Here is a 56,947-nt window from a genome sequence, read left to right as displayed (position 1 = left end):
TCAAGCAGACCGGAGCCTTGATTCAAGCGCGGGAGGTTGCCGCATGACTCTGGACGACAAAGACCGCGCGATCCTGAACCGGATGCAGGACGATCTACCGCTCACCTCAAACCCATATGCGGCTGTAGCCGAGGGCCTAGGCCTGTCCGAAACCGAGCTGTTAGAGCGTCTGACACGGCTGAAGGAAGACCGTGTCATCACACGCTTTGGCCCGTTTTTCGACGCTGCTGCTATGGGCGGGGCCTTCTGCCTTTGCGCCATGGCTGTTCCGACTGAAAATTTCGAAACCGTCCTGACCAAAGTCAATGCGCACCCGGAGGTCGCCCATAACTATGAACGTACGCACCGGCTGAACATGTGGTTCGTGCTGGCCACCGAAACACCTGAGGGGATCGAGGCCGCCGCCGATGCCATCGAACGGGAAACGGGGATCGATGTTCTCCGTTTCCCCAAACTCCAGGAATTTTTCATTGGCTTCCGGGTGGCAGCATGATCGATGCAACCGACAGACAGATTATCGAGGCGTTGCAAGGGGGCTTACCCTTGTCGCCGACCCCGTATGCGCAGGTTGCCAAGGATCTTGGGCTACAGGAAACCGATCTGCTTGAACGGCTGACAGCCCTGAAAGCACGCGGTGTGATCCGTCGCATTGCTGCGGCACCCAATCACTACAAACTGGGCATGACCTCGAACGGCATGACGGTTTGGGATGTGGACGATGCCTGCATCACCAAGCTGGGTGCACAGATCGGTGCGCTGCCCTTTGTGACCCATTGTTATGAACGGCCCCGCGCCCTGCCCGACTGGCCTTACAACCTGTTTGCCATGGTGCATGGCACCAACTGCGATGAGGTTGAACAAAAGCGCGCCGAGATCGCCGCAATTCTGGGCGACGCCTGCCGGGCCAAGGATATCCTTTATTCCACGCGCATCTTGAAAAAGACCGGGCTGCGCCTTAAAAAGAAAGGCTGAGACATGTTCCGCCTGACAGAGTACATGCACCAACTGGTCAACCCGACCCCGGTGCGCAAACGCCGCCCGGGCCCAGTGAAGCCGGTGGTGATCTGGAACCTGACGCGACGCTGCAACCTGAAGTGCCGCCATTGCTATACCGTCTCAGCAGATGTGGCGTTCCCCGGTGAGCTCAGCCATGAGCAAGTCATGGTGACCCTTGAGGATCTTGGCCAGTTTCGCGTCCCGGCCTTGATCCTCTCGGGTGGGGAGCCGCTTGACCGGTTCGATTTCTTCGACATCGCCAAACGTGCCCGCAATCTGGTGCCTATGCTGGCTTTGTCGACCAACGGCACGCGGATTTACGAGGAAACCGCCGATATGATTGCCGATGTGGGGTTCAACTATGTGGGCATCTCTCTGGACGGAATTGGAGCAACGAATGACTGGTTTCGTGGCGTCGAAGGCGCTTTTGCTGACGCCTTGCGCGGTGTGCGTGAATGCAAGAAACGTGGCATCAAGGTCGGCCTTCGGTTCTGCCTGACCGAAGGCACGCAGCATCACTTGCCTGACTTGCTGAAGCTCTGTGATGAAGAAGGGGTCGACAAGTTCTACTTGTCTCACCTCGTCTATGCCGGGCGGGGCGACAAGAACCGAGGCGAAGACGCCGCACATCAACTTACTCGCAAGGGATTGGACCTGCTGTTGGAGCGCGCGTGGGAAGCCGCGTCAGGCGGGCGACCGTTGGATATCGTGACCGGCAACAATGACGCCGATGCAGGGTATTTCCTGAACTGGATCCGTGCTCACTTTGATGCCGAAAAGGCCGCGCATGTGCGTACGCATCTGGCCGCATGGGGTGGAAACTCCAGCGGGTTGGGAGTCGCCAATATCGACAATCTGGGTCGGGTTCATCCGGACACCTATTGGTCCGATTACACAGTCGGCAACGTGAAAACCAAACCGTTTTCCGAGCTTTGGGCCAGCGATGACCCGATGCTGGCCATGCTTCGCACCCGCCCTCGCCCACTGAAAGGTCGCTGCGGTGCGTGTGAGCTGAAGGACGTCTGCGGTGGCAACACGCGTATTCGCGCCTTGCAACTGACAGGCGATCCCTGGGCCGAAGATCCGGCCTGTTACCTGTCTAACGAAGAAATCGGCGTGGATGACGCAGGAGAGCGCCTGCAGGTCACGCCGTTCCGGGGGAAAAGCCATGATCCGGCGCATCAGTTTTTTTGACAAGCTTTGTCTGCTCTCTCGTACCGTTCAATTTGTGGCCTGTGTAGGAGCCTCCGGCGACCGTATTTGTAACAAGAAGAAGCAAGGCATCGGTCTGTTCCTTGCCAGCACAGCATTTATGGCGGCGGGTGCGATGGCGCAGGCGGATGCGCAGACGGACTATGCTGAGCACTGCGCCTCTTGCCATGGCGAAAATCGTCTAGGAGGGGTAGGGCCAGCTTTGATCCCCGAGACGTTAAAGCGAATGCGAGGACCGCGGGTCGCAGCGGTGATCGCCGAAGGTCGCGCGGCGACACAGATGCCCGCGTTTTCACATGAGCTGGACGCGTTGCAGATCGAAGAACTGGCGGGGTGGCTGAAATCACCGCTGGAGAGCGACCCGGAATGGGGCGAAGCCGACATCATGGCCAGCCGTATTCTGGACGAAGACTACACCCCAGTCGATGCACCGGTCTGGGACAGTGATCCGATGAACATCACGCTGGCGGTTGAGACCGGCGATCATCACGTCAGCGTTCTGGATGGTGACACGTTTGAAGTGCTGGACCGGTTCGAGACACCCTTTGCCGTTCATGGTGGGCCGAAATTCAGCCCCGATGGCCGATACGTTTTCATCATGTCCCGCGATGGCTGGGTCCAGAAATACGACATCTGGGCGCTGAAGCAGGTTGGACGCGTGCGTGCGGGCCTCAACAGCCGCAACATCGCCATGTCAGGCGACGGAAAATGGGTGGCCGTTGCAAATTACCTGCCCAACAGCCTGACCCTGCTGTCGACCGAGGACCTTTCGGTTGCCACCGTCATTGAAGTCAAAAGCAAGAAGGGGGTGCCCAGCCGGGTGTCTGCAGTCTATCAGGCTCCACCGCGGGAGAGCTTTGTTTTGGCCCTGAAGGATGTGCCCGAAATTTGGGAGGTGTTCTATGGGGCCAATCCGCCGCAATTCGGTATCGGGCATGATTTCCGCATTGAGGGGCAGTTCAAGAATCCCAACCCTTTCCCTGTGCGCAAGATTACCACGCCAGACTATCTGGACGATTTCTTTTTCGACCAGAGCTATGAGTTTGTCATGGGGGCATCCCGTGATGGCAAAGGCGGCCAGGTGATTGATCTGGTGATCGGGCACAAGGTCGCCGATCTGGATCTACCGGGGATGCCGCATCTTGGTTCTGGGATTACATGGAAACATGGTGATACGACCGTGATGGCAACGCCGCACCTGACCGACGGCACAGTTTCCGTGATCGACATGGAAAGCTGGGAAACCGTCAAACGGATCAAGACAGAGGGACCGGGGTTCTTCATGCGCAGTCATGAAAATTCACCTTATGTCTGGGCCGATGTTTTCTTTGGCCCAAACAAGGATGCGATGCATGTGATCGACAAGCAGAGCCTTGAAATCGTGAAAACTCTGCACCCCGCGCCAGGCAAAACCGTGGCTCATGTGGAGTTCACCAAAGATGGTAGCCACGCGCTGGTTTCGATCTGGGAGGATGATGGCGCAGTGATCGTCTATGACGCGCAAACGCTGGAAGAAGTCCTTCGCCTGCCGATGCGCAAACCGTCTGGAAAGTACAATGTCTGGAACAAAATCACCTTCTCGGAAGGCACCAGCCACTGACGGCAAATGGCCGGTTTGGAAACTGGCCATTCTGCTCTATCCCGCCACGGCTCTGACCGTGGCTATCAACCTGTTTTTGCTTGGTTTAATCTCGCACAGCATCGGGTTCGGAGCGATTGAACCAGTTCCCGCACTTCTGTGGTCCGTCCCTTTGGGCATTCCAGCGACATGGCTGGCAGGGCGCTGGGTACGCGGATTGATGGACGAGGCAGACGGCTGAGCAAAGAATCTGTCTGCCTAACCAAAGTCAAGTATCGGCAAGCAGGAATCCCATACGGTTCAGGAAAGACTTCCGAGTTGGATTCTCCATGTCCGCCTATCACTTTCTCCACATCCTCCCTGACCGCGTCTTGCGTGCGGTCTGTGGAGTGGCGGGCGCCCTTCTTCTGTTGTTGCAAATGCTTGGTCCTGTGCTGGCGAGTTCCGGACAAAGCATGTGGGTAGAGATCTGCTCGGAGGCAGGCGCGGTTTGGGTTGAGGTGGACCTTGAAGAGGAAAACACCGATCCAACCGCGCCCTGCCCGAAATGCGCCGACTGTGCGCTATGCGCGGTAACAACAGCCGGACCTGTGCCAGACACTCCGCTGCTGGTCGCGGACCGCGCCCAGCAAATTGTACTCCCTGGGATTGGTGATCCGTGTAATTACCATAACTCGAAACGACTGTGGCCCGAAACCCGAGGGCCCCCGTTTACGACCCAAGAAGAATCTGAACGCGCCCTGCGCGCGTCCATGGCGTCCACCCAAATATTCGGAGGTGCGCCGTGGTCGTAAGTCGCGCAATCCATGTCCTGCTGGCTTTCTCCCTGTCCTGCCTGATGGCGATCAGCGCCCATGCCGACAGTCTGGCCAGTTTCCTGCCCGAGATTGAACCCGCCGATCTGGCCCCCGGTGCCGATTCCTTTGGCCCGGTACGTGACGACGTTCCGGTAGCGCCTGTCCTGAAGGATGGCGAAACTGTCGCCTGGGCATTCTTGACGTCTGACTTTGTGGGCACGACGGGGTATTCCGGCAAACCCATCCATGTGGTCGCCGGTATCGATGAGGATGCGGTGCTGACTGGCGTGCAACTGGTCAAGCATTCGGAGCCCATCGTTCTGATCGGGATCCCCAATTCCCGCATGGTCGAGCTGACCGAAGGCTATGCCGGTCTGGACCTTAGGGTCGAGGCCGAAACCGGTGGCGAGGGGCATGACCTCGACATCATCTCGGGCGCGACGGTCACGATCATGGTCATCGACGACAGCCTTGTGCGCGGCGGCATCAAGGTGGCGCGGGCGCTGGGGCTGGGTGGGTTGTCTCCGCTGCAGGCCGATGGACCGAAGCTCGAGGTCGATCTGGCGCAGGATGCGGTTTACGACTGGACCACCCTGTCGGGCGACGGCTCGGTCCGGCGGCTGACGCTGGATATCGGGCAGGTCAACGCGGCGTTCGAGGCCACTGGCGATCAACGGGCCATCAAACGCCCGGAACCAGGCGAACCGGATGACACCTTCATCGACATGCATATGGCGCTTGTCTCGGTTCCGTCGATCGGCAAGTCGCTGCTGGGCGAGGCCGAATATCATAACCTGTTGAACTGGCTGGATGAGGGCGAGCAAGCCATTCTGGTGCTGGGACGCGGGGCTTACAGTTTCAAGGGATCGGGCTATGTGCGGGGTGGCATCTTTGACCGGATTCAGCTGATCCAAGGCGACAGCTCGGTGCGCTTTTTTGACAAACAACAGCGCCGTTTGGGCAAGGTTGCCGCGCCGGATGCACCCAGCTTTACCGAACTCGACATCTTCAGAATCCCCGCCGATGCCGAGTTTGATCCGGCTGAACCGTTCCGTTTGCAACTGCTGGTGCAACGCGCGATTGGTGCTGTCGAAAAGACATTCTTAACCTTCGATCTGGGTTACAAGCTGCCGGAACAGTACCTGCTGCCGGTCGCCGCGCCCGTGGTGGTCGATGACGCCACCGGTGAAGCCGCCGCCAAAGCGGCACTATGGCAGCGCATCTGGAAGGACCGTACTGTCGAGATCGTGGTTCTGGGTGTGATGCTGTTGGTGCTAACAGCGACGTTCTTCTTCCAGTTCCATGCCACCATGGACGCGCGTGTCTTCTACTGGTTCCGCATCGGATACCTGACCATGACTCTGTTCTTCATCGGCTGGTACGCCAATGCGCAGCTGAGCGTGGTGAACCTGATGGCGCTGGCAGGCAGCCTGCGCACCGGTTTCAGCTGGGATGCCTTCCTGCTGGATCCACTGGTGTTCATCCAATGGTTCGCCGTGGCCGCAGCGCTGCTGTTTTGGGGGCGCGGGGCCTATTGCGGCTGGCTGTGCCCGTTCGGCGCGCTGCAGGAACTGACCAACAAGATCGCGCGGGCGTTCAAGGTGCCGCAATGGACTTTGCCCTGGGGTCTGAACGAACGGCTCTGGCCTGCGAAATACATGATCTTCCTTGGCCTCTTTGGCCTAAGCTTTGTGTCGATCCCGCTGGCAGAAACCTATGCCGAGATCGAACCGTTCAAGACCGCGATCATTCTGAAATTCATGCGCGACTGGCCATTTGTGGTCTTTGCGCTGGCTCTGCTGGGGATCGGACTGTTCATCGAACGGTTCTACTGCCGCTACCTCTGCCCGCTGGGCGGGGCGCTCGCGATCCCAGCCCGTATCCGCATGTTCGACTGGCTGCGCCGTTACAAGGATTGCGGCAGCCCCTGTCAGACCTGCGCCAACGAATGCCCCGTTCAGGCGATCCACCCCACAGGCGAGATCAATCCGAACGAGTGCGTCACCTGCCTGCATTGTCAGGTGCTCTACCAGTCCGAGGACAAATGTCCCGTCGTTATCCGCCAGTTGAAACGGCGGGCCAAGACAGGGTCGGTCACACCTAAGACCCCCCTCGGGCAACCACCGGCGAACCATCCGAACGCCAAACCGCAATCCGTTTCCTAAAAAGGAGGAACGATCATGTCGGAACATGACAAGAAACTAAACGTCACACGCCGCGGGCTGCTGGGTGCATCTGCAACTGGCGCCGTGCTGGCCGGGACCGGTCTGGGCAGCACCCTGATGACCGCCAAAGAGGCCAGCGCCGCCGCTAATGCTCATCTGGAGCCCGGCGAGTTGGACGAGTACTATGGCTTCTGGTCCTCGGGCCAGACCGGTGAGCTGCGCATTCTGGGCGTGCCCTCGATGCGTGAGCTGATGCGGGTGCCAGTATTCAATCGCTGTTCGGCCACCGGCTGGGGTCAGACCAATGAGTCGCTGAAAATTCTGACCGAAGGCCTGCTGCCCGAAACCAAAGAGTTCCTAGCCGCGAACGGCAAGGTCACCTATGACAACGGGGACCTGCACCACCCACACATGTCTTTCACCGATGGCACCTATGATGGTCGCTACCTGTTCATGAACGACAAGGCCAACACCCGTGTGGCTCGCGTACGCTGCGACGTGATGAAATGCGACAAGATCATCGAGATCCCGAACGCACACGATATTCACGGCCTGCGTCCGCAGAAATATCCACGCACCGGCTATGTCTTTGCCAATGGCGAACACGAGGCACCGCTGGTCAACGACGGCCAGATTCTCGACGATCCGTCGCAATACGTGAACATCTTCACCGCCATCGATGGTGATACGATGGAGATCGAGTGGCAGGTGATGGTCTCTGGTAACCTCGACAACACCGACTGCGACTATCAGGGCAAATACGCCTTCTCGACCTCATATAACTCGGAAATGGGCATGAATCTGGCCGAGATGACCGAGAATGAACTGGACCACGTGGTCGTATTCAACCTGAAAGGCATCGAGGAGGCCGTTGCTGCCGGCAACTATCAAGAGTTGAACGGCGTCAAGGTCGTGGACGGGCGCAAAGAGGCAGGCGGCAACCTGACCCGTTACATCCCGATCCCGAACTCGCCGCATGGTGTGAACGCCGCGCCCGACAAGAAGCATATCATGATCAACGGTAAGCTTTCGCCGACCGTGTCCGTGATTGATGTCGAAAAAGTGGACGCGCTGTTTGCAGACAACGCTGACCCGCGTTCCGCGATCGTGGCTGAACCGCAGCTGGGTCTTGGCCCGCTTCACACTGCGTTCGACGGTAAGGGCAACGCCTACACCACCCTGTTCCTGGACAGCCAGGTGGTGAAATGGGACATCGCCAAGGCCATCGAAGCCTATGGTGGTTCGGACGTTGATCCGATCCTCGACAAGGTGGATGTGCAGTATCAGCCCGGCCACAACTCGACCTCGATGGGTGAGACCGCCGAAGCCGATGGCAAGTGGCTGATTTCGATGAACAAGTTCTCGAAGGACCGCTTCCTGAACGTAGGTCCACTGAAGCCGGAAAACGAGCAGTTAATCGACATCTCGGGCGACAAGATGAAAGTAGTCCATGACGGCCCGACCTTCGCGGAACCGCACGACTCGATCCTTGTGCACCGGTCCAAAGTGAACCCGGTCAATGTCTGGGATCGAAATGATCCGATGTGGGAAGATGCCCGCAAACAGGCCGAGGCCGATGGTGTTGATCTGGACGAAGGTGCCGAAGAGCCCATCCGGGACGGCAATAAGGTCCGCGTCTACATGACCTCGACCGCGCCAGTTTTCAGCATGGAGAAGTTCACAGTCAAACAGGGTGATGAAGTAACCATCTATGTCACCAACCTGGATGACGTGGATGACGTGACCCACGGGCTGTGCCTGTCGAACTTCGGTATCGCAATGGAAGTGGCACCACAAGCCACCGCGTCTGTCACCTTCATCGCCGACCGTCCTGGTGTACACTGGTATTATTGCCAGTGGTTCTGCCATGCGCTGCACATGGAGATGCGCGGCCGGATGTTTGTTGAGCCGCGGAGCGCATAAGCAATGCGCTGGTCCCTGCTCATACCGCTCCTGCTCGGCTCGCCCCTTTGGGCGGCGGACTGGGATGTGCCCAACCGGGCGGGGGCCATCAACGAGATACTGGCGCAGGCGGCGGATGGAGACACCCTCCGCCTGAGCCCCGGTGTTTATACTGAAACGTTGGTTCTGGACCGGCCCGTCACCCTTGACGGGCTGGGACAGGCCACCATCGACGGACAAGGCCAAGGCAGCGTTATCACCGTGACCGGGCCGGGCGTGACGGTGCGCGGGCTGACGGTGATCGGCTCAGGCTCGGACCATGACGGGATCGACAGCGGAATCCAGCTGACCAAGACGGCATTCGCACCGGTGGTCGAGGATAATGTCCTGCTAGGCAATCTCTATGGCATCGACATCCACGGTGCGAAAGACAGCATCGTGCGGCGCAACCGGATCGAAGGACGACAAGACCAGCGCATGAACGACCGCGGCAATGGCGTCTATGTCTGGAATGCGCCGGGTGCGCGGGTTGAAGACAACGACATTCGCTATGGCCGCGACGGGATCTTTGTGAATTCGTCGAAGAAGAACACCTTTACCAGCAACCTGTTCCGCGATCTGCGTTTCGCGGTGCATTACATGTACGCGGACAATTCAGTGGTCAGCGACAATGTCTCGATCGGTAACGATCTGGGCTACGCGGTGATGTTCACGACCAATGTGACCGTGGCCAACAATGTCTCGATTGGCGACCGCGAACATGGCGTGATGCTGAACTATGCCAACAAGAGCGTTATCACCGGCAACGTTGTGAAAGGTGCGAAAGAGAAATGCACCTTTCTGTATAACTCGAACAAGAACGAATTCACCGACAACTGGTTCCAGGGTTGCGGCATCGGCATCCACTTTACCGCTGGTAGCGAGCGCAATCGCATCGTTGGAAACGCCTTTGTCGGCAACCGGACACAGGTGAAATACGTCTCGACCAAGTGGGTCGAGTGGTCTGAGGACGGGCGCGGAAATTACTGGTCCGATTTCGCCGCCTTTGATGTGGATGGCAACGGCATTGCCGACGCCCCCTATCGCCCCAACGACTCGATGGACCATGTGCTTTGGACCCAACCCGCAGCCAAACTGCTGCTCGGCTCCCCTGCCGTGCAGCTGGTGCGCTGGTCGCAATCGGCCTTCCCGGCGCTGCTGCCGGGGGGTGTGATGGACAGCAATCCACTGATGCAAGCCCCTGAACCCCTAGCAATGAAAAAGGTGCCTCATGACGGATAAGGCCCTGTCAATCGACCGTGTTCTCAAGGACCGAGGCAAAACCCGCGTCCTTGACGATATCACCCTGTCTCTTGCCCCCGGTCAGCGCGTTGCGCTGCTGGGCCATAACGGTGCGGGCAAGTCGACGCTGATCAAATCCATCCTCGGCCTGACGCCGATCAACGGTGGAACAATCCGGATCGGAGAGGCAACCCCGGGCAGCGCGCAAGCGCGGCGCGAGACGGCCTACCTTCCCGAGGCAGTGTCGTTCCACCCTGCCCTGACCGGACGCGAGCAACTGACTCTGTTTGCGAAACTGTCCGGCGCAAAAGCTGATGTGCCCGGCCTTCTGGAACGCGTTGGCCTGAGCGACGCGCTGGACCGACGGATCGGAGCTTATTCCAAAGGAATGCGGCAACGTCTGGGTCTGGCGCAGGTGCTGCTGGGCCAGCCAAAAGTGGCGCTGTTAGATGAGCCGACAAGCGGCTTGGACCCGATTTCCCGGCAGGATCTTTATGCCATCATCGACGAGCTGGCTGCGCAAGGCACCGCCGTACTGATCGCATCCCACGCGCTCACCGAGGTCGAGGCTCGCACCGATCGGATCGCTATCATGCGCAAGGGTCAGATGGTCGCCGACGACACGCTGAACAATCTGTCGGCTTTGGCCGGTCTACCGATCCGCTTGAAAGTACGCGCCAGCGTCAATGCTGATGCCTTGGCCGCCGAATTGGGCGGCAGCCGCATCAACGGCGCGTCGGTGGAACTACTCTGTAGCCCAGCCGACAAGATGGAAGCCCTGCGCCGCATCGCTGGCATGGGCGACGCGGTGGCGGATGTCGAGATGACACCGCCGAAACTGGAAGACCTCTATCGCCACTACGCACAGGAGGAATTGAAATGACCCGCTTCCTCGCCGTCACCCGCACCGAAATGCTGATCCTGAGCCACAACCGCTGGCTGCTGGTTGCGACATTGATCATGGTGCTGTTCGCTTTAGCCCTTACATTTGCGGGCAGCGCACCAACCGGCACACTGGGCGTGGACATGCTGACCGTCTCGGTCGCGTCGATGACCACCTTGTCGGTCTATCTTGCGCCCTTGCTGGCCCTAATGATCTCGTTCGACGCGATTGCAGGCGACTTGGATCGGGGCAGCCTGTCGCTGCTGTTGTCCTACCCGGCGGGTCGCGGGGAAATCCTGTTGGGTAAGTTCACCGCCCATCTGGCGGCGCTGGCCTTTGCCATGGCCGTCGGCTTCGGCACCGCAGGCGCGGTGGCCGCGTTCTTTGGCGGCGCAGGGCCCGAAAGCCTAATGGCACTGGCGCGCCTCATCCTCACTTCGATCCTGTTGGGCGCCGTGTTTTTGGCGCTGGGATACCTTCTGTCTGCCCTGGCAAAGGGGGCCACGGCGGCGGCGGGTTTGTCGGCCGGGCTCTGGCTGGTTTTTGTCGTCCTCTATGATCTGGGCCTGTTGGGGGCCGTCGTCATGGACAAGGGCGGCACCTTCACCCAATCCGTCTTTCCATGGGTGATGGTGGCCAACCCGGCCGACGCATTCCGACTGTGGAACATCGCCGCGACCGAAGGCGTGGCCATGGCATCCGGCATGACCGGGGCTGCGCAAGCCCTTCCCGTCTGGGCCGCGCCTGCGTCTCTGCTGATCTGGCCCGTGGTGGCCTTCGCCCTTGCCCGGCTTGCATTCCGGAGGGTTGAACCATGAAACGTCTCGCGCTGATCGCGCTGGTCGCGCTGGCGGCTTGCAAGGAAGAGGTCGCCGAAGCCCCCGATCCGGTCGATCTGACCCCAGATGCGCTGAGTTTCTTCTGCCAGATGAACATCGCCGAGCATGGCGGACCCAAGGGACAGATTCACCTGGAAGGCTACCCAGCCCCACTGTTCTTTGCGCAAGTGCGGGACATGGTGGCATATCTCAAAAGTCCGGAACGTGACGCGAAAATCACGGCCGTTTATGTCAGCGATATGGGAATTGCGCCAAGTTGGCGCCAGCCGGGGATATCCAACTGGATCGCCGCAAATGACGCGACCTTTGTCGTCGGCGGCAATGTGGCCGGGGGCATGGGCGCGCGCGAGGTGGTGCCGTTTGCCAATCCCACTGACGCTCAGACATTTGTTGACACTTACGGCGGGACGGCGATGCCCCTTCCAGACATCCCCGATGCAGAAGTGCTCGGCCCTGTTGATCTTGATCTGTCGTTGGAGACCCCTGTATGACCGCCCTATCCCGCCGTCGATTTCTATTTATCTCAGCCGCGTGCGCGGCGGCGAACCCGGCATGGGCCTCGGACGCGCGATGGAATGGAACGGCGTTGGGTGCTGCTGCAAGTTTGCGGCTGGTTGGTTTGTCGAACACGGATGCCGCACCGATCATTGCTGCTGTTGAAGCGGAAATTTCCCGACTGGAAGACATCTTTAGCTTGTACCGCCCAGACTCGCAGCTGAGCCGGTTGAACCGGGACGGTGTACTTACTGCTCCGGCTCAGGAATTGTTGAATGTGTTGAGCTTGTGCACAGCCCTGCACCAAGCTTCGAAAGGTGCGTTCGATCCAAGTATTCAACCGATGTGGTTGGGTTTGGCGAACGGGGCTCGCCCCAAAGACTTGATTGAGGCTCAACGCCTGGTTGGTTGGGAAAAAGTGTCTTTTGACGCGTCTAATGTGCGCCTTCCGGATCCGGGCCAATCGGCCTTGACGTTGAACGGCATCGCGCAGGGTGCCATCACCGATCGCATCGCTGCTCTGCTACGCGACTTTGGCTTGCGAGATGTTCTGGTAAACATGGGAGAGGTCGCCGCTTTGGGCACGCGAGGCGATGGAACGCCTTGGAAAGTTGGGTTGGCCAAACCGGATCAAAGGGTGTTGAAACGCATTGCGTTGCGGAACCGCGCCGTTGCTACGTCGTCATCCTTGGGCACACAGCTAGGTCACGGGCTTGGACATATCCTCACCTCTGCAGGGCCAGTGCGCCGCAACAGAACAGTTTCGGTTTCAGCACCGAACGCAAGCCTAGCAGATGGGCTTTCAACCGCCATATGCGCCGCCCCAGACAGTCACGCAGAGGAAATTGTTCAACGGTTTCCCGGCACCCGGATTGAATTGAACGCCTAAGAAAGCCGCCAAAGTGTCAAAGTGATCAATAAAATTTCTGAACGAATATGACTTGGATCAAGTCAGATTCGCGACTTGGCGGTTATCAAAACAAACACGCGAACAAAAAATGTCCACATTCGAGTCACCAGCCATGAGCCAGATGACGAGTAGACGCGCTTTTCTCAGCGCGCGCATACTTAGGGAAGATCGCGATGCGATCCGCCCGCCGGGCGCGGCCGTTTCGGACTTTGCAGATCTGTGCACACGCTGCGAGGATTGCGCCTCGGCTTGCCCCGAAAACGTCATCACATTCGATGACGGTGGTTTTCCCACTCTCGACTTTTCCGCAGATGGTTGCACCCTATGTGGAGACTGCGCCCAAGCGTGCCCAACACTTGCGCTGTTGCCCGAACGTGTGGCCCAATGGCCGTGGCGTGCACAAGTTGATGCGGCAAGCTGCCTGTCAATGAACGGGGTCAGCTGCCGCGTATGCCAGGACAATTGCGAGCAAGACGCCATCCGCTTTCGTCTGCAACTGGGCGGACGGGCGGAGCCTGCGCTTGATACCGAAATCTGTATCGGTTGCGGAAGCTGCTCTGCTGCCTGCCCCGCCGGGGCCATCTCGATGCACCGCCCCACCCCACAACACCCGGAGGTGACCTAATGAATATCTGTGGCTGTCTCGTCCACATCGCCCCAGATCACACCGACGCCGCGCGTGCGGCAATGACTGGAACCCAAGGCGTCGAGCTTCATGCCGAAGCCGAGGATGGCCGGTTTGTAGTGGTTGTCGAGGATACCGCTGAAAAGCTGGCCTCGGACACCATTATGGATCTGCACCAGATCCCCGGCGTGATCTCTTTGTCGCTGACATATCACCATTTCGAAGATCCGGCGGAGACATCTCCGCAATCAAATGCCCAAAGCCAACCGACCAGCAGGAGGCCCATGCAATGACTGTTTCTGAATCCCGTCGTACTTTTCTAAAGGCATCCGCCGCTGCCGCAACGGCCTCGGCCGCTGGCATTCCGATGGCCGCCGGTCAGGCCAATGCGCAGGCCGATGCGCCCGATATTCGCTGGGACAAGGCCGCTTGCCGTTTCTGCGGCACTGGATGCTCGGTTCTGGTTGGCACCAAGGATGGCCGCGTTGTCGCCACACAAGGCGACCCCGACGCACCCGTGAACCGGGGTCTGAACTGCATCAAAGGCTATTTCCTGTCCAAGATCATGTACGGCAAGGATCGCCTGACCACCCCACTGCTGCGCAAAACCAACGGCGAATACGACAAGAACGGTGAATTTGAGCCCGTCAGCTGGGATGAAGCCTTTGATGTCATGGCCGCCAAATGGAAAGAGGCCCTGGCCAAGAAAGGCCCGACCAGCGTCGGCATGTTCGGCTCGGGCCAATGGACCGTCTGGGAAGGTTACGCTGCGGCCAAAATGATGAAAGCAGGCTTCCGGTCAAATAATATCGACCCCAATGCACGCCATTGCATGGCCTCGGCTGTTGTGGGTTTCATGCGTACCTTTGGCATCGACGAGCCGATGGGGTGCTATGACGATCTGGAACACGCCGATACCTTCGTGCTGTGGGGTTCGAACATGGCCGAGATGCACCCGATCCTGTGGTCGCGCCTGACGGATACGCGCCTGACAAAACCGGGATGCGAAGTGCATGTACTGTCGACCTTCGAGCATCGCTCGTTCGAACTGGCGGACAACGGCATGGTTTTTGCGCCTCAGACTGATCTGGCAATCCTGAATTATATCGCCAACTACATCATCCAGAATGGCGCGGTGAACGAATACTTCGTGCGAAACCACGTCAATATCACTAAGACCGCAACCGATATCGGTTATGGCCTGCGTGAAACCAATGCGTTGCAGCAGGAAGCCGCGAACCCGAACTCGGGCAAGCTGGAAACCATCACTTTCGAGGAATACGCCGAGGCTGTCGCACCCTACACGCTGGAGTACACTTCCGAGCTGTCCGGCGTCCCTGCGGATAAGCTGGAAAAACTGGCGCAGCAATATGCAGACCCAACACGCAAGGTCATGAGCCTGTGGACCATGGGCTTCAACCAGCACACACGCGGGTCCTGGGTGAACTCTCTGATGTACAACGTGCACCTGCTGGTGGGTAAGATATCGGAACCCGGCAACTCGCCCTTCTCGCTGACCGGTCAGCCCTCGGCCTGTGGCACCGCGCGGGAGGTCGGCACCTTTGCCCATCGCCTGCCCGCCGACATGGTCGTCGCGAATGATGAGCACAGGGAAATTTGCGAGACCGCTTGGAACATTCCGGTTGGCACCATCCCGCCAAAGCCCGGCTTCCACGCCGTGTTGCAGCACCGCAAACTGAAAGATGGTGAGCTGAACGCTTACTGGGTTCAGTGCAACAACAACATGCAGGCTGCGCCCAACATCAACGAAGAAGGCTATCCCGGTTACCGCAATCCGGAAAACTTCATCACCGTATCTGATCCTTATCCGACAGTTACGGCGGTGTCTGCCGACCTGATCTTGCCCACCGCGATGTGGGTCGAGAAGGAAGGTGCATATGGCAACGCGGAACGCCGCACCCAATTCTGGCGTCAACAAGTCAAGGCGCCGGGCGAAGCGAAATCCGACCTGTGGCAGTTGATGGAGTTTTCGAAACGCTTCACCGTCGAAGAGGTCTGGGGCGAAGAGCTGCTGGCCAAGATGCCCGAACATCGCGGCAAGACCATGTATGACGTGCTGTTCGCCAACGGCAAGGTTGACCAATTCCCGCTGTCCGAAACTGCGCAAGGCTTCGACAACGACGATGCCGAGCATTTCGGTTACTACGTCCAGAAAGGTTTGTTCGAGGAATATGCCGATTTCGGGCGTGGTCATGCGCATGACCTTGCTCCGTTCGACATGTATCATCAGGCACGCGGCATGCGTTGGCCGGTCGTGGATGGCAAGGAAACGCTCTATCGCTTCCGCGAAGGATATGACCCCTACGTGCCCGAAGGCGCGGATGTGAAGTTCTACGGTCACAAAGACGGTAAAGCCAAGATCATCTTTGCGCCGTACGAACCTGCCGCCGAAGTGCCCGATGAGGAGTACGATCTGTGGCTGTCAACGGGCCGCGTTCTGGAGCACTGGCACTCGGGCTCGATGACTCGCCGGGTTCCGGAACTGCACCGCGCTTATCCGTCGGCTGTGGTGTACATGCACCCAGAAGACGCGCGTGATCGCGGCTTGCGGCGCGGGCAAGAGATTGTCCTGTCCACCCGTCGCGGGGAAGTCACCAGCCGAGTGGAGACCCGAGGCCGGAACAAGGTGCCGCGTGGTTTGGTCTTCATGCCCTGGTTCGACGAGCATCAGTTAACCAACAAACTGACGCTGGACGCGACCTGCCCGCTTTCGAAAGAGACCGACTTCAAGAAGTGCGCCTGCAAGGTCGAGCGCGCGTAACCAGTAAGGATTGTACGGGTAATTCCCATGCCTCTTGTCGACAAACCCCTTTCGCCGCAACGGCGCCGGTTCCTGCAGGATACGGCCCGCGCGGCGGGCGGCTGCGTGGTCGCCGGGTCGGTGCTGGCCTATCTGGCCCGCGACGCCCGCGCTCTGCCAGCCGAAGCTTTGCGCCCGCCCGGCGCATTGCCGGAAAAGGAGTTTCTGTCGGCATGCATCCGCTGCGGTCTGTGCGTGCGGGATTGCCCCTACGATACCCTGAAGCTGGCCGAACTTGGATCGGATGCGGTGGCGACGGGAACGCCGTATTTCACCGCGCGGGATATTCCCTGCGAAATGTGCGACGACATTCCTTGTGTCGCCGCATGTCCAACAGGGGCATTGGACCCCGGGTTGGACAATATCGACGATGCCAACATGGGCGTCGCGGTGCTGGTCGATCAAGAGAACTGCCTGAACTTCCTCGGCCTGCGTTGCGATGTCTGTTACCGCGTTTGTCCGGTGATTGATGAAGCGATCACGCTCGAGACCGAGCATAATACTCGATCCGGTCATCACGCGCTGTTCATTCCGACCGTCCATTCCGATCGCTGCACTGGCTGCGGCATGTGCGAAAAAAGCTGTGTTCTACCCGAAGCAGCCATCAAGGTTCTGCCTACGCGGCTGGCGCGCGGTAGTTCGGCAGAACACTACCGGAGAGGCTGGGAAGAAAAGGCTGCCAAGGGCGCGCCGGTTGTCGAAGGGATCATTGATTTGCCCGACCGTTTGCCAGGACCTGGCACCGACAACTTGGTTTCTCCGGGCGGGTTTGCCCCCGGATATGAACTACCCGGAGTCGGACAATGAGCGCCCGCACGCATATGCCTGTAGGTCACGAGGCAGTCGAAAGCAAAGGCTGGATCGGCGCACATCGCTATCTGTTATTGCGCCGCGTAAGTCAGCTGTTCTTTCTGGTTCTGTTTCTGCTGGGTCCGTGGTTCGGCATATGGATCGTGAAAGGAAACCTAGCGGGGTCGCTGACGCTGGGCGTGTTGCCCCTGACAGACCCTTTCATCCTGTTGCAAAGCTTCGTTGCGGGTCATTTGCCTGAGGCGACGGCACTGATCGGCGGGCTGATCGTTTTGGCGGTTTATGCGCTGATCGGCGGTCGGGTCTATTGTTCCTGGGTTTGCCCTATCAACCCGGTGACGGATGCCGCGAACTGGCTGCATCGCAAGCTGGATCTGCCCAAAGGTTGGCAGCCCAAGCGCAGTACGCGCCTGTGGGTCCTGGCAACTGTCCTGCTTGTGTCGGGCCTGAGCGGTGTGATCGCGTGGGAGCTGGTAAATCCGATCACCATGCTCCATCGCGGGCTGGTTTTCGGCATGGGCTTTGTTTGGGCCATGATTGCCGCGATCTTTATCTTTGACGTGATTGTCTCACGTCATGGCTGGTGTGGTCATCTGTGTCCAGTCGGTGCGTTCTATGGCCTGATCGGGTCAAAAAGCCTGCTACGTGTCAGCGCCACCAATCGCGCCGCCTGTGACGACTGCATGGATTGCTACGCGGTCTGTCCGGAGAATCAGGTGATCTCACCCGCGCTGAAAGGCAAGCCGGGAAGCAGGCCACTGATCCTGTCACCCGACTGCACAAACTGCGGACGTTGCATCGATGTCTGCGCAGTCGACGTTTTTAACTTTACTCACCGGTTTGACGACCACGTCGTTCAACCTTCCGATCCAGTTGCCGCGCCTGAACCGCGCGCTGCCAGACCTATCTAGGGGAGTGCCAAGATGAAAAGATCAATCGTTACAGGCGGAATTGCCCTTCTACCCGTATTGTTGCTGAGCGGATGGGCCCTCGCGCAATCCGCACAGGTTGAAACCCTGCGAGGCGCGGACGTGGACGAACCGATCCCGCTGGATCAAATCCACAAAAATGTAGAAGGACGGATGCAGCGCAATTATCGCCAGCAGCCGCCGCTGATCCCGCACTCGATCGAACAATATCAGATCGATGTGCGCACCAATCAGTGCCTGTCCTGCCATGACTGGTCCAAAGCTGGCGAGAGAAATGCACCGACCCTTTCGATGACCCACTATCTGGACCGCGAAGGCCGCGAGTTGGATCGCATCGCAGGAACCCGGTATTTCTGCAATCAGTGCCACGTTCCGCAAGCGGACGCGCCGCCGCTGGTCGATAACGTGTTCCAGCCCTCAACTGGCAACTGATTCAACTCAAGACTGAAAGGAGCAGCGACATGGCAGACTCCCCCGAAAAACGCGGCTTTTTAGGTCGACTGTGGAACGCGATCTGGACACCGGCGGTAATGTTCAGCTCGGGCTTTCTGATCCTTGCCGGATTTCTGGCCGGTATCCTGTTCTGGGGTGGGTTTCACTGGACCCTGGAATTGACCAATACTGAAGAGTTTTGTGTTTCGTGCCACACTATGGAAACGAACCTGGGCGAATACCGCGAGACGATCCATTACAACAACCACTCTGGTGTGCGTGCGATCTGTTCCGATTGCCACGTTCCCGATGAGTGGAACCACAAGATAAAAGCCAAGATCATGGCCGTAAAAGACGTCTATCACGAGCTTGCCGGAACCATCAGCACGCCCGAGAAATACGAGGATCACCGTCTGGCAATGGCCTCGGCGGTGTGGAAAAAGATGAAAGCGTCCGACAGCCGCGAATGCCGCAACTGTCACAACTTCGACTATATGGACTTTACCATTCAGGAAACCCGCGCCGCGTCGGAACACCAGCGCGCTATCGACACAGGCATGACCTGTATCGATTGCCACCAGGGTATCGCGCACAGCCTGCCACCGAACTACCTGGAAACATATGAGAATGTGACCGCGGGACTTGAAGGCGAAGTTCTGAAAGAACATGCGACCGCATCTGGCGACGATATCCGTGACTTCCTGAACAACAGCTCGAATTGAAGGGGGGGGCGGAGATGCTAGAGATACTGGGAACCATTGGCGGCAACATCCTAAGCCTGCCCGGCATTCTGGGGCTGGCCCTTGGCATGATGACCCGCAAGCTGTGGCTGGGCGCGGCATTGGGTGGCGCAGTCGGTATATTCGAAACGCTGGTGTTTGCTGGCTTTCAATTCGCGCAAGTCGAAAGTTTAGAGCTTATCATCGCCGTCGTGGTCGGTGTCTGCGCAGGCAGCTTGGGCACGGCCATTCGACTCAAGGGTTCTACGGCCTGACATAGATCCGGTTCCGCCACCCCGGCGGGACCGACACACGCGAACAGACCTTAGGACTCAATCTGGTTTCAATCCAAGGAAGTTAAACAGGTCAGGAAACTGGTAATCCTGCCTGTCGGCATCCGCCCCAAAAGCAAGAATGCCGGATTGGCGGTCTGCAAATGTGCCGTCTGAAAAGTAGGGCAAGCTCTTGTCGTATCTGGACAACGTTTTCTCCGAAATGCCATTCGTTCTTTTCATGTAGTGCGTCAGACGTTTCTTCGGAAAATTCTCAGCCGCGATTTCATTGTGCACATCATCAAGTCCGAAGTGCTTTATAAAAGCCAAAAGGGACAGGGTGTAGATCTCTTCTATTTCGCGGGTCGTGTTGGCCCAGGTTTTGACTGGTCCTGTAAAGTGAATGTAACGGTGGACCCGTTCAGTTGGGGAGGCTCAGTACAAATTCGTGCAAATGAGACAGATCGCCTAATGCTTTCAGCCTGAGTAAAGTCGCTTGGGACACGTAACCATGCGATTGGAATTTTTCTGGCGGGACAATGCCGTCCAAACAATAGACGATCCTGAAATATCTTGAAAACAGAGTTTCCAACCGCGGATCAACCTGAGCCGAGACATAAAGATAGTGCTGAATCTCGTTGGTCGTGTCGAGCAAGAAAGACCGCACCAGCGCATAGGCCGCCTGCCAGATATGGTTTTCGTCCGTGCACAGCACGACAGCCATTTTGTTGTCGCTGGTCATCCGACACAATCCTGCGGGTCATAACTTGAACGCAAAAATGGGCCGAAAGGTATCGAGAGCGATAGGCTATCAATCATATTGACCAAGTACTTTTTGCATCGCCAGGATTTTGGGGGCGCCGCGTCGCTTGAACTTGTCAGGGAAGACGAAGGCAAATCCGATTTCATCCGCAAGTGCATTCAGGTCGCGCTCGATCCCCTGATCAGAGTGCGCAAACCTGCGGGTGCGCTGGAAGTCATGGAACAGATCGCCGGTCTTGGGAAAATCCGAGTTTTCAAACGTGACCGGTTGCCAGTGAAGGTCCTCGATAATGTAAATCCCGCCGTCCTTGAGTTTTGACCACATCTCCAAAAGCGCGAATTGCTGATGATGCGAGGCGTGCGAAGCGTCGTCTATGATTACATCAAAGCGCTGTTCAAACTGGGCCGCTGCAGCTTTGATGTTCTCACGCTTGTCCATATCGCATTGGACGAAATCAAACCCAAGGCCCCTTGCGCCAAGAAAAGTCCGAGATATCCAGACCCGTGACATGAGCATGTTCGAAATACTCCAGCCACATATCAACCGATGGAACGGGATTCCCCCCTTTCAATATCGCTTTGATACCCTGACTCACTATTCCCAGCTGAAGGCAGCAAAGGCGTGTTGAAATTTCAACAGGATTTCTTCAAACAAGATAACTCGTTAACGAAGTTGCCCTTGCGTCAAGCGCCTTCTAAAAAATCCTCTCTATTTTTGCCTATGCAAATACAATATAAACTGTGGGGACTATGAGGGGAAAAATATGGGCGGGATCGCAAGACTATGACGCGGGTCCTTGAGGCGAAACGTATTTCCAAAGTTCTAAATCTGGCCGGTCTGACGGAACATTTATCGATGTTCCGGCAAGAAGGCGTGGACGACCAGCTTTTGGACGATCTGACCGACCCGGAACTGCGCGACCTTGGGTTGAGCGTTGGGGAAAGAAAAAGGTTTCGCAAAGCTCAGGCGGAACTCAAAAGCAAAGACGCGTCGAGCCGAGATGGAGTAAAGTCCGAGGCCGAACGAAGGCAACTGACACTGGTCTTTTGCGACCTCGTCGGATCCACCCAGCTTGCACAGCGCTATGATCCCGAAGACCTGATGCAGATCATGAATCTGTACCTGGATACAGCCATCGGCACCTTGAAACAGCATGGCTGTCATCTGGCCTATCGTCAGGGCGATGGCATCATGGTGTATTTTGGGTATCCCAAAGCAATGGAAGACGACGCTGAGCGGGCTGTAAGGGCAGTTTTGGAAACCATCGAGGCTGTTCAAAACCTGGACAACAAATTCGGTGAAAAGCTTAATCTGCGTGCAGGAATCGCAACCGGAATGGTCGTTGTTGGCATCGTGTCCTCGAAAAGCCTTGGGTCTGAGGAATTTTTGGTTGGCGAGACGGCGAACCTTGCGTCCCGGTTGCAAGGGCTGGCTAAGCCTGGTGAGGTGATCGTCTCATCAGAAACAATGCGGCTGACACAGGGAACGTTCGAATTCGAGCCGCGCGGTAGCCATGATTTGAAAGGGTTCGAAGACCAGCGCAAAGTCTTTTGCGTGCTCAAGGAAACCGTATCTGCCAGTCGATTTGAGGCCCGGACCGGACAATCTGCAGTCAAACTGGTGGCACGGCAAGACGACCTGTCGACTTTGACTCAGCTTTGGTCGGCAGCACAGGAAGGGGCCGGCAGAATGGCGCTTGTCGGCGGCGCGGCAGGTATAGGCAAGTCGAGACTGATCAAGTCGCTGTCTGAAACGATCGGGGTCAAACCGCTTACCCTACAATGTACGCCACACCTGACCAGTCTACCTCTACACCCTATAATAAACGAGTTACGACGTGTATCAGGCGACCAATCCGACGAAAAAATCCAAGCTGCGGTAACAAGTTTTGTTAAATCCGCCTCGCGTGTGAACGAAACGGACTTGCCCGTCCTGCTGGAGTTGGCAGGTGTCGACTCGGGCGCACCCGCCGAACCTGATCCGCTGAAAAAGGCGCGGAAATCCATGGATGTGCTTCTGCGCAGCCTTGCCAGCATATGCGACAGGCGCGGCACATTGCTGTTGGTTATAGAAGATGTTCACTGGGCAGATGCCACCACATTGGATTTCCTGGACACACTTGCCGCCAATCTGGCAGGTTTCCCGGTACTTATGGTTCTGTCACACCGGCCTGAATACGAGCCGCCAGAGCATTACCTGGACAAGGCGGCAACCGTCGATCTGTCACCGCTTGCACGGACAGAGGCATCCGAGCTGGTACGCCGTGTGGCCGAGCCCTTTAGTCTGCCAGTTATTCTGATCCGTCAGATCATTGAAAAAGCGGATGGGGTTCCTCTGTTCATTGAGGAAATAACAAAGGCGGTTCTGGATCAGCTACCCGCCGACGCGCCGATCAATGCCGAGGTGCTGGATGCGCTGAGCGTTCCATCCACGCTGCAGGATTCGTTGATGTCACGCCTTGACAGAATGGAAAACGCCAAACCTGTTGCGCAGTTGGGATCAGTCATCGGGCGCAGCTTTTCAGCACGCATGATCGACGCGGTCGCCCAGGACAGCATGGATGTCGACAAAGCCTTGCTGGAATTGATGGCGGCCGGTGTACTGTTGGCGACCAGCGACGAAGGGTCCGCCACCTATACGTTCAGCCACGCGCTTGTTCAGGATACCGCCTATAACTCTCTGCTACGCGACGATCGTCAAAAACTGCATCTGAAAATAGGCAAAGCCCTACTTGAAAAGCACAAGGCCTTTGGCAACCCGGCCCCTGACACCATCGCGCATCACTGCGATTTGGGTGGTTTAAAGGACGAAGCTGTCGCCCACTGGTTCACCGCAGGCGAGCAAGCCCTGTCCCGACTGGCAAACTTGCCCGCGATCTCAGCCTTTCGGGCGGCGCTGCGCAATCTCGGGTCCATGCCCGCAACTGCCGAACGTGACGGGTTCGAATTGCGCGTTCAGATGAACATTCTGCCCGCTTACATGGCGATCTATGGCTGGTCTGCTGATCAGGTCGGAGAGACAGCCGCGCGCGCCATGGAGCTTGCCCAGTCTCAGGGTGATGGAGAGACGCTTTTCGCTGCAACCTTCTGCCGTTGGACCAATTTCTTTGTTGGTGGCCAAATGAATCACGCAATGGAGATGGGACAGGCGCTGGATGCGATGGCTGGAATGACCGGGGATCCGGTTGCCAACGTTCTCACCGCGCGCGCGCTGAGCTTCACCCATTACTTCCGTGGTGAGTTCGCCGAATGTGAGCGTCAGCTTGACCGGGCCTTTGCCCTGATATCGCCAGAACTTGATATGGCGATGATGCCGATGACGCAGTCTTCGACCATGGCTTCGCTGTTGGCGATTCAAGGATGCCTGCTATGGCAGCAAGGTAAGTTCGACAAAGCTGAAACTGCGCGTCTTAAGTCCATTGAAGTCAGCAGAGCGCTGAACCACGCGCCCAATCTGGTCTATATCATGGGTGCCTGCTGCATGTTCCTGCCTTACGCTGGTGAGTGGGACAGGATGGACGTAACGATGAAGGAAGCCCGCAAGTTCGCAGATGAGGAAGGGTTCCTGTATCTGCACGCCATGCAGGACATCTATATGGGTCTTGCACAGGCCGGGAAAGGCGACCTTGCTGATGTGCCCGAACAGATCGAAGCGCGCATGAACCTGATTTCGAAATCAGGCGGTAACTTCACTTTCCCGCAGAATCAGATCGTATTGTCGGAAATCATGATCGATCATGGTGACCTCGATAGGGCGCTGGACCGGCTTGAGGCGGTCTGCGCACCCGGCTGGGAACGCGGAGAAACACTAAACAAGCCTGAATATCACCGCGTGCGAGCCAAGGCCTTCGCGGCAAGCGGGAAAATAGATGCAGCCAGGGCTGAAGCCGTGCAGGCACTAACGCTGGCGCGCAGCATTGGGGCTATTGTGCAGGAAGATCGGGCCAGACAATTTCTGGACCAACTGACCGAAAAAAATTGAACAAAACCAAGTGAATCGCCGAATATGGCGGCAAAACCAAGAGGGATTTGACATGACCGATGCATTGGACTGGGGCGACGACCAGTGGAACGCCGTGAACAAAGCCGTCCATGATGAGGCGCTCCGCGCGCGGGTGGCCGCAAGTTTTCTGCCACTATACGGGCCGCTCCCCGCTGATACACAATCGGTCCCGCTGAACCGGCTTGAACTGGTCGACAACGAAAACGGCACTGCAAAACGCCTTGGTGTCAACGACTTTGACACCACGCGCCTGACCACTGTGTCTGTGAACGTCTATCTGAAAAGCGCACAGATGGCCGACCCCGAGCTGTCCGCGGCGTTGATCATGTTCCGCCGTGCGGCTGCGATTGTGGCGCGGGTCGAAGACGACATCATCTTCAACGGCCAACCGGGCACCGGGCAAGGTCCCAAACCCAACTCTAGCGCGCCTGCCTCTTTGCCACCGATCTATACCGTCAGCGGCGGCGGCAAATACGAAGGCTTGCTGGAAGCGGGTGAGACATCTTCTGGTTCGTCGTCAGCAAAGAAGACAACCTACACCGGCACCAAAGTGTTCGAAGCGGTGGTTGCGGGTATCAATGAACTGGAATCGCGCGGGTATCTGGGCCCCTATGCCTGTGTGATGGGCAATGGCCTGTTCCAGGCCGTGACGACGCCGCTGGAAAACTCGATGGTGCTACCGCGGGACAGCATTCTGCCGTTTCTGGATGGTCCGTTGCTGCGCTCGGGCACCCTGCCCGCGAATAAAGCAGCGCTTGTGTCGCTACAAGGCGCACCTGTTGAAATCGTGGTGCCATCTGAAATCGCGGTCAAGTACTTGCAGACTTCGTCGGAAGGTGAGCATGTCTTCCGTGTGCAACAGAAATTCCGCCTGCGGATCAAGGAAGAACAGGCCATCTGCACCCTCACCTGCTGACCGGAGGCTTGGCTGTGCGCGAGTTTACAGACCGGGGTGTAACCCTGCGCTGGTCAGAAACGATCAGTGCAACCGGTGACAAGCGAGCTTTGATTGAAGCTGGACCATCCGTTTCGCCTCATGACACAATGCGGCTGATCTGTTCACCGGATGGCGGCCCCGAGCGGGCCATTCGCGGCTGGCCTTTGAGCTGCGATCAGAAAACCGGGCTTCAGCGCTTTGCGGCAACCCTTCCCTCGGGGGCACAGGACAAGACACTTTGCTGGCGTCCGGTATTGACGTCTGGCGGCCATGAGTATGACCCAGGACCAGACACTGCCCCCAAGGCAGCACCGGTGCAAAAGCCAAACCCCGCGCCACAACCACCGGTTTTGGACCATATCGCCAAGTTCGTTGTCCCCTTCGCCAGCGATTTCCACCCCTCGGGCGAGACGCCGGACGGGGTTTGGTTGCATTTCGCCATCAAGGAAGGCGGTACGGTCGAAGGCCCGCATCTGAATGGGGTAATTGAACCGGTTGGAGGCGACTGGATGCGTGTGCGTCCTGACGGCGTGGGGCTTCTCCATGCCAAAGCGCTGATCAAGCCAGCGGACGGCGGCGCTCCGATCCTGTTTGAAGATACCGGCATGTGTGAGTTTGGCCCCGATGGCTATGCCGCACTGTTGAAGGGGAACCTGCCTGCGTCGGCCCCTGTGCGGGTGGCGTCGCGCTACCTGACCTCGAACCTGCATTACAGCTGGATGAATCGGGTGCAGGGGTTTGGCATTGGCGAAGCCAGCCTGTCGGACATAACCCTGCGCTTTGACGTCTATTCCGCGAAAGGAACATCAGATGGCTGAAAAGGTTGTCATTCTTGGGGGTGGCGTGGCCGGCATGAGCGCCGCGCACGAACTGATCGAACGCGGTTTCGAGGTTGAGATCCACGAACGCCAAATGATCCCCGGCGGCAAGGCACGCAGTATCCCTGTGATGAAGGGTGAAGGCGATCATGGCTCGAAGGCAAAGCATATCAAAGCGCTGGAGAATTGGGCCGAGATGGACGGGGCCAGCTATCCGCCCGGAGTGAAACGCCCATGGTTGCCAGGCGAGCATGGGTTCCGGTTCTTCCCGAACTTCTATCGACATATTACCGACACGATGGCCCGTACGCCTTATTACGACAAAGGCACGTGCTTTGATAATCTGGTGCCGACCACTCAGGTTCTGGTCAGTCAGTTCGACAAGCCCGGCATCATTGTACCCGAGCGGTTTCCTCGCACCCTCAAAGACGTGGCGGATGCGTTCAAGACAATTGCCTTCGCGCTCTCGCCAAGAGACCAGATAGCATATGAGGATGTCGAGCATTTCGTTGCCTGCATGTGGCGGATAGCGACGTCCTGCAAGGAACGCCGGTTCGACGAATATGAACGGATCGGATGGTGGGATTTCATCGGGGCGGAAGACCGCTCGGAAGCGTATCGGAAATTTCTTGCCATCGGCCTGACACGGTCTCTGGTGGCCGCTAAAGCCACGACTGCCAGCACCAAGACCGTTGGCGACATTGCCGTGCAGCTGCAGCTGGGCATTGCCACGCCTGAACCGCATTGCAACAGGTTGCTGAACGGACCGACCAACTTAGTATGGATTCAGCCTTGGCTGGATTACCTCAAAAGCAAGGGGGTCGTTTACAAGTTCGAGTCCAAGGTAACAGGCATCGAATGCCGAAACGGGCGGATTACCGGTGCGACGGTTGAACAGGATGGCAAAGAACAGAACGTAACAGGCGACTGGTTCATCAGTGCCATGCCGATCGAGCGCATCGCGCCACTTCTCACGCCCGAGATGATGGCAGCCGATCCGGCGCTTGCCAAACTGCCACTGCTAGCAAACGACGTTCAGTGGATGAACGGTATTCAGTTCTATCTGACCAAAGAGGTCACACTTACAAACGGGCATGTGATCTTCATCGATAGCCCGTGGGCTCTGACCGCCGTGTCGCAAAAACAGTTTTGGCCGGGGATCAACTTTGACAACTGGGCTGAAGGCAAAACCAAAGGCCTGCTTTCAATTGATATTTCGGAATGGGACAAGCCGGGCTTGAACGGAAAGACCGCGCGCAATTGCACCCGGGAAGAGATTGCAAAAGAAGTTTGGGAGCAGCTCAAACGCAGTCTCAACGTGGATGGCGAGACTCTGCTACGGGATGAGGATATGCACTACTGGTTCCTTGATCCCGACATCGTGCAGGACCCCGAAGATCCCAAACGCCAAAGCAATGTGGAACCTCTGCTTGTCAACCGCATCAACAGTTGGCGATTGCGGCCAGATGCGGCCACGCTGATCCCGAATTTCTTTCTGGCATCCGACTATGTGCGCACCTTTACTGACCTTGCCACAATGGAAGGGGCGAATGAGGCCGCGCGCCGGGCAGTCAACGCGATCCTGCAACGCAGCGGATCGGATGCCGAGCCCTGCCAGATCTGGGACCTGCACGAGCCTGATATCCTGAAACCGCTGCGCGCCTATGACTACGCGCGTTATCAAGCGGGTCTGCCGTGGGACAACAGGTTTGCTGTCGCGGTCGAAGCTGCACTGAAAATGGGCCAAGACACCGCAGGGATTGATCGCGGTGGTGACGGGCCATTGGCAGCCATCGGTGAACCGGCTGCAGAGTATTCAAAACCCGGCGGTATCATCGAAGACCCGGCCATTGCCGAAGCGCTGCGCATGATTTGCCCGCCAAAAGAACTGTTTGATCTGATGGCCAGCTATGAACCAACGGCAGATCTTCCGATACCCGGAGATGAGGTTGCCGAAGATGTGGCCTATGATCTGGGCCGGGACAGCGGTCAGTCTGAAGTGCTGTCCAGAGCCCTGCCGATAACGGATGCACCCTTCGCCTCTGCTGGAACCGGGTTTGCCCCCGCCAGCGCGCAGAGCAGCAAACCTCGCGTGATCATCACGCAGAAGGGTTAACCTTTGAAACCCGGAACCGCGCATCTGGACCCTGCGGCACAGCAGGAGTTTCTGAAACAGCTGACCTCTTACGGGGATCGCGCGCGTGAAACTCTGTTGGGACTTTTGCCAACTGGAGAACCCCAGGCTTATCTCTATGGTCCTATGCGGGATTATATCGAAACGTCAGGCAAAGGACTGCGGCCTGCACTGGTGCTGGCCACCTGCGAAGCCTTTGGCGGTGACACCGAAGAAGCACGGGTGTCCGCAGCGGTGCTGGAGCTTTTGCATAATGCCTTTCTGATCCACGACGATATCGAAGATCAAAGCGATTTCAGGCGTGGGCGGGCATGTATGCATCAGCGGCTTGGCGTCCCTTTGGCCATAAACACAGGCGACGGGATGCAGGCGCTGGCCCTGCGTCTGTTGCGGCAGAATTTGGGGTCACTCGGGCTGGAAACCGGAATGCGCGTCGTGGACGAGTTCGACCATTTGCTACAGCAGTCCATCGAAGGTCAGGCGTTGGAGCTGGGTTGGATACGGGACAATCGGCTGAACGTGGGCGCCTCGGACTATCTGCGGATGTGTCTCAAAAAGACCTGCTGGTACAGTTTCATTCACCCCATGCGGATCGGCGCATTGATTGCACGGCCGCAGGATGTCGCCTCGGGCACACTGAATTTGGATGACTTCAACGCGTTCGGTTTCTTTCTGGGCGCGGCGTTTCAAATTCAGGATGACGTTCTCAACCTTGTTGGTTCGCAAGATAAATACGGCAAGGAAATTGGCGGCGACATCTATGAGGGCAAGCGTACGCTGATGTTGGGGCAACTTGGTCTGCACGCAGATGAGCCGGAACAGAAGCGATTGGCCGAACTGCTATCAAACCCGCGCGAAAATCGCTCAAGTCAAGATGTTGAATGGGTGCTTGAGCGTATGGATCACTATGGCAGCATCCGATTTGCGCAAGATGCGGCCAACGATCTTCTTGCTTCCGCCCGTCAGGAATTTGCGCAGGTATTTGCAGGCACCCAAGACGCCCCGCGTGCATTTCTCGCGCAGTTCATGGATTACCTCGTGACCCGTCAGGTCTGAGCACCTGCAACCTCAAACACCACAACGATCGAAGTCTGCTCGGTCCCGGTGCAGGCGATCCGACCATGATAAGCGCCCGGTTCCGTCAGGTCCGGTACAGTGACAACTACCGCTACATCTGTGGCCTCACCTGCGGCCAATCGAATCTGGGGCGGAATAACGTTGACGCGGTTCGCAGGCAGAATATCCCCATTCGGATTGGTCAGATCACCAGGTTCGAACTGCATTTCAACCGGCTCGTCACCTTCAGCCGCAGCAAAGGACAACAAGATTGTGGCCGTACCGCCGGGATGGCAGATCTTGCGACAGGTAAAAGGCCCTTTGAGGTGTTTTTGGTTGCCGCGCTCTGTCTCAAGCACGCGGCGCGCGATATCCGAAATCGGTTGCGTGTCCGGCTGCGATGCAACAGAGCTAATTACGCGCGACGGGTTTTCGTAGGGTTTACGCTCGAAATAAGGCATAACTTAATGTGCACCCGCAGCGTGGATCAGTAAATGGCAAATTCACCTACTGATCGCCGGGTTTGTTTATTTCCCTTTCCACACCGGATCACGTTTTTCGGCAAAGGCGCGGGCACCTTCCAGTTGATCTTCACTGGCATAGAGTACGTCCACAGTGCGCAGCTGACGTTTGGTGATATGGTTCATCGCATCCTGGAACTTGGAATCTTCCGCATCGCGCACGATCTCTTTGATTGCGGCGTAAACCAGGGGCGGTCCCGACGCCAACAAACGCGCCAGTTCCGACGCGCGGTCCATAAGTTGATCTGCGGTGACAATCTCATTCACCAAACCCCAGCGATTAGCTTCTTCAGCATCGAACCAGCGCCCGGTCAAAAGCAGTTCCATGGCGATGTGATAGGGAATGCGTTTTGGCAGCTTGACACTGGCTGCATCAGCCACAGTGCCTGATCGGATTTCCGGCAAAGCAAAAGTGGCGTGATCAGCGGCAAGGATCATGTCCGCTGACAGGGCCAGCTCTAGCCCGCCCCCGCACGCGATGCCGTTTACGGCTGCGATCACAGGCTTGTTCAGGTCGCGCAGCTCTTGCAGACCTCCAAACCCGCCAACGCCATAATCTCCGTCCACCGCGTCACCATCAGCAGCAGCTTTCAGATCCCAGCCGGGGCAAAAGAATTTCTCGCCCGCGCCGGTCAGAATGGCCACGCGCAGGTCCGGGTCATCGCGGAACTCGGCAAAAACCTCACCCATTCTGCGGCTGGTGGCCAGATCGATGGCATTGGCCTTGGGTCGGTCTAGCGTCACTTCAAGGATCGTTCCATCACGTCGGGTTTTGATCGGGTCCAATTCTCAGGCCTTTCTTATCAAAGCATCCACAGCAACCGCCTTTTCAGGCGTGCACAGAAGCGGGTTAATTTCGACCTCGCCAAGCGCGTCGGCATTTTGCGTGACATAGGCCTGTACGGCCTGGACTGCGGCAATGATCGCATCCATATCAGCCGCAGGTTGACCGCGATAGCCTTCTAGCAAGGGTGCGATCTTCAATGTGCCAAGGGCGCTGCGGATCTCCGCAGGAGAGCTGGGCACCAACAACGAAACCGTATCGCGCAGCAGTTCGGTCAACACGCCCCCTGCCCCCAATGTCAGCACAAATCCATGCGCTGGGTCCCGAAAGACGCCAATTAAAAGTTCGGCGACAGTGCCGGTGATCATCTCTTCTATCAGAATGATTTCCGTGCCGATTTCAGCGGCAACAGCGGCAACATCTTCCGCCTGAATGCCCAACCGAACGGCGGCGTGTTCTGATTTGTGAGCAAGCCCCACGCCTTTTACAGCAAAGGGGCCGTTCATGTCCTGAGCCGCCGCGCGGGCCTCTTCCCTACCTCTGACCGAACGGTTTTGCGGGATACGTAAACCAAACTTGGCCAGCGCCTGTTTCGACTCACCTTCGGTCAGGGTTCGGGACACCTCGGCACAGCCCGGCAGCAAAACAGGCTGTACACAAGGCGCACAGATCTGACCCGCTGCGCGTGTTGCGGCCAGCGCTTCGCGCAAGCCCATAAATGGCACCACTCCGCCAGCCATCAAGTCTTGCGCGACATCCTCCGGCAGCAGTTCTGGCAATGTAGCGACAACAGCAAAACGCGCTCCAGTGTCAGCGCGCACCTTCAAAGCCGCTCGGGTCGCGCTGGCCCAGTCAGTTGGATCGGTGGTCGGGTAGTCGACAATAGAAAACGTCAAATCGATATCCGCGCCAGTCATACCTGACCATGCCCGGGCCATCGCCTCTTCATCGCGCCAGATATAGGTGTGATAGTCCAGCGGGTTATTCAACGCGACCATCGGACCGAGCGCGTCTCGCAAGCGAACCTTTTTATCATCGCTTAACATTGGGAAAGTCAGGTCAGTGCCAACCGTCATGTCTGCAATCAGGCTTGCTTCCCCGCCGGAACAGCTGATCGAAGCGATACGGCCGCCGGGAAGCGGCCCGTAGCAATGCAGAAGTTTGAGCGTTTCGAGGAAATCCGGAAGCGCAGTCAGGCGCGGGATGCCAAGCCGGTCCAACAGCGCCTGCGCGCCTGCATCACTGCCCGCCAAAGATGCCGTATGAGAGACAGTCGCTGCCTGCGCCTGTTCCGATGCACCGACCTTGAGGGCAACAAGCGGGATGCCCTTTTCATGCCCCTTGACGGCCAGCGCCTCCCACTCGCGGATGTCCTTGAAGCCTTCGATATGCAGGCCCACGGCTGTCACGCGTGGATCATCTAGCAGGGCCGCAGCAATCTGCGCCTGGCTGGTCTGAGCCATATTTCCGCAGGCCACCATATAGGCAATCGGCAAACCGCGTTTCTGCATGGTCAGATTGATCGAGATGTTCGAACTTTGCGTCAGGATCGCCACGCCTTTGTCCACCGGCGTCGCCCCGTGCTGGTCAGGCCACAGCAGGGCTCCGTCTAGCGCGTTGATGTAGCCATAGCAGTTAGGGCCAAGAATGGGCATTTCACCGGCTGCGGCGATCAGCTGCGCCTGCAAGTCCCCGCCGCTATCATCTTCAGCGACGGCTTCGGAAAAACCCGAGGCGAAGCAGACCGCCCCGCCCGCGCCCATGCTGGAGAGGACCTGAACCGCCTCAATCGTGGCGTGGCGGTTGATGCCAATGAACACCGCATCCGGGGCTTCAGGCAGGTCTTCGATGTGGCCATAAACCTTGTGTCCCGCGATCTCGTTGGCTTTGGGATGCACTGGCCAAATCTGCCCGGCATAGCCCATACGTTCGGATTGCAGAATGACCTGCTGGCACCAGGCACCACCGCCAATGACAGCGATGGTTTTGGGGCGCAGCAGCCGAGTTAGGTCTTTGTTCATGGTCAGGCGCCCAGTGGACGCAGAAGATCACGACTGATGATATGGCGCTGAATCTCACTGGTGCCGTCCCAGATGCGTTCAACGCGCGCATCGCGCCAGAACCGTTCGATCGGGAAGTCGTCCATAAGGCCCATACCACCATAGATTTGCAGCGTCGCATCCGTCACCCGCGCCAGCATTTCCGAGGCGTAAAGCTTAGCCGAGGCAATTTCACGGTTCGATGGCAGGTTCTGATCCAGCCGCCAGGCGGCGGCGAGGGTCAGCCAGTCGGCGGCGTCGATCTCGGTGATCATGTCTGCGATCTGGAAGCCGATGCCCTGAAACTTTCCGATAGGCTGGCCGAACTGCTTGCGCTCGGCCGCATAGTTCAGCGCATAATCAAAGCAGCGCCGCGCGCGCCCAACCGAGAACGCCGCAACCGTCAGGCGGGTTGCGTAGAGCCATTCGTTCATCACGGCAAAACCGCCATCGACTTCGCCCAGAACCTGCGCATCCGGCAGACGGCAATTATCGAAATACAGGATATAGTTCTTGTAGCCCTTGTGGCTGACCGAGTTGTACCCTTCGCGCACTTCAAAGCCCGGGGTGCCGCGATCCACCAGGAAAGTAGTGATGCGCTTTTTGGGGCCCTTGGGGGTCTCGTCCACGCCTGTTGCGATAAAGACGATGAAGAAATCCGCGTGTTCCGCGCCCGAGATGAAGTGTTTCGAACCGTTTACAACCCAGTCACCACCATCGCGCGCCGCCTGACATTTCATACCGCGCACGTCCGACCCGGCATCCGGTTCGGTCATCGCCAAAGCATCCATCTTTTCGCCGCGCACGGCGGGCAGCAGATAGCGTTCGCGTTGCTCTTCGTTGCAGGCCATCAGGATGTTTTGAGGGCGTCCAAAGAAATGCGTCAGTGCCATCGAGCCTCGGCCAAGCTCGCGCTCAACAAGGGTGAAATCCAGATGGGATAAGCCCGCGCCACCGACCTCTTCAGGGAAGTTACAGGCATAAAAACCCAGATCGATGCATTTTTGTTTGATGTCGTTGCCCAGCTCCAGCGGGACCGTACCGCTGCGTTCGACGGCCTCTTCATGCGGGTAGATTTCGTTTTCAACAAAGCTGCGGACGGTCGAAACGATCATCTCTTGTTCTTCGGACAAACCAAACTGCATAGCGCGCACCCCTTGGATCAGTTGTTGACCCAAAGAACGTCATCCTCCAAGTATTCGGCATGCAGACTTAGTCGCATTTCATGCAGGATTCGAAATTTTTGCCACAGCACTACAACATTCTGCTTTTCAATGGGTTCTCGAACCATTGTCTTGCGAACATGGTCGAACCATTGCGGGCGGCGAACAACATGTCACGGCAAACGCTCTATGCATGGAGGTTCTGTTCGCTTGATGGGGCGCCCGTACGCAGTTCCAGCGGCCTAAGCGTAACCCCGGATTGCGCCCTCGAAGGTCAGAGCGGAGATGTTTTGGTGGTTATGCCATCTTACGGCTTTCTGAAACTCGATACCCGGTCGACTGCGCGGGCAATTCTGGCCGCATCCAAACGGCACCAGCAGATCGCAGGATTGGACACCGGAAGTTGGCTTCTGGCACGAGCCGGTTTGCTGGATGAATGCCAAGCGACCATTCATTGGGACGAGCTTTCGCGGTTCGAAGAAAGCTTCCCGGCCGTCGATACCGTGCGGGAGCGATTTGTGATTGATGGCAATCTGCTGACCTGTTCCGGGGCAATGGCGGCGTTCGATTTGGCCTCTGCCCTCATTCAGCGGGATCATGGCCCGCTTTTGTCCATGGAGGTAGCGCACCTGCTGATGGGCCGTAAGGGGCGCGACGCTTATGCTCTTCCGTTGAAATCCAAAGATACACTGGTCAATCGGGTACTGGACGTGATGCAGGCGCATATTGAAACGCCGCTTTCAATCGCTCAGGTTGCACGACGCATTGGATGTTCGCAAAGACGGATCGAGGCTCGCGTCCGGGCGGACCTGAAAACAACGCCGCAAGCATTGTACCGACGTCTACGCCTAACGCTTGCGCGTAATCTGGCGGAGGATACGGAACAGTCCATTGCGGAAATCGCCGGGCGTTGCGGGTATGATAACGCCAGCGCGATGACACGGGCATTCAAGGCGGAATTCGGCCAGACCCCGACCAAATTTCGAAAAATGAACGCCTAATACGCGTTTCAATCTGCCTAGGCAGATCATGTTGGCGAGGCTGCCAATTTCGTCATCGCAAAAACGCACCGTTATCTAGGGCGACGGACGCTGGCCTGACATACTCGTGCTGCGTTCAGCCAAGGGCAACGAAATTTCAAGCCTCCGGTTTCGGCAAGGCTCAGAGCATCGCACGAAGGCCCAACCAGAATGCAATCCAGCATAAACCCACGCTGAGAAGGATATTTCCTGCCGCCATAAAGATAGTGCGCTCGCGGTGCAGTTGCAGAGACTGGTAGGCAAAGCTGGAAAAAGTGGTGAACCCTCCGCAAAAGCCGAACACCAGGCGGCGTTCCTCGTCCGGCAGAACCTGGGGATCGCCCAGATAACCGATCCACAACCCGAGCAGCAAACAACCTGCCACATTCACGATCAGCGTCGACAGCGGTAGTTCGTGCGTGATCATGCGGTTGAGCATGTGCCGTGCGACTGCGCCCAGACCGCCGCCAAGAGCAAATGCTGCGTGTAAATAGAGATCACTCATCCGGGTACTCTCCGGCGTGGTACTTGCGCCCGATCGCCTCACCCAGGATGGCGGCGCCAAGGCCAAAAACAACCTCAAGGGTCAGAGCTGCGACCATATAGGTGACATCTGCTTGGTGCAGCCGGTCGAGCTCGGCCACGAACGAGGAAAAAGTCGACAAACCACCGCAGAAGCCAACCGCGCCCAGGTGGATGACATGGGCATGAACCCTGTGCCGCACCGCATAAAGCCAGCCGATGAACAGACAGGCCGCGATGTTGATTCCGAAGGTCGCAGTCACGAAGGGCACACCGGGTATCTCAAGCGACAGCACTTCGCGCAGCAAGGACCCAAGCGCGCCGCCGACAAAGACGGCGAGGTACATGAGTGTTCGCTGCAAGACCTTGGCCCCCTGATCAGAATCGCGTTCTTCGATCTATTTCCATACAGGCTTGGGGATTAAACGCCAATGATCGACCCGTCGGTGCTTCAGAACCGTTGGGCCGATGCACGCTCCCAATCGCTTGCAAATCCCGCAGGGACACTGTCTGACAGCAACCCACCTTCGGGAAGTCGTTCATAAAGGTCCGCATATGTGAACTCTTTTTCGTCTGTTGAGCGGCGCAGAATATCCGAAGGGTGCAAGTCCGTGACCTTTTCGTAGCCCATTGCACCCAGAATTTCGCGGAAGCTTTCCATCGTGGCATCGTGATAGCGATGCACCCGCTGACGCTTTTGCGGCACATTCACGGCCTTTGCACGTTCCTGATCCTGAGTGGCGATGCCCGTGGGACAGCGGTTGGTATTACAATGCAGCGACTGGATACAGCCCACGGCAAACAGCATCGCGCGGGCCGAATTGCACATATCTGCGCCTAAGGCGAGTTTTTCGATCATGTCATAGCCCGTCGCGACCTTACCCGAACAGATGACGCGCACCTTGTCGCGCACACCGATACCACGCAAGCAATTGTCGACAAAGATCAACCCTTCGTTCAGGGGCATCCCCAGCCTGTTGGAGTATTCCACTGGTGCAGCACCGGTACCACCCTCAGCTCCATCCACGGTAATGAAATCGGGCAAAATCCCGGTATCCAGCATTGCCTTGCAGATACTCATGAATTCGGACCGTTTACCGATGCACAGCTTGAAACCCACTGGCTTACCGTCCGACATCTCACGCAGATGTTGCACAAACTCCATCAGCCCGGCGGGGGTCTCAAAGGCCGCATGTGCAGGAGGTGAGATCACGTCTTTATGGGGTTCAACACCGCGAATTTCAGCGATTTCTTCATCAACCTTAACCGCAGGCAGCACGCCGCCATGAGCGGGTTTTGCGCCCTGGCTAAGCTTGATCTCAATGGCCTTGACCACGTCCTTTTGGGCTTTCTCTGCAAACTTGTCCTTGTCGAACCCACCTTCGGGGGTGCGACAGCCGAAATAGCCGGTACCGATCTGCCAAATGAGATCACCGCCTTCCGCCAGATGATGCGGGCTTATCCCACCTTCACCGGTGTTGTGGGCAAAGCCGCCGTCCTTGGCCCCACCATTCAAAGCCCGGATCGCGGTATGGCTCAACGCTCCGAAGCTCATCGCTGAAACGTTCAGGCGTGACGCATCGTAAGGCTTGGAACATTGCGGGCCGCCCAGCGTGACACGCTTCTCGCTTTCCTCCACCTCTTTCGGCACCAACGAATGATTGGTGCGGTGATAGCCCACCTGCGTGATGTCGTACTGGGTGCCAAACGCCTGTGTATCCTGTTGACCCTTGGCACGGGCATAGACCAGACTGCGCGTAATCCGGTTGAAGGGCCGTCCGCTTTCGTTGGTTTCAACAAAATACTGGCGTATTTCTGGGCTGACGAATTCCAGCATGTAACGAAAATGGCCCAGAACAGGATAGTTATTAAGAACGTTGTGTTTCGTCGTCATCAGGTCATAAGCCCCGATCGCGATATAGGGCAGCACGATCACCAGCAGCCACAGCGCTGGGGTCCAGAACCAGCCAACCAACAAGGTCAGGGGCAGGCCGAAAAAGGCCACCGCGTAGTATATATTGCGTACAATCATGCGTCCGATCTCCGGTTACTAGCTTGGATTGGCACCTGCACTAAAGCTGCGCCTTGAGTTCTTTGACCCAGTTGTCCCACTGCGCGTGGTCGCCCTTGGCCAGAAGGATGCCCTCTTTCAGTTTGGACATGCCAAATCCCCAGGCCATCTTTGTGTCCACATGAGGTGGCATGACCAACTCACCCGGCGTGACCATGGCGTCGATGATGAACGGCTTGGTGCTGGCTTTGGCCTGCGCCACGGCTTCTTTGATGTCAGCGGCATGTTCCACGCGCACGCCATCACCACCGCAGACCTTGGCGTATTCGGCAAAATTCGGGTTCACCAGATCCGTTGCCATAGGGTTCACAGCATAACCCGCGACCTCCATCTCCATCTTAACGAAACCCAGTGTCTGGTTATTGAACACAATCACCTTGATCGGCCAGTCATAGCGCACGGCGGTTACGAAATCCTGCATGGACATACCGAAGCCGCCGTCGCCACAGAAGGTCCAGACCTCACGCGAGGGATCGAGCGCCGCTGCGCCGAGCGCCGAGGGAAAACCCGAGCCCAGAGAGGAATGGTTGAATGATCCCACCATACGCCGCCCACCCTTCATACGGGTCTGCCGCGCCACCCAGACAGTGCATTCACCTATGTCCATCGCAAAAACCGCATCTTCTGCGGCCTGATTGGAAATCTCGCGGGCGAATAACTGCGGGTGCAGCGGTTCGCTGGCACGTTCGAGGCTGGCCTCTTTGTCCTGTTGCGCCAGCCACTTGTTGCAGAGTTTAACCTGGTGATCGGTGAAGTTTCGGTCTTCTTTCTCCGCTATTTGAGGCAGCAGCCGGTCCAGCGTTGCTCCGACATCCCCCAACAAGCCCGATGCGATAGGCGCACGGCGACCCAGATTTTCGACGCTGCGGTCGATCTGCACGATCTTGGCCGTTTCTGGCAGAAACCATTCATAGGGAAAGTCGGTGCCCAGCATCACCAGCACATCGCAATCGCGTACCGCGTGATAGCCACCGGGGTTGCCGATGAGACCAGTCATACCAACCACATTCGGGTCGTCGTAGTCGAAGATATCCTTGCCCTTCAACGTATGCGCAAGCGGAGCATTGAGCTTTTGCGACAATGCCAACACCTGATCTCTGGCCTCGCGGCAACCAACACCGGCAAAAAGCGCCACCTTCTTGCCTGCGTTTATGATCTGCGCAGCACGGGCAATCTCATCTTCGGGTGGGATCAGGGTAGAGGGCTGTTTCAAAAGCGGATGGAACTGGTGCAGGCTGGGCACCTTTTGCTCGGACACATCGATGGGCAGTTCAATCCGCACCACCTCGCGGTTAATGAGCGCACGTTGCACAGCGATCTGGGCAAGACGCGGCATCTGATCCGGCGTGTGGATCACGGCCTGATAGTCGCACACATCGTCAAACGCCTTTTCCAGGTTCACTTCCTGATGATAGCCCGTGCCGCGCTCGCGATGGGCGACTTGGCCAGTGATCGCGACCACGCCCGCGCCCTCGCGTTTGGCGTTGTATAGGCCATTGATCAGATGCAGAGCACCGGGTCCAACCGTGCCGGCACAGATGCCGATACCACCGGTTAGATGCGACTGTGCATAAGCCGCGTAGGCTGCGTTTTCTTCATGCCGCAAACCCTTCCATTCAAAACGGTCGTCCCCGCGCATGGCTTCGAGAAACGGGTTGAGCGCATCGCCAACCACGCCAAAGATCTGGCAACCACCTGCATCCGACAAAATGTCCAGCAGGACCTCACACACGTTTTTCGCCATGACTCTTCTCGTCCCGAGTGAATTCAATGGGATATAGCCAACATCGTGTCTGACTTTAATTCAATAGCCATGCCCTAAAATCAAAGTCGCCTCACCGACTTTTCAAATCACGCAAGGGTCAATTGGATGTGACGGACACAAACACAGTATGATCCTGCAGGCTTATGGATTGCCACAGGTTCCAAGTGTTTTTGACAACAAACCAGCCGAGGCAGGCGAATGCTCTTACTTAGCTGCACATAATCTCAAATAAAACGCGTTGCGGTTCAGGAGTTGAAACCGCAACGCGTGCTTGAAAAGCTATCGCCAGTGTATTGGGTTATTCCCGACCCACAGCTTGACCATCTTCATCGAAAAAATGCAGCTTGCTGGTCGGGAAATGCAAACCGATATGTGCGCCCGGTTTGAGGTCCGTGTCTCCATTCAAACGCACAGTGACGTTTTCTTCAGCACCGACATCGACGATTAGGAACGTATCAGCACCCAGGTATTCGATCACCTCGATCACACCGTCCGTCTGGCCCTCGCCCGCTGCAACCACTTCAATGTGTTCAGGACGAACACCCAATCGGTTGGCTTCGCCGGAAAACGCAAATTGGCCTCCTCTGCCGTGTGCCAGCGTATAACTGCCGCCTTGAGCGGAACAGGTCAACACGTTCATTTTCGGGCTTCCAATGAACTGCGCCACAAACAGATTGGCCGGACGTTCATAGAGCTCGCGGGGCGTACCGACCTGCGCGATCTTGCCGTATTCCAGAACCACGATCCGGTCGGCCAGCGTCATGGCTTCGACCTGATCATGGGTCACATAGATCATCGTGCGCTTGAGGCTTTGGTGCAGCTTGGCGATCTCGTATCGCATCTCAACGCGCAGCGCCGCATCAAGGTTCGAAAGCGGCTCGTCGAACAAAAAGGCCGTCGGGTCGCGCACGATGGATCGGCCGATGGCCACACGCTGGCGCTGCCCGCCTGACAAGTCTTTGGGTCGGCGTTCCAGAAACGGCCCGAGTTTCAGAACCTCAGCCGCTTTGTTGACCTGTTCTGCGATTTCAGCCTTTGGCACCCCGGCCACTTTCAGCGAGAACCCCATATTTTCAGCAACAGTCAGATGCGGATACAGCGCATAAGACTGAAACACCATCGTCAGGCCGCGTTTCGAAGGCGGATGATCGGTGACGTCATTGTCGTTTATCAGAAGCGATCCGCGCGAAATATCCTCAAGCCCGCCGATCATGCGAAGCAGAGTGGATTTTCCGCAGCCCGACGGACCGACAAAGACAATGAACTCGCCTTCTTCAATCTTGAGGTCCACACCTTTGATGACCTGGGCGGACCCAAACCATTTTTCGACGGACTTCAGTTCGATGCTGCCCATTAGCTCCTCCCTGCCCAGTGTAGCCAGACCGCGGCTGTCCAGGTGAAGGCAGTGCCGCCAGCAGCGCTGCCTGTGTTGGGGTCAAAATACTCGGCGAAGCCGTAGGTCGAAATCAGCTTTGCTGTTTTCAGGCGCAGGTCTTCTGCCTGCCGCGTGTGTCCCATATCAGCCAGACCGAACCCAATCATCATGTTCATGATCGCCCAGGTCGGACCACGCCAATAGCGGCGCGAATCAAAATTCGGCATCGACGTATCATAGCTTGGAACCGGATAAGGAACGGTGTCCAACACAGCATTCAAACGCTTAAGCATCTGTTCCGACTCGATGCCTGCGTACCAGCACATATATGAAGCGTTCGAGATGCTGCCGGCCCATTCATCTGTACGAACGTCACGGGAATCGAAACTACCCAGATCCTCATTCCACAAGGATCGCGCACCATTTTCGAGCCTCTCAACATCCGAATGCAACCCTTCGGCGTCGACGCCTAGCTGGTCGCTGATCGCCAGCAGATCCCGCGCAGCGCGCAAGGTCGTGAATGTCATTGTCGGGTCGGCAACCCGAAACGGGTTTTTCTCCAACAGAGCCTGTTGGTTCCATCCGGCCTCTCGGCCAATCTGGACCAGTTTGATGTAACGATCATAGTCAAACTTGGTAGGGCGATCGTCGCTGTTCACATGCGCGATGTCCCTGCGCTGGTATTCCCCCACGTCAGAGGCGTCCATGCGCGCCATGGATTTATCCCAGTCAGGGGCATTGTCGCGACCTGCCTCCCAAGGGTGCGTCGTACAGACAGCGTCCTTTTCATCAAGCCGCCATTTCATGATCCAACGATGCCAGGCCAAAAGCTTTGGAAAGAGGACACGCAGGCGCTGGTCGCCCACCTTTTTGTCCTGCTCCCAAATTTTCCGAACCATCGTTGCTGCGATGGGTGGCTGAATAATACCCGACGACGGGATCGGGCCGTTGCAACCCCATACATCTGGGCCCGGAAAATACCCGTCGTCTTGCTTGTGGAACAGGATATGCGGCACCATGCCGTCCGCCCATTGGCCCGAGAAAAGCGTCTCTACTTCTGTCCAGGCGCGGTCGATGTCGAATTCGGCAAAGCCCACGGCGGCAATCGCGCTGTCCCAGTTCCACTGATAAGGATACAGCCCCTCGGTCGGGATTGTGTAACCCCCGCGATCATTGGCAATCAGGATATTGCGCGCTTCGCGGTTGTGGTTCGTATGTTGATTCATTTCTGTCATCCTTTGACGGACCCCGCAGTCAGGCCTTTGGTCATGAAACGTTCAAGCCCCAGGAACAACGCCATGATCGGCAAAGTGGCGATTACCGCGCCAGCCATGAGATGTTGTCGGGGAATTTCCGAGGAGTTCAGCATCGTGACGCCTCGGGTCAGGGTAAATTTCGACGGATCGTCCAGCAGCATGAAGGCAAGCAAGAACTCATTCCAGGCGATCATAAAGACATAGAGCGAGACCGAGGCCAGCGCAGGCAGGCTGAGCGGCAGGGTGATCTTCCAAATCACGGCCAGACGCGACAGACCATCCATCAGACCAGCCTCTTCCACTTCGGTGGGCAGACCACGGAAATAGCCTTGCAGCATGTAAAGCGCGACGGGGATCGTCGTGACCGGGTAGATCATGACAATGCCGAGGATCGAGTTCCGTAGGCCCGTAAGCGAAAACGCGATATAAATCGGCAGCGCCAGAACGATCATCGGAACCATGTAGATCAGCAGGATCGACCGCGAAAACGCCTTTTGTCCTTTGAACCGGAACCGCGCCACCGCGTAGGCACCGGGGACACTGAACAGCAACGTGATGAATACTGTCAGGACCGAGACGTAGAAGGACGTCCAGAGATAAGTGCCGAAATTGAAGTCGCGGAACAGCTCGGTATAGCTGCGGAACAGTGCAGTGCCCTGGCTCAGATCAACGGAGAAATCCAGCGGGTTCTGCAATAGCGCCTGCTGAGATTTCAGGCTGGTCATCACCATCACATAGAAGGGGATGACGACAATTGCCGTGAAAAAGATGTACCCGAATCCGGTGCAAAAGCGGATCACCGCATCTTCGAATTCATGGCGTGTCAGTTCGGTGAAGGGCAGTTCCTTAAGGATCTCGGCCAATGACAGGTGCATGACAACCGCAACAGCGATGACAGTAGTTAGGCTTGCCTGCAGCGTCGTATCCGGACCAATCAGAACGGGACCCAAACCGCTTAGGCAAGACAAACCCAGCAGCACAGAGATCGCCAAACGCGCCGGAGCATGACGCGCCGGAAACGCAACATAGGTAAGACCTGCCACCGCGCCCCAGATCAGGCTCAACCCCACCTGCGGGCGAAACGCTGCGCCCGTGGCGAAGGACATGGTGACGGAAACGGTGGTTGAAATGATGACCAACCAGAGTGCGCCCAGAACCGGGCCAGTGATGAAACCTTTGCGCATCACAAACCCTCCTCACGGCTGATGAAGCGGAAGAAGACAAAGCTGAAGGCGATCAGGCACAGCAGGATGACCACGGCCACCGCCGCGCCTGCCCCGATGTTTGAGATCGCAAACGCCTGCTCATAGACATTCACAGTCAGTGTTCGGGTACCCGCATTACCACCGGTCAGCAGGAAAATGTCGTCGAACTTGTTGAACGTCCAGATAAAGCGCAGAAGGAACAGTACCGACAGGATGCCCAACAATTGCGGGATGCTCAGCAACCAGAACTTCTGGAAGGGCGACGCTCCATCCATATCAGCGGCTTCATACATGCTGCTATCAATGGATTGCATCCGCGCCAGAATGAACAGGAAAGACAGCGGGAAATAGCGCCAGATTTCGAACACCGTGACCATGATCAGTGCCAGAGGGCGTTCGCCGAAAAAGTTGATCGGCGCACTGGTCAGACCCATCTGGATCAAGAGCGCATTGGCTGAACCCGAAAACGGATCAAACAGCGTGACCCAGGTAAAGGCCACCGCAATGACAGGAGCGACATAGGGAAACAAGTAAAGGCCCCGGATGACCCCCTGCCCTTTGAAGCTCTTGTTCAGCAAAAGCGCTGCAAACAGGCCCATAACCAAGGCGCCAATGGTCCCGAACACCGTGTAAAACAACGTTACCCAAAGCACGCCCCAGAACTCAGCTCCGTCAAAGACGCGAGCATAGTTTTCGAGGCTGAATTCAAAGTTGGTCAGAACGTTCGGTCCACTACCAGTCAAACGCGGTTCTGACGCTTCGACCACGTCTTCAAAGGCATCGGGATCGCCGTCGACGGCAACAGGAATGCGGATACGCTCACGCTGGCCCCCTTCCAGAGTGCCGAAGTCACAAAACAGGTCCTGCCCGTCCAAAACGCAGGGGGCGGCAACGTCCCCCGCAACGACACCGTCGGGCAGAACGTCACTAAGGGTGACGCCGTCGATTGCGATCTCCTGACTGGAGTTGCGCAGACGGTATTCAATCCGCAGATCGTCGCCCGATCCGCGCAGGCTTTCACGCACAACCGGTGCGGGTGGGCGGAGATCGGACAGGGTAAATGGCTTGAAGCTGATCCAGAAGATTGCCAGCAAAGGCAAGATCACCACAAGCGATACGCTGATCACGGTCGGAGCCAGCAGCGTCCAGGCCAGACGCGCCTCGCGTTTGGCTAACGCCCCGGTTCCGGTCGGTGGGGTGGCCGAAGTCATGGGGTACCTCGAAGGGTTAAGTGCAGCGGCGCGCACGCCGCTGCAGATGCCACTTGATTACTGAACCTTCGCCAGTTCTTCGTTCATGGCTGCAACCGCTGCGGCTGCGTCGATCTCGTCATCAATGTACTGACGTACAACACGATTGATGGCCTGAGAGTTGATCATTTTCGACGCCAGCGCCAATTGACCCTCGGCTACGCCCCAACGCTGCGCCACGTCCAGACCACCGACGATCTCATCGATCATCGCCTGTTCATACAACTCACCCAGCGGGGCTTTGCGATCGACACCAACGGGCAGTTCCGCCCAGGCTTCAGAGAACGCAGTCGGGTTATCCGAATTACCACGGCGCACCGGGAACTTACCCTCAGGCGCAATGGCCAGCGTCTGGGTATAGCCGTCATCCATAGCAAACCTTACGAATTCCATTGCCGCGTCGGTGTCCGCATCGTTGGTGATACCGAAATACCGCACATCACCCCAGGCCGCGCCATCGGGGTTCGACGGGCCGGACAGTTTGGTAACGATACCAGTCTTGCTGGCCAGATCGCGAGAGGTCGGGTCATCGTTGATGGTCGGCGGGGCGCTGTCCCGCAGACCGGCCAGTTCATCAAGAATGAAGGGCGACCAGATGATCATCGCGGCTTTACCGTCGAAATACAGCTCACGCGATTGCTTCCAGAAAAGTTCACCCGGAGGCGAGGCTTTGGAAATGGCCTTGTAGAAATCCAAAACCTCGGTGGTCTTGGCCTCATCAAGCGGCTGGAAGCCATCGGGGCCAACCGGGCTGACGCCGTTTGCCAGGAATACGTGCTCCAGCACCTGACTCATGAAGTTCTCGTCAACTTTGGTGGCCGAAACAAAACCATACATTTCTGGCGGGTTATGCAGCGCCTCAAGTGCGGCCTGAATATCTGCAAAACTGTCAGGCGCTTCCAGACCGGCCTCTTCAAAAAGGTCCTTCCGGTACACAACCATTTGCGTCCAGCCGTCCACCGGAACCGAGGCGGTTTCACCATTGAACGCCGCCATGCCCAAAGCACCCGGAGCGAAAGTATCAGCGCCCAGTTCTTCGATCACTTCGGTCGCAGCTTCGGTGTCCAGAATGCCAGCTTCGGCCCACGGCAGGGCGTACTGCAACGGGTGGTAGACCACATCTGGCAAGTCACCTGCGGCAAAGGCTGCGGTTGCGCGGGTGCCCAAATCTGTTTCTGTGACAGGGATCACCTCAACGGTTGTTCCGGTCTCAGCCTTGAACTGGTCGGCCATTTCCTGTTGTTTCGCCAGACGCTCGGGCTGCTCTTCGGTCGTCCAGAAACGGATCGTGTCCGCCTGTACCGACATGGCCGTCAGCGCCAGTGCCAACGAAGAGCCGAGCATCAGCTTGGCTGCTTTTGGTGTAAGTTTCATGGTCGGTTTCCTCCCCGATTGTCTTCCATGGATCGTTTGATTTTTTTCGCCAACTCGTTCGAGGTCAGCAGCGGCGGTCCGTCAGAGTCGCGTTCAATCAGCACCGCCTGACTGAGCTCGCGCAAAGTTGCGGGCTCTTCTCCTCGGGTCTGACGTATCAGCATCGTAGCAAGGCGTTCACCTGCCCGTTTAGAGTCGACGCTGAACGTCGTTAGCCCGGGGCTGGCGTATTGGCATTCCGGGACCCCGTCATATCCAAGAACCGAGACATCGCGCCCGATCTCAAGGCCAAATTCTGCGCAGACAGAGTAGCTTCCCAGTGCCGCTTGGTCTGTCGCAAATACAATCGCGGTCGGCGGGACAGGAAGACGCAATAAAGCGCGCGCTTCAGCGGCCCCTTCTTCGCGGGTGCGGGCCCCTTCGCGTATCAATTCGGGATCAACTGGCAATCCTGCGTCCCTAAGCCCGTCGACATAGCCATCCCGACGCAGGTGGCTGTAGTTGAACTTTGGATCACTGCCGACAAACCCGATACGGCTGTGACCAAAACGGGCCAGACGTTCGACCGCGTCGCTCAAGGCTGTTTCCCCGGAAATATCAAACCACGACGTATCGTCCTGAAACCCGACCTGACCATAGCCAGTCCGCCCGTAAAGGATGAACGGCACCTGCAAGTCCTTCAGGTATCCAACGCGCGCATCATCGACTTCGGTTCGCGGCAGTATAAATCCGTCGGCCTTACGTTCTTCAACCAAACGGCCCAGCATGTTCAGCATATCCTGTTTCGACTTCGCGGTCGAAATTGTCATCGTCCAGTCAGACGCACTGGCAGCTTCACAAGCCCCTGCCAGAAAGTCTTGGAAAAACGGATTGTGCCGATCCGGTTCTTCACTGTTGATGACCATTGCAATGGCACGCACGCGCCCCGTTCGGATGGCCTGAGCGTGGCTGAGCGGGCGATACCCCATCTTGCGCGCCGTCACCTCAACCCGCTTTCGCGTTGATTCTGAGATGTCGGAATACCCATTCAATGCCCGCGACACCGTGCTTTTCGAAAGGCCGAGTTGATCGGCCAGTTCATCAAGCTTCACCCGTCCAGTCGCCGAGGCGCGCCGGGAACGGATTTGTCGCTGTCGCGTGTTGAGATTCGCTGTCATTCCATCATTTTGTGGTTCCGAAACCGGTTTCGGCAACGGAAAAATCTATTTTTGTGCGGTTTGAAAAATTCGGGTTTCATAAGTCGGAATACTGATGCTTCGACTTCAACTCTGTGGTCACCGCACCGATTGGCAGGCTATAGCAATGACAACCTCCATGCACAGTACCGCAAAAAAGCGAATTATATACCTTGCTGAAATTCGGTATTTCCCTAAGCGATGCCGCAAACGAGAGTTGACCGTGTACAAGTTTTTCTGCCATCAACGCACCATGTTCGGTTCCGGGGACTCACCCGGAGGCAATAGGGAATGCAGTGCGGCTTTTTCTTCGCCAATTCTGCAACTGCCCCCGCAACTGTAAGCGGCGAGCGCGGCTGATCGTGCCACTGGGATATGCCCGGGAAGGCCAGCCAAGCGTTTTGACCCGCAAGTCAGGAGACCTGCCGAACATGCGCCCTCAGAAGGGGCGTTGATCGTCGGCGACGGGGTGTGCGCCGAAACTGTTTGCCTATTTGGGCAAATGGTTTCGCATTCCCCTATGTCAAAAACCAATGCGTGCCGGGGAAGGCGCGACTTGAGAAGGGCTTGTTTGTGAAACACTTTTTGTTGGCGGCAACAGCTGCCATTGCATTGCCTGCTATTGCCCAGGCTCATTTCCTGCTGGAATACACCCAAGATACCATGATTGATCGTCCCGGCGACGTTCCGGTCAAGTTGGTCTTCTGGCATCCCTTTGAAGCCGGGCATGTAATGACCCTCGAAAAGCCAGAAGAATTTTATGTGATCCACAACGGCGAAAAGACCGATTTGTTGGGTACGTTGCAAGAAACCACCTTCGAAGGCCCCGAGAACACGGCCAAGGCCTTTTTGGGCTCGGTTCCAGTGAAACGTTCCGGCGATTACGTCGTGGTAACGGTACCTGCGCCTTATTATGAGGAATCTGAGGATATCTATATCCAGCAGATCACCAAGGCGTATCTGAACCGAAACGAGCTGCCCACCGACTGGGACCAGCCGCAAGGTCTGGCCACAGAAATTCTGCCGCTGAACAAGCCCTATAACATCATCGCTGGCTCGACCTTCACGGGACGTGTGCTGAGCGAGGGCAACCCAGTGGCTGGCGTAGAGATTGAAATCGAATACATGGCCGCGGAACCCGACTTGGCCGGAAACGGCGCAAAAAACGCAACTGCTTCCCCATTGCCAGGCGGCGCACTGGTCGCGATTTCGAACGAGAACGGCTATTTCACCTTTGGCGTGCCAAAAGCAGGCTACTGGGGTTTCGCCGCGTTGGGTTCGGGCCCGAAGACCGAACATGAAGGCAAAGAACTAAGTCAGGACGCTGTGATCTGGATCCGCGCCTGGGATCTGGAGTAACCCATATGCATATTGTGGACGGAGCCCTTTCGAACCCTGTTGTGATTGGCGGCGCAATCGCGGCAGCAGGCGGGATCGCCATGGGGCTGAAATCGCTGGACCTAGATCGCATTCCCACTGCGGGGGTGTTGTCAGCCAGCTTTTTTGTCGCCTCACTGATCCATGTTCCGATCGGCCCGTCCTCTGTGCATTTGATCCTGAACGGTCTGGCCGGGCTTTTGCTCGGCTGGGCGGCCTTTCCGGCGCTTTTTGTTGGCTTGCTGCTTCAGGCTGTGTTCTTCGGCTTTGGAGGACTGACAGTGCTTGGGATCAACACAGTCAACATCGCCCTTCCGGCGGTGCTTACATGGATAATCTTCGGTCGTCTGATCGCCAAGGGCACGCCTGTTCAAGGAGCAGTTTGGGGCGGCATAGGCGGCGCTTTCTCAATCGCAGCTACGACGGCTTTTGTCGCAGTATCGCTGGCGCTGTCGGGCGACGAATTCCTGCCGGCTGCGAAGCTTGTGTTATTTGCTCACGTCCCTGTCATGGCCGTCGAAGCGGTTCTGACCGGGTTCGCCATTTTACTGGCTCGTCAGGTTAAACCAGAACTCTTTTACAAAGGCGCATCGGCATGAGGCAACTGCTCGTTGTTATTGCGTTGTCACTGATGCCGCTTCCTGCGCTGGCCCACAAAGTTATCGCAGGGGTCTTTCCTGCAGGCGATGCAATCGAAGGCGAATTGGGCTTTTCAAACGGCGATATGGCGCAAAACCAAAAAGTCATCGTGTACGGGCCCGATGGTGCTGAGTTGGGACGAACACTGACCGATACAGATGGTTTCTTCCTTTACACCCCGACCAACCCGGTAGAACACACGTTCAAAGCAGACTTGGGCGCGGGGCATGTGGCAGAAGTCACCATGCCTGCTGCCGATGTCGCGGCGATAATGGGTGTTGAAGCTGACGTGGTCGAAACTGCCGCAATGATTGCCCCTAAGGAAGGTGGGACGCAGGTGACTGTCGCATCATTGACGAACGAAGAACGCGCCGCAATTGCTCAGGCGGTCCGAGACGAAACCCGCCCGCTGCGACGCGAGATTGCCTCCTATCGTGAACACAACGATCTGCAAACGATCCTGGGTGGCATTGGTTACATCATTGGTTTGTTCGGAATCGGCTTTTACATCGCCGCACGCAAGAAGATGACCTCCTGATGGCCCACGCCCTGGAACCCCAGGCCAAGACATTGGCCGAGACTGGTACGGGTGCATCCTTTGGGGTGATCCAAGGCTTGGATCCTCGGATGCGGATCGTGGTGGCGAGTGTTTTTTCCATTGTCACGGTCTCGCTCAGCACCATTCCAGGGCTGATTGCGGCATTGGCTGTTTCTATCGGAGTGCTGCTGATGTCTCGCCTGCCCATTCGCCGAACGCTCAAACGTATGGCGATGATGGACAGCTTTATCATCTTCATGTTGGTACTTTTGCCATTTACCACGCCCGGGGATGCGATGTTCAACTTATTTGGGTTTCCGGCCAGTTGGCAAGGCCTTTGGAAAGCCACTGAGATTGCGCTGACAGCTAACGCCGTCATATTGTCCCTGATGGTTCTGGTTGGAACGATGGAACCGGTTACGCTTGGCCACGCGTTGTATAAACTGCGCTGTCCCGAAGCACTCGTCCACCTTCTGATGTTTACCATTCGCTACATCGAAGTTTTACGCGAGGAATATATGCGCCTGCGCGCGGCGATGAAGGTCCGTGGGTTTCGACCGGGCACTAATTGGCACACGTATCGCAGCTTTGGCTATCTGGTTGGCATGATGTTGGTCCGCGCCATCGAACGGTCCGAGCGAATCTTAGCAGCGATGAAATGCCGAGGATTCTCTGGACGGCTTCTCTTGCTGCAGGAATTTAACCTGACCCTGCGCGACTACGTGTTTGCGGCGACTCTATGCATAGTGTGCATTGGGCTTCTTTGTCTGGATTTCGCATGACGATCCTCAAGCTGGAAGACATTCATTTCGCCTATCCCGGTCAAGCACCCGTACTGGACGGCGCCTCGCTTACGCTTGAACCAGGGCAACGCCTGTCGATTGCAGGACCTAACGGAGCAGGGAAATCCACCCTGTTTGGAATTGCGCTTGGTTTGCAAAAGCCAACCTCGGGTAGTGTGATCGCCCTTGGAAAAGATCGGCGCACCGAGGCCGATTTTCACGAGGTTCGCCGCGAGATCGGACTGGTGTTTCAAGACCCTGACGATCAGCTGTTTTGCCCCACTGTGGCAGAAGACATCGCGTTTGGGCCTCTCAATCTAGGGCGCAACAAGGACGATGCTCTCGCCATCGTCGACAGAGTTCTCTCTGATCTAGACTTGATGCACTTGCGTGATCGCATAACACATAAATTGTCGGGGGGCGAAAAGCGTCTTGTGACCCTTGCCACCGTATTGGCGATGGAACCCCGGGCACTGTTATTGGACGAACCGACCAATGCGCTCGATACCCAGAACGAAGCCCGCCTGCTAGAGATACTACAGGGTTTGCCACAGGCCATTTTACTGGTCAGCCATGCGCCATCTTTCCGTCAGGCATTGGCCCCGGGCACGCTTGAATTGAGAAACGGTAGACTTGTCGCCGCGGGATTTTGAACTGCTGTGCTTTGCCGACGATTGGTCAACACATTGGCTCCCTGCCCCTCATCAGGCGAAACGGTATAGGGAAAAGACCTCTAAGCCCGCGCAGTAGTGCTCATGGATGTCGTTTCAGCTTCGATAGCGCTGTCCAGTGCTTTGCGGAACAGTTTTGCGCCCTTATCCAGACCAAGATCAATATAGGGAGTCTTGGCGTGCTTCATACCCAGATGCACTTGCTCCAACACCCCTTTGTCTTCGAGAAACGCCATCCGCACGCGTCATTCATGAACTTTGAAACCTCTGCGTTATCGGGATCAGTGTTTCAGCACTGAAACCAGAAATACCGAGTTCGGTCCTCGTCAATCGGCGTCATGAAATTGTACGAGATATTGACTTAGATCTTGTCGACTGGGGGTTTGCGGTAGCCACCGGTTCCAACAGGCGTGTAAACGGATCTGTTCAGCGCGATGGCAGGCAGGCACAACTCGTAATGCTGAAGCCGGTCGCAATCGCTCGGAAACGCCACGGGGGTGCCATTTTTCTACCGGAAGAAACCGATGTTCTTAGCCAGAAACGTTTCGGCCTTCAGCACGCGCCCTATATTTTTTCTCAAGGCCGCAACTTACCAGCAATTTCTCAGAAACATCGATTGCCCTCCAATCCATCATTTGGCTTGCTAAAGTTTGGGCGCCTGAACGCCGCCATGCCACGTCAGAATAGTAATGGGTTATATAAGCCTGACTAATTTCAAACTGAAGCCGGCGGAGGGATGGCAGGTTGCGCAGCAACCTCGGAATGAATCCAGGTCAGGAATTCGGCAACCTTTTCGCTGCCCTTGGTTTCGTGCGGTCGGACCAGCCAATAAGACAACGGCGATTGGGTCATTTCCGCAAAGGGTCGGACCAAACGCCCGTCTGCCATCATGTCAATGACCAAAGGCTCGCGCCCCAGTGCCACACCTAATCCTTCAATCGCCGCCTGAACAACCATGTTTGACTGCCCCAGTCGCCGTGTCCGCAGCGCGGCTGGCAAGGTCAGGCCACAGCGCCGCGCCCAGAATTCCCATGTGGGGCTCGCCGCTCTGTGATGTAGATTCTCGTCCACCAACATCGTGTGACGTGCGAGGTCATCGACCTTGCGAAGGTCCGGCAACAACGACGGCGCGCAAACCGGAAACAGCTGCTCTGTCATAAGTAAATCGACCTGACAGCCCGGAAAATCGCCCAAGCCATAGCGAATTCCGATATCCGCATCCGCACCAGAAAACGGGAATTGTCCGGTATCGGTTGCTATCGATATCGACAGGTTCGGGTGGGCCATGTCAAAGCGTAAAAGTCGTGGAAACAACCAGTTGAACGCAAAACCCGGCAGACATGAGATAACGATTGTCCGATCCGAGCGTGTTTTATCCCTGAGTTGTGCGCATACATCCGAGATGCGCCCCAGTCCTTCCGAAATCGCAAGGGCCAACAACTCTCCTTCACGGGTTGGGCGCGACTGACGTGCGCCCCGCACCAAAAGCTCGCGCCCCAACCATTCCTCAAGGCTGCGCACATGCTGACTGACAGCGCTCTGGCTGACGCCCAATTCGGTAGCAGCGGGTGAAAACCCCGAATGTCGGACGACGGCCTCGAACGCTCTTAGTGCGGAATAGGGCAAGTTCAAGATCATATTAGTAACTCTAATGTCACTCATTAATACTTTCAAATAGATTGGCTGCAAGCCCCTGGCGTAACCTTGACCAATTCGATCCTATGGGAGACGCGAATGTCGGACATCACGCCGGAACGTGGCGCGCAAAACCTGTTGGCAAACTGTGCCCATGCAACGGCCGGAGACCGGCTGCTGATCGTCTACGAACCGCCAGAGTACGGGTATTTCGACGCGGACAGTGTCGAAATCGTCTCGCGTGTTGCCAAGTCCATGGGCCTGTCCGTCGAAACGGTTGATGTGGGGTTCAACCCTGACACTCCGCATCTGCCTGTGGACTTGCTTAAAAGGTTCGAAACCGCCGATGTTATCCTGTTTCTGGCCCGCCTCGGAGATCAGCTACGGTTTTCGCAAATGCCCAAGGGCAAAAAGATCATCGTCAGCTTTGCCCTCAGCCGCGAACAATTCGGGTCGGGGTTTTCGAACGGGCACCACGACGCCTTCATGGAACTCAAGGCCGAGATCAACTCTGTACTAAATACCGCGCAGGAAGTGCGTTTCACGTGCCCCCTTGGCACGGATGTGCGGGGGCGGCCTGAAATGAACCTGGACCCTTCGGGTGATACCTCCATCCTGCGCTTCCCGATGTCGGTTTTCACGCCTGTCCCTGCACACAGCTTCTCTGGCCAAGTGGCCCTGACCTTCCTGACAGGGACCGGATCAAAATACTATGAATGTTACACTACCGAATTCACTCATCCCGTTCTTGCGCGCCTAGATCAAGGCCGCCTGACCGGGTTCGAGGGGCATCCTTCAGATGTAGCGCGGGCAGAGACTCATTATGATCGGGTGGCCGAACAGTTCGAAATTGACCGGAACTTTGTGCATTCCTGGCATGCTGGCATTCATCCCGGATGCGGCTACCCCTGGGACATGCGTGAGAACTATGAACGGTGGGGCGGGGCGGCATTCGGCAATCCGCGCATCTTGCATTTCCACACTTGTGGTGCTTACGCTCCCGGTGAAATCAGCTGGAACGTGATCGACCCGACCATTGTCATCGACGGCACAACCTATTGGCAGAGCGGGCGTTTTTACGCCGATCGTCTGCCGCGCGGTTCAGAGATACTAAGCCGCTATCCTTGCGCCGCAGGGCTATTTGCCCATCCCGACACAGATATCGGGTTGCGCAAAACAGGTTAATCATACTGACACTATTGCTCGCGCTCTACATTGGTTTACCAAGATACAGAATTCGCCAGACAAACGTGGCGTGACACCAACGATCGCTCAAAACCTGGGCTATGAATACAAGGAAGGAACCAAATTTGTCTGCCTGGATCAGGATGATATCTGATGAAGAGGCCGATGCGCCGCTTAAGACCGTTCTGGACCTTGCGCGAACGCCGCATGGAACGGTGGACAACGTTATGCGTGTGCATTCCCTGCGCCCCAACACCATGAAAGGGCATGTGGTTTTGTATCGCGCCTGCTTGCACGATGACAGCAACACGATCCCAATGTGGTTTCAGGAAGTGATCAGTTCTTATGTTTCAACGTTGAACACGTGCCCGTATTCCTACGCAAATCACTGGGCCAACGCGCGGCATCTGATCGGGGATGACGCGCGGGCGGACAAGATCGAGGCCGCGCTCAAGGCGCAACGACCGCAGGATGCGTTCGACGGCAAACATCTGGAGGCCTTGATCTACGCCGAAAAGCTCACTGTGTCGCCTGGCACTATGGTTGAACCCGACGTCACCGCACTGAGACACGCAGGTTGGGACGACGGCGAGATTCTCGAAATCAACCAGATCGTCGGCTATTTCAATTATGTCAATCGATTGCTCAACGGATTGGGCGTCACAACGGATGGCGATGTCGTAGGGTACTATGCCAGCGAATGACCTGAGCGCGACGCGTGCTGGTTTCATTGTCAATCGACAACCTTCCTGATTTCGCCGAAGACCTTGAGTGAGGCGCTCTTGGTTCAACCTTTTACGCCACGGAAACTGGCAAACGCTTAGAGAAGAAGACTTCAGTTTTCACGCGTTTTGCCAATGGCGGGATTAGCCAGCCAGACCAAAGCGCATACGCTCGGTTTGATCTGGCCAACTTGCTCTGATGTCCTGACTCCAAGCCAACGGAAGAAACGCACCTCAGGATAATTGTCGTCCTTGGCGATCAGTTGACCCCCCAGATCGCCGCGCTGCGTCGGGGCATCGCCGCGCGTAATACCGTTCTTGTTTGCCGTAACACGGCACAACGCGCTGGAGCACTTTGTGCAGACGGCCTTACCGCATTTCAGTGACTATCAGGACGCGATGTAGACGGGTGAACCGTTTCTTTATCATTCGGTCCTAGCTCAGTATCTGAACGCCGGGCTGCTGTATCCACTGGAAATCTGCCGACGGGTTAAACGCGCCGATTATGACGGTCATGCCCCGCTGAACGCGGTTGAAGGGTATATCCGTCAGATCATCGGCTAGCGCGAATTTGTGCGTGGGATCTACCGGATGCGGATGCCCGGTTACACGCAATAGAATTTCTTGAATAAATCCCGCCCCCTGCCCGGTTTCCACTGGACCGGCGATACTGACATGGCTTGCATGAAACAGGCGATATCGCAGACACGCGATGACGCCATTCATCGCTGATGGTCACAGGCAACTTCGCTCTAATGGCAGGAATTGACCCGGTACAAGCGCATAATTGGTATTTGGCCGTCTATGCCGAAGCCTATGAATGGGTCGAAGCCTCCAATGTCATTAGCTTGAGTCAGTTTGCCGACTGAGGATTGCTGGGATCGAAACCCTATGCGGCCAGCAGCAATTACTTCAACAAAATGTCGAATAATAGCGACACGTGCCGATATGATGTGAAGCAAAACAACCGGCCCGCAAGCTAGCCCATTCAATCCGCTGTATTGGGATTTTCTGGGGCGCAACGTAGAAAAACTGCGCGGCAATCCTCGCCTCAGCCAAGCCTAAAGAACGTGGGACCGGATGAGCCAAAAGATAAAATCAGGGCTATCTTGAAAGCGCGGCGAGGGTGTTGGACAACCTATAGCTCATCGGTGGGCATACCACAGCAGCGCGACAACTATGGCTAAAATCAACGAAAGAGGCGGCAGCAGAAAACCTCGGAAAAGGTGTGCCATTGGTCAAAACTGCTGTCCAAATTCTTGACGTAATTGTCCAACATGAAACGCCGCGACAGGGCAGTAATAATACAGCTTGTTGAAAACGGCCAAGTCATCGGGACAGCTACCCTTGATCCGGCCACAGCACCGTTCGCCCGTACCTCTAGATCGCGGGAAACCCGCAACTGCTAATTCAAGCAGACATGTGTCCAAGAAACCGTCCGTTCCGAACCTGTTCCGGGCGTAATTTGTAACGTTTAATAAAGGCCCGAGACATTGCCGTTCGGGACGAAAAACCAGTTGCAGATGCGACCTCAACAAGTGGCATGTCAGTATACTTCAAAAGACTGTTGGACCTCTCAAGGCGGAGTTCCTTATATGTGTCCAAAAGCGTCATGCCCGTTTTACACAAGAATCGTCGTTGAAGCTGCCGGATGGACGTCCCGACCAGTTCAGAAAGCTCAGAAATCCTGAGCGGGTCTTCGATGTTATCCAGCATTGTGTCCACGGCAAGGCTCACAAGCCTGTCTCCATTGGACTTTCGAATGAGGCGATTTGCGACCTGGCTTTCAGTTGCACCCTTGGGTTCGGCCAGCCCGACATACCGCCGCAACGTGTCTGCCAAATGCTCACCATGATCCATTGACACAAACTCGGCCAGCAGACGTAGGGCGCTGATCCGAGTGTTTGCGCTGTGCGTGCGCCCATCTGGGGGAAAATGGATCGAAGTTCCGCTGTTTCCAATCCCCAGTTCCAGCGCTGCGGCTTCGAAACCCGAATGCACGGCTGCTGTGCTTCTGTCAGCACTTCCGAGTTGCGCCAGCAGCATCACCGCTCCCCCTACAAGAACAGACCTGGGGGACAAGTTCAGCACCTGATTCACCCAGGACCTTTCAGCTGCAGTGGGGCACCAGGCGCGTTCAAAATCCCCCCAAAAAATCGCGGTACGTCCGGCCCAATACAGCGGACCTCCTACTGGCTCTTTAGCAAGGACACGTAAATTCACTACATAGGTGTGTTTATCCACCAACGTGTTCAGCGCCCTGTAAAACTCCATAATCAGTTCAGCAGAGGCTTTGTCAGAGTTTCGGTACAAAACGACATCGATGAATTGTAACCGATCTGACACCGGGGCAGAGCCTTTGGCAGCATTCTCGTGATCCTTCGTGACAACGTAGTGTTTCATTGGATGTACCAACCTTGGTTTGGTCAGTGCCAAATTGTTTCGGAAGTTTCCGATTGGCGAAAACCCCGCCTATGTTTTGGCGGGGTTTTGTTATGGGTT

56 protein-coding genes and 1 riboswitch (1 of these 57 cut by a window edge) are annotated in these 56,947 nt (G+C 56.9%); of the genes, 35 read left to right on the top strand and 21 right to left on the bottom strand.

The genetic code is table 11. The annotated features are described in order from the left end of the window. The 22 genes from GOV91_RS07925 to GOV91_RS07820 form a co-directional block, all read left to right on the top strand. Positions 1-47: the 3' portion of an AsnC family transcriptional regulator gene (locus GOV91_RS07925; RefSeq protein WP_171235092.1), read on the top strand. 943 nt of this gene lie to the left of the window's left edge; the window shows 47 of its 990 coding nt (coding positions 944-990); its start codon lies beyond the left edge, outside the window; the stop codon is at positions 45-47. Then, positions 44-493 carry an Lrp/AsnC family transcriptional regulator gene (locus GOV91_RS07920; RefSeq protein WP_171235091.1) on the top strand — a complete coding sequence of 150 codons (450 nt, stop codon included), beginning with the start codon at positions 44-46 and terminating at the stop codon, positions 491-493. The genes GOV91_RS07925 and GOV91_RS07920 overlap by 4 nt, the downstream gene beginning before the upstream one ends. Next, complete coding sequence (locus GOV91_RS07915; protein ID WP_171235090.1) at positions 490-972, top strand: AsnC family transcriptional regulator; 483 nt, start codon at positions 490-492, stop codon at positions 970-972. The genes GOV91_RS07920 and GOV91_RS07915 overlap by 4 nt, the downstream gene beginning before the upstream one ends. Before the next feature lie 3 nt (positions 973-975). Beyond that, positions 976-2,190, top strand: coding sequence for a heme d1 biosynthesis radical SAM protein NirJ (nirJ, locus tag GOV91_RS07910; RefSeq protein ID WP_171235089.1), 1,215 nt, complete (start codon positions 976-978; stop codon positions 2,188-2,190). Further along, complete coding sequence (locus tag GOV91_RS07905; protein WP_371732285.1) at positions 2,165-3,808, top strand: cytochrome D1 domain-containing protein; 1,644 nt, start codon at positions 2,165-2,167, stop codon at positions 3,806-3,808. The genes nirJ and GOV91_RS07905 overlap by 26 nt, the downstream gene beginning before the upstream one ends. Further along, entirely contained in the window at positions 3,765-4,028 is a 264-nt protein-coding gene (locus GOV91_RS07900; RefSeq protein ID WP_171235088.1) for a hypothetical protein, read from the top strand. The genes GOV91_RS07905 and GOV91_RS07900 overlap by 44 nt, the downstream gene beginning before the upstream one ends. 88 nt (positions 4,029-4,116) lie before the next feature. Further along, positions 4,117-4,581 carry a DUF2946 family protein gene (locus GOV91_RS07895; protein WP_171235087.1) on the top strand — a complete coding sequence of 155 codons (465 nt, stop codon included), beginning with the start codon at positions 4,117-4,119 and terminating at the stop codon, positions 4,579-4,581. Between the two features lie 44 nt (positions 4,582-4,625). Continuing rightward, positions 4,626-6,749, top strand: coding sequence for a NosR/NirI family protein (locus GOV91_RS07890; protein ID WP_174836625.1), 2,124 nt, complete (start codon positions 4,626-4,628; stop codon positions 6,747-6,749). A 15-nt stretch (positions 6,750-6,764) separates the two neighbouring features. After that, positions 6,765-8,672 (top strand): TAT-dependent nitrous-oxide reductase, encoded by a 1,908-nt coding sequence (gene nosZ, locus GOV91_RS07885; protein WP_171235085.1) that lies wholly within the window; start codon positions 6,765-6,767, stop codon positions 8,670-8,672. A gap of 3 nt (positions 8,673-8,675) precedes the next feature. After that, positions 8,676-9,932: a nitrous oxide reductase family maturation protein NosD gene (locus GOV91_RS07880; RefSeq protein WP_171235084.1), complete on the top strand. Its 1,257-nt coding sequence runs from the start codon at positions 8,676-8,678 to the stop codon at positions 9,930-9,932. Further along, positions 9,922-10,815: an ABC transporter ATP-binding protein gene (locus GOV91_RS07875; protein ID WP_171235083.1), complete on the top strand. Its 894-nt coding sequence runs from the start codon at positions 9,922-9,924 to the stop codon at positions 10,813-10,815. Before GOV91_RS07880 ends, GOV91_RS07875 begins: the two co-directional genes overlap by 11 nt. Then, on the top strand, positions 10,812-11,633 hold the full coding sequence (locus GOV91_RS07870) for an ABC transporter permease (protein ID WP_171235082.1): 822 nt from the start codon (positions 10,812-10,814) through the stop codon (positions 11,631-11,633). Before GOV91_RS07875 ends, GOV91_RS07870 begins: the two co-directional genes overlap by 4 nt. Beyond that, positions 11,630-12,145, top strand: a complete 516-nt coding sequence (locus GOV91_RS07865) for a nitrous oxide reductase accessory protein NosL (RefSeq protein WP_171177189.1) — start codon at positions 11,630-11,632, stop codon at positions 12,143-12,145. The genes GOV91_RS07870 and GOV91_RS07865 overlap by 4 nt, the downstream gene beginning before the upstream one ends. After that, positions 12,142-13,038: an FAD:protein FMN transferase gene (locus GOV91_RS07860; protein WP_171235081.1), complete on the top strand. Its 897-nt coding sequence runs from the start codon at positions 12,142-12,144 to the stop codon at positions 13,036-13,038. The genes GOV91_RS07865 and GOV91_RS07860 overlap by 4 nt, the downstream gene beginning before the upstream one ends. Positions 13,039-13,171: 133 nt before the next feature. Next, positions 13,172-13,684: a ferredoxin-type protein NapF gene (gene napF / locus GOV91_RS07855; RefSeq protein ID WP_171235080.1), complete on the top strand. Its 513-nt coding sequence runs from the start codon at positions 13,172-13,174 to the stop codon at positions 13,682-13,684. After that, positions 13,684-13,977, top strand: coding sequence for a chaperone NapD (locus GOV91_RS07850; protein WP_171177194.1), 294 nt, complete (start codon positions 13,684-13,686; stop codon positions 13,975-13,977). The genes napF and GOV91_RS07850 overlap by 1 nt, the downstream gene beginning before the upstream one ends. After that, positions 13,974-16,466, top strand: coding sequence for a nitrate reductase catalytic subunit NapA (gene napA / locus GOV91_RS07845; protein WP_171235079.1), 2,493 nt, complete (start codon positions 13,974-13,976; stop codon positions 16,464-16,466). Before GOV91_RS07850 ends, napA begins: the two co-directional genes overlap by 4 nt. Before the next feature lie 27 nt (positions 16,467-16,493). Next, complete coding sequence (gene napG, locus GOV91_RS07840; protein WP_171235078.1) at positions 16,494-17,312, top strand: ferredoxin-type protein NapG; 819 nt, start codon at positions 16,494-16,496, stop codon at positions 17,310-17,312. Next, positions 17,309-18,226 carry a quinol dehydrogenase ferredoxin subunit NapH gene (gene napH / locus GOV91_RS07835; protein WP_171235077.1) on the top strand — a complete coding sequence of 306 codons (918 nt, stop codon included), beginning with the start codon at positions 17,309-17,311 and terminating at the stop codon, positions 18,224-18,226. Before napG ends, napH begins: the two co-directional genes overlap by 4 nt. 12 nt (positions 18,227-18,238) lie before the next feature. Next, a complete protein-coding gene (locus GOV91_RS07830; RefSeq protein ID WP_171235076.1) occupies positions 18,239-18,676 on the top strand; it encodes a nitrate reductase cytochrome c-type subunit in 438 nt (145 codons plus the stop codon). A gap of 29 nt (positions 18,677-18,705) precedes the next feature. Next, the gene (locus tag GOV91_RS07825) at positions 18,706-19,398 is read left to right on the top strand and encodes a NapC/NirT family cytochrome c (protein WP_171235075.1); all 693 of its coding nucleotides are present in this window, start codon (positions 18,706-18,708) and stop codon (positions 19,396-19,398) included. A gap of 14 nt (positions 19,399-19,412) precedes the next feature. Further along, positions 19,413-19,670 (top strand): hypothetical protein, encoded by a 258-nt coding sequence (locus tag GOV91_RS07820; RefSeq protein ID WP_171235074.1) that lies wholly within the window; start codon positions 19,413-19,415, stop codon positions 19,668-19,670. Between the two features lie 57 nt (positions 19,671-19,727). On the opposite strand, the gene GOV91_RS07815 is transcribed toward GOV91_RS07820, so the two are convergent. The 3 genes from GOV91_RS07815 to GOV91_RS07805 all read right to left on the bottom strand — a co-directional run bounded on the left by GOV91_RS07815 (position 19,728) and on the right by GOV91_RS07805 (position 20,946). After that, positions 19,728-19,877: a hypothetical protein gene (locus GOV91_RS07815; protein WP_171235073.1), complete on the bottom strand. Its 150-nt coding sequence runs from the start codon at positions 19,875-19,877 to the stop codon at positions 19,728-19,730. A gap of 211 nt (positions 19,878-20,088) precedes the next feature. Then, positions 20,089-20,409, bottom strand: coding sequence for a hypothetical protein (locus GOV91_RS07810; RefSeq protein WP_171235072.1), 321 nt, complete (start codon positions 20,407-20,409; stop codon positions 20,089-20,091). 69 nt (positions 20,410-20,478) lie between these two features. Next, the gene (locus GOV91_RS07805) at positions 20,479-20,946 is read right to left on the bottom strand and encodes a class I SAM-dependent methyltransferase (protein WP_171235071.1); all 468 of its coding nucleotides are present in this window, start codon (positions 20,944-20,946) and stop codon (positions 20,479-20,481) included. Between the two features lie 267 nt (positions 20,947-21,213). Between GOV91_RS07805 and GOV91_RS07800 the strand changes: the two genes are divergently transcribed. From GOV91_RS07800 to GOV91_RS07780, 5 genes are read left to right on the top strand one after another with little or no spacing between them, the layout of a single operon-like run. Beyond that, positions 21,214-24,411, top strand: coding sequence for an adenylate/guanylate cyclase domain-containing protein (locus tag GOV91_RS07800; RefSeq protein WP_171235070.1), 3,198 nt, complete (start codon positions 21,214-21,216; stop codon positions 24,409-24,411). A 52-nt stretch (positions 24,412-24,463) separates the two neighbouring features. Continuing rightward, complete coding sequence (locus GOV91_RS07795) at positions 24,464-25,348, top strand: encapsulin (RefSeq protein ID WP_171235069.1); 885 nt, start codon at positions 24,464-24,466, stop codon at positions 25,346-25,348. 14 nt (positions 25,349-25,362) lie between these two features. Next, positions 25,363-26,187, top strand: a complete 825-nt coding sequence (locus GOV91_RS07790) for a DUF3237 domain-containing protein (RefSeq protein WP_171235068.1) — start codon at positions 25,363-25,365, stop codon at positions 26,185-26,187. Beyond that, positions 26,180-28,303, top strand: a complete 2,124-nt coding sequence (locus GOV91_RS07785; protein ID WP_171235067.1) for an FAD-dependent oxidoreductase — start codon at positions 26,180-26,182, stop codon at positions 28,301-28,303. The genes GOV91_RS07790 and GOV91_RS07785 overlap by 8 nt, the downstream gene beginning before the upstream one ends. A 3-nt stretch (positions 28,304-28,306) precedes the next feature. Beyond that, on the top strand, positions 28,307-29,377 hold the full coding sequence (locus tag GOV91_RS07780; protein WP_217352020.1) for a polyprenyl synthetase family protein: 1,071 nt from the start codon (positions 28,307-28,309) through the stop codon (positions 29,375-29,377). Here the strand turns inward: GOV91_RS07780 and GOV91_RS07775 are convergent. The 4 genes from GOV91_RS07775 to GOV91_RS07760 all read right to left on the bottom strand — a co-directional run bounded on the left by GOV91_RS07775 (position 29,368) and on the right by GOV91_RS07760 (position 33,866). Further along, positions 29,368-29,838, bottom strand: coding sequence for a hypothetical protein (locus GOV91_RS07775; RefSeq protein ID WP_171177220.1), 471 nt, complete (start codon positions 29,836-29,838; stop codon positions 29,368-29,370). The two genes, GOV91_RS07780 and GOV91_RS07775, sit on opposite strands and share 10 nt — an antisense overlap. Before the next feature lie 66 nt (positions 29,839-29,904). After that, a complete protein-coding gene (locus GOV91_RS07770) occupies positions 29,905-30,684 on the bottom strand; it encodes a carnitinyl-CoA dehydratase (RefSeq protein WP_171177222.1) in 780 nt (259 codons plus the stop codon). A gap of 3 nt (positions 30,685-30,687) precedes the next feature. Further along, positions 30,688-32,703, bottom strand: a complete 2,016-nt coding sequence (locus GOV91_RS07765) for an acetate--CoA ligase family protein (RefSeq protein ID WP_171177224.1) — start codon at positions 32,701-32,703, stop codon at positions 30,688-30,690. Between the two features lie 2 nt (positions 32,704-32,705). Further along, a complete protein-coding gene (locus GOV91_RS07760) occupies positions 32,706-33,866 on the bottom strand; it encodes an acyl-CoA dehydrogenase family protein (protein ID WP_171235066.1) in 1,161 nt (386 codons plus the stop codon). An 80-nt stretch (positions 33,867-33,946) separates the two neighbouring features. Between GOV91_RS07760 and GOV91_RS07755 the strand changes: the two genes are divergently transcribed. Then, on the top strand, positions 33,947-34,885 hold the full coding sequence (locus GOV91_RS07755; RefSeq protein ID WP_171235065.1) for a GlxA family transcriptional regulator: 939 nt from the start codon (positions 33,947-33,949) through the stop codon (positions 34,883-34,885). A gap of 160 nt (positions 34,886-35,045) precedes the next feature. Here the strand turns inward: GOV91_RS07755 and crcB are convergent, their stop codons facing one another. From crcB to GOV91_RS07705, 10 genes are all read right to left on the bottom strand, one after another. Beyond that, the gene (crcB, locus tag GOV91_RS07750) at positions 35,046-35,408 is read right to left on the bottom strand and encodes a fluoride efflux transporter CrcB (protein ID WP_171235064.1); all 363 of its coding nucleotides are present in this window, start codon (positions 35,406-35,408) and stop codon (positions 35,046-35,048) included. Beyond that, positions 35,401-35,787, bottom strand: a complete 387-nt coding sequence (locus GOV91_RS07745; RefSeq protein ID WP_254440615.1) for a CrcB family protein — start codon at positions 35,785-35,787, stop codon at positions 35,401-35,403. Before GOV91_RS07745 ends, crcB begins: the two co-directional genes overlap by 8 nt. Before the next feature lie 89 nt (positions 35,788-35,876). Continuing rightward, positions 35,877-37,457: an FMN-binding glutamate synthase family protein gene (locus tag GOV91_RS07740; RefSeq protein ID WP_171235063.1), complete on the bottom strand. Its 1,581-nt coding sequence runs from the start codon at positions 37,455-37,457 to the stop codon at positions 35,877-35,879. A gap of 40 nt (positions 37,458-37,497) precedes the next feature. Next, positions 37,498-39,240: a thiamine pyrophosphate-dependent enzyme gene (locus GOV91_RS07735; RefSeq protein ID WP_171235062.1), complete on the bottom strand. Its 1,743-nt coding sequence runs from the start codon at positions 39,238-39,240 to the stop codon at positions 37,498-37,500. A 319-nt stretch (positions 39,241-39,559) separates the two neighbouring features. Beyond that, positions 39,560-40,615, bottom strand: coding sequence for an ABC transporter ATP-binding protein (locus GOV91_RS07730; RefSeq protein WP_171177238.1), 1,056 nt, complete (start codon positions 40,613-40,615; stop codon positions 39,560-39,562). Next, complete coding sequence (locus GOV91_RS07725; protein WP_371732284.1) at positions 40,615-41,862, bottom strand: hypothetical protein; 1,248 nt, start codon at positions 41,860-41,862, stop codon at positions 40,615-40,617. The genes GOV91_RS07730 and GOV91_RS07725 overlap by 1 nt, the downstream gene beginning before the upstream one ends. A gap of 5 nt (positions 41,863-41,867) precedes the next feature. Then, on the bottom strand, positions 41,868-43,076 hold the full coding sequence (locus tag GOV91_RS07720; protein ID WP_171177242.1) for a carbohydrate ABC transporter permease: 1,209 nt from the start codon (positions 43,074-43,076) through the stop codon (positions 41,868-41,870). Continuing rightward, positions 43,076-44,308 carry a carbohydrate ABC transporter permease gene (locus GOV91_RS07715; RefSeq protein WP_171177243.1) on the bottom strand — a complete coding sequence of 411 codons (1,233 nt, stop codon included), beginning with the start codon at positions 44,306-44,308 and terminating at the stop codon, positions 43,076-43,078. The genes GOV91_RS07720 and GOV91_RS07715 overlap by 1 nt, the downstream gene beginning before the upstream one ends. Positions 44,309-44,365: 57 nt before the next feature. Continuing rightward, positions 44,366-45,721 carry an ABC transporter substrate-binding protein gene (locus GOV91_RS07710; protein WP_171235060.1) on the bottom strand — a complete coding sequence of 452 codons (1,356 nt, stop codon included), beginning with the start codon at positions 45,719-45,721 and terminating at the stop codon, positions 44,366-44,368. Beyond that, positions 45,718-46,878: a LacI family DNA-binding transcriptional regulator gene (locus tag GOV91_RS07705; protein ID WP_171235059.1), complete on the bottom strand. Its 1,161-nt coding sequence runs from the start codon at positions 46,876-46,878 to the stop codon at positions 45,718-45,720. Before GOV91_RS07705 ends, GOV91_RS07710 begins: the two co-directional genes overlap by 4 nt. Before the next feature lie 259 nt (positions 46,879-47,137). Continuing rightward, positions 47,138-47,341: riboswitch (cobalamin riboswitch) on the top strand. Positions 47,342-47,469: 128 nt separating this feature from the next. Here GOV91_RS07705 and GOV91_RS07700 point away from each other — a divergent pair. The 5 genes from GOV91_RS07700 to GOV91_RS07680 are packed head-to-tail and all read left to right on the top strand — an operon-like array spanning position 47,470 to position 50,885. Further along, entirely contained in the window at positions 47,470-48,255 is a 786-nt protein-coding gene (locus GOV91_RS07700) for a DUF4198 domain-containing protein (protein ID WP_171235058.1), read from the top strand. A 5-nt stretch (positions 48,256-48,260) separates the two neighbouring features. Next, positions 48,261-48,872 carry a cobalt transporter CbiM gene (cbiM, locus tag GOV91_RS07695; protein ID WP_171235057.1) on the top strand — a complete coding sequence of 204 codons (612 nt, stop codon included), beginning with the start codon at positions 48,261-48,263 and terminating at the stop codon, positions 48,870-48,872. Continuing rightward, positions 48,869-49,450 carry a cobalt ABC transporter permease gene (locus GOV91_RS07690; protein ID WP_171177255.1) on the top strand — a complete coding sequence of 194 codons (582 nt, stop codon included), beginning with the start codon at positions 48,869-48,871 and terminating at the stop codon, positions 49,448-49,450. The genes cbiM and GOV91_RS07690 overlap by 4 nt, the downstream gene beginning before the upstream one ends. After that, a complete protein-coding gene (gene cbiQ / locus GOV91_RS07685; RefSeq protein WP_171235056.1) occupies positions 49,450-50,232 on the top strand; it encodes a cobalt ECF transporter T component CbiQ in 783 nt (260 codons plus the stop codon). Before GOV91_RS07690 ends, cbiQ begins: the two co-directional genes overlap by 1 nt. Beyond that, entirely contained in the window at positions 50,229-50,885 is a 657-nt protein-coding gene (locus GOV91_RS07680) for an energy-coupling factor ABC transporter ATP-binding protein (protein ID WP_171235055.1), read from the top strand. Before cbiQ ends, GOV91_RS07680 begins: the two co-directional genes overlap by 4 nt. Positions 50,886-50,965: 80 nt before the next feature. Here the strand turns inward: GOV91_RS07680 and GOV91_RS22530 are convergent, their stop codons facing one another. After that, positions 50,966-51,139, bottom strand: a complete 174-nt coding sequence (locus GOV91_RS22530) for a hypothetical protein (protein ID WP_174836617.1) — start codon at positions 51,137-51,139, stop codon at positions 50,966-50,968. Between the two features lie 478 nt (positions 51,140-51,617). Next, complete coding sequence (locus tag GOV91_RS07670) at positions 51,618-52,541, bottom strand: LysR substrate-binding domain-containing protein (RefSeq protein ID WP_171235054.1); 924 nt, start codon at positions 52,539-52,541, stop codon at positions 51,618-51,620. A 96-nt stretch (positions 52,542-52,637) separates the two neighbouring features. Between GOV91_RS07670 and GOV91_RS07665 the strand changes: the two genes are divergently transcribed. Beyond that, positions 52,638-53,723: a hypothetical protein gene (locus GOV91_RS07665; protein ID WP_171235053.1), complete on the top strand. Its 1,086-nt coding sequence runs from the start codon at positions 52,638-52,640 to the stop codon at positions 53,721-53,723. Between the two features lie 125 nt (positions 53,724-53,848). Continuing rightward, a complete protein-coding gene (locus tag GOV91_RS07660) occupies positions 53,849-54,427 on the top strand; it encodes a carboxymuconolactone decarboxylase family protein (protein WP_171235052.1) in 579 nt (192 codons plus the stop codon). Between the two features lie 453 nt (positions 54,428-54,880). Here GOV91_RS07660 and GOV91_RS22525 read toward each other — a convergent pair whose 3' ends face one another. Continuing rightward, a complete protein-coding gene (locus GOV91_RS22525; protein ID WP_174836615.1) occupies positions 54,881-55,171 on the bottom strand; it encodes a hypothetical protein in 291 nt (96 codons plus the stop codon). Between the two features lie 684 nt (positions 55,172-55,855). Continuing rightward, the gene (locus tag GOV91_RS07650; protein WP_171235051.1) at positions 55,856-56,848 is read right to left on the bottom strand and encodes a helix-turn-helix domain-containing protein; all 993 of its coding nucleotides are present in this window, start codon (positions 56,846-56,848) and stop codon (positions 55,856-55,858) included. Positions 56,849-56,947 lie beyond the last annotated feature (99 nt).

The sequence above is a fragment of the Ruegeria sp. HKCCA6837 genome, assembly GCF_013034475.1.
Taxonomy (GTDB): Bacteria; Pseudomonadota; Alphaproteobacteria; order Rhodobacterales; family Rhodobacteraceae; genus Ruegeria.
This window is presented reverse-complemented; position numbering and strand designations above follow the sequence as displayed.

Excerpts from the sequence above, each read along its gene's own strand:
- GOV91_RS07760 (WP_171235066.1), bottom strand. The coding sequence starts at position 33,866 with ATGCAGTTTGGTTTGTCCGAAGAACAAGAGATGATCGTTTCGACCGTC.
- GOV91_RS07730 (WP_171177238.1), bottom strand. The coding sequence starts at position 40,615 with ATGGGCAGCATCGAACTGAAGTCCGTCGAAAAATGGTTTGGGTCCGCC.
- GOV91_RS07880 (WP_171235084.1), top strand. The coding sequence starts at position 8,676 with ATGCGCTGGTCCCTGCTCATACCGCTCCTGCTCGGCTCGCCCCTTTGG.
- GOV91_RS07825 (WP_171235075.1), top strand. The coding sequence starts at position 18,706 with ATGGCAGACTCCCCCGAAAAACGCGGCTTTTTAGGTCGACTGTGGAAC.
- napH (WP_171235077.1), top strand. The coding sequence starts at position 17,309 with ATGAGCGCCCGCACGCATATGCCTGTAGGTCACGAGGCAGTCGAAAGC.
- GOV91_RS07720 (WP_171177242.1), bottom strand. The coding sequence starts at position 43,076 with ATGCGCAAAGGTTTCATCACTGGCCCGGTTCTGGGCGCACTCTGGTTG.
- GOV91_RS07775 (WP_171177220.1), bottom strand. The coding sequence starts at position 29,838 with ATGCCTTATTTCGAGCGTAAACCCTACGAAAACCCGTCGCGCGTAATT.
- GOV91_RS07805 (WP_171235071.1), bottom strand. The coding sequence starts at position 20,946 with ATGCTCATGTCACGGGTCTGGATATCTCGGACTTTTCTTGGCGCAAGG.
- crcB (WP_171235064.1), bottom strand. The coding sequence starts at position 35,408 with ATGAGTGATCTCTATTTACACGCAGCATTTGCTCTTGGCGGCGGTCTG.
- GOV91_RS07810 (WP_171235072.1), bottom strand. The coding sequence starts at position 20,409 with ATGACCAGCGACAACAAAATGGCTGTCGTGCTGTGCACGGACGAAAAC.
- GOV91_RS07865 (WP_171177189.1), top strand. The coding sequence starts at position 11,630 with ATGAAACGTCTCGCGCTGATCGCGCTGGTCGCGCTGGCGGCTTGCAAG.
- GOV91_RS07725 (WP_371732284.1), bottom strand. The coding sequence starts at position 41,862 with ATGAATCAACATACGAACCACAACCGCGAAGCGCGCAATATCCTGATT.
- GOV91_RS07900 (WP_171235088.1), top strand. The coding sequence starts at position 3,765 with ATGTCTGGAACAAAATCACCTTCTCGGAAGGCACCAGCCACTGACGGC.
- napA (WP_171235079.1), top strand. The coding sequence starts at position 13,974 with ATGACTGTTTCTGAATCCCGTCGTACTTTTCTAAAGGCATCCGCCGCT.
- GOV91_RS07850 (WP_171177194.1), top strand. The coding sequence starts at position 13,684 with ATGAATATCTGTGGCTGTCTCGTCCACATCGCCCCAGATCACACCGAC.
- GOV91_RS07740 (WP_171235063.1), bottom strand. The coding sequence starts at position 37,457 with ATGATTGTACGCAATATATACTACGCGGTGGCCTTTTTCGGCCTGCCC.
- GOV91_RS07870 (WP_171235082.1), top strand. The coding sequence starts at position 10,812 with ATGACCCGCTTCCTCGCCGTCACCCGCACCGAAATGCTGATCCTGAGC.
- GOV91_RS07690 (WP_171177255.1), top strand. The coding sequence starts at position 48,869 with ATGAGGCAACTGCTCGTTGTTATTGCGTTGTCACTGATGCCGCTTCCT.
- GOV91_RS22525 (WP_174836615.1), bottom strand. The coding sequence starts at position 55,171 with ATGAATGGCGTCATCGCGTGTCTGCGATATCGCCTGTTTCATGCAAGC.
- GOV91_RS07830 (WP_171235076.1), top strand. The coding sequence starts at position 18,239 with ATGAAAAGATCAATCGTTACAGGCGGAATTGCCCTTCTACCCGTATTG.
- GOV91_RS22530 (WP_174836617.1), bottom strand. The coding sequence starts at position 51,139 with ATGGCGTTTCTCGAAGACAAAGGGGTGTTGGAGCAAGTGCATCTGGGT.
- GOV91_RS07680 (WP_171235055.1), top strand. The coding sequence starts at position 50,229 with ATGACGATCCTCAAGCTGGAAGACATTCATTTCGCCTATCCCGGTCAA.
- GOV91_RS07860 (WP_171235081.1), top strand. The coding sequence starts at position 12,142 with ATGACCGCCCTATCCCGCCGTCGATTTCTATTTATCTCAGCCGCGTGC.
- GOV91_RS07710 (WP_171235060.1), bottom strand. The coding sequence starts at position 45,721 with ATGAAACTTACACCAAAAGCAGCCAAGCTGATGCTCGGCTCTTCGTTG.
- GOV91_RS07665 (WP_171235053.1), top strand. The coding sequence starts at position 52,638 with ATGTCGGACATCACGCCGGAACGTGGCGCGCAAAACCTGTTGGCAAAC.
- napF (WP_171235080.1), top strand. The coding sequence starts at position 13,172 with ATGAGCCAGATGACGAGTAGACGCGCTTTTCTCAGCGCGCGCATACTT.
- nirJ (WP_171235089.1), top strand. The coding sequence starts at position 976 with ATGTTCCGCCTGACAGAGTACATGCACCAACTGGTCAACCCGACCCCG.
- GOV91_RS07920 (WP_171235091.1), top strand. The coding sequence starts at position 44 with ATGACTCTGGACGACAAAGACCGCGCGATCCTGAACCGGATGCAGGAC.
- GOV91_RS07715 (WP_171177243.1), bottom strand. The coding sequence starts at position 44,308 with ATGACTTCGGCCACCCCACCGACCGGAACCGGGGCGTTAGCCAAACGC.
- GOV91_RS07670 (WP_171235054.1), bottom strand. The coding sequence starts at position 52,541 with ATGATCTTGAACTTGCCCTATTCCGCACTAAGAGCGTTCGAGGCCGTC.
- GOV91_RS07755 (WP_171235065.1), top strand. The coding sequence starts at position 33,947 with ATGCAGGATTCGAAATTTTTGCCACAGCACTACAACATTCTGCTTTTC.
- GOV91_RS07785 (WP_171235067.1), top strand. The coding sequence starts at position 26,180 with ATGGCTGAAAAGGTTGTCATTCTTGGGGGTGGCGTGGCCGGCATGAGC.
- GOV91_RS07650 (WP_171235051.1), bottom strand. The coding sequence starts at position 56,848 with ATGAAACACTACGTTGTCACGAAGGATCACGAGAATGCTGCCAAAGGC.
- GOV91_RS07875 (WP_171235083.1), top strand. The coding sequence starts at position 9,922 with ATGACGGATAAGGCCCTGTCAATCGACCGTGTTCTCAAGGACCGAGGC.
- GOV91_RS07795 (WP_171235069.1), top strand. The coding sequence starts at position 24,464 with ATGACCGATGCATTGGACTGGGGCGACGACCAGTGGAACGCCGTGAAC.
- GOV91_RS07735 (WP_171235062.1), bottom strand. The coding sequence starts at position 39,240 with ATGGCGAAAAACGTGTGTGAGGTCCTGCTGGACATTTTGTCGGATGCA.
- GOV91_RS07800 (WP_171235070.1), top strand. The coding sequence starts at position 21,214 with ATGACGCGGGTCCTTGAGGCGAAACGTATTTCCAAAGTTCTAAATCTG.
- GOV91_RS07820 (WP_171235074.1), top strand. The coding sequence starts at position 19,413 with ATGCTAGAGATACTGGGAACCATTGGCGGCAACATCCTAAGCCTGCCC.
- cbiQ (WP_171235056.1), top strand. The coding sequence starts at position 49,450 with ATGGCCCACGCCCTGGAACCCCAGGCCAAGACATTGGCCGAGACTGGT.
- GOV91_RS07895 (WP_171235087.1), top strand. The coding sequence starts at position 4,117 with ATGTCCGCCTATCACTTTCTCCACATCCTCCCTGACCGCGTCTTGCGT.
- GOV91_RS07905 (WP_371732285.1), top strand. The coding sequence starts at position 2,165 with ATGATCCGGCGCATCAGTTTTTTTGACAAGCTTTGTCTGCTCTCTCGT.
- GOV91_RS07765 (WP_171177224.1), bottom strand. The coding sequence starts at position 32,703 with ATGAACAAAGACCTAACTCGGCTGCTGCGCCCCAAAACCATCGCTGTC.
- cbiM (WP_171235057.1), top strand. The coding sequence starts at position 48,261 with ATGCATATTGTGGACGGAGCCCTTTCGAACCCTGTTGTGATTGGCGGC.
- GOV91_RS07915 (WP_171235090.1), top strand. The coding sequence starts at position 490 with ATGATCGATGCAACCGACAGACAGATTATCGAGGCGTTGCAAGGGGGC.
- nosZ (WP_171235085.1), top strand. The coding sequence starts at position 6,765 with ATGTCGGAACATGACAAGAAACTAAACGTCACACGCCGCGGGCTGCTG.
- GOV91_RS07705 (WP_171235059.1), bottom strand. The coding sequence starts at position 46,878 with ATGACAGCGAATCTCAACACGCGACAGCGACAAATCCGTTCCCGGCGC.
- napG (WP_171235078.1), top strand. The coding sequence starts at position 16,494 with ATGCCTCTTGTCGACAAACCCCTTTCGCCGCAACGGCGCCGGTTCCTG.
- GOV91_RS07890 (WP_174836625.1), top strand. The coding sequence starts at position 4,626 with ATGGCGATCAGCGCCCATGCCGACAGTCTGGCCAGTTTCCTGCCCGAG.